The 57,671-nt window shown below is 46.7% G+C and carries 51 protein-coding genes, 1 pseudogene and 1 CRISPR repeat array (2 of these 53 only partly in view); of the genes and pseudogenes, 23 read left to right on the top strand and 29 right to left on the bottom strand.

Translation table 11 applies throughout. From position 1 onward, the window contains the following. From cas7d to SPI9445_RS0117725, 11 genes are all read right to left on the bottom strand, one after another. Window positions 1-818 carry the 5' portion of a type I-D CRISPR-associated protein Cas7/Csc2 gene (gene cas7d, locus SPI9445_RS0117675; RefSeq protein WP_017306101.1) on the bottom strand. 193 nt of this gene lie to the left of the window's left edge, so 818 of the gene's 1,011 nt are visible here — the first part of the coding sequence; it begins with the start codon at window positions 816-818; the stop codon falls past the left edge of the window. Between the two features lie 139 nt (window positions 819-957). Continuing rightward, a complete protein-coding gene (locus SPI9445_RS27760; protein ID WP_017306102.1) occupies window positions 958-1,206 on the bottom strand; it encodes a hypothetical protein in 249 nt (82 codons plus the stop codon). Window positions 1,207-1,227: 21 nt separating this feature from the next. Then, window positions 1,228-1,410: a hypothetical protein gene (locus tag SPI9445_RS27765; RefSeq protein WP_017306103.1), complete on the bottom strand. Its 183-nt coding sequence runs from the start codon at window positions 1,408-1,410 to the stop codon at window positions 1,228-1,230. Window positions 1,411-1,443: 33 nt separating this feature from the next. After that, window positions 1,444-4,899 carry a type I-D CRISPR-associated protein Cas10d/Csc3 gene (gene cas10d / locus SPI9445_RS0117685; protein ID WP_017306104.1) on the bottom strand — a complete coding sequence of 1,152 codons (3,456 nt, stop codon included), beginning with the start codon at window positions 4,897-4,899 and terminating at the stop codon, window positions 1,444-1,446. A gap of 12 nt (window positions 4,900-4,911) precedes the next feature. Next, window positions 4,912-5,349: a type VII toxin-antitoxin system HepT family RNase toxin gene (gene hepT, locus SPI9445_RS0117690; RefSeq protein ID WP_017306105.1), complete on the bottom strand. Its 438-nt coding sequence runs from the start codon at window positions 5,347-5,349 to the stop codon at window positions 4,912-4,914. Then, the gene (mntA, locus tag SPI9445_RS0117695) at window positions 5,346-5,780 is read right to left on the bottom strand and encodes a type VII toxin-antitoxin system MntA family adenylyltransferase antitoxin (RefSeq protein ID WP_017306106.1); all 435 of its coding nucleotides are present in this window, start codon (window positions 5,778-5,780) and stop codon (window positions 5,346-5,348) included. Before mntA ends, hepT begins: the two co-directional genes overlap by 4 nt. 146 nt (window positions 5,781-5,926) lie before the next feature. Beyond that, window positions 5,927-6,133 carry a hypothetical protein gene (locus SPI9445_RS0117705; RefSeq protein WP_017306107.1) on the bottom strand — a complete coding sequence of 69 codons (207 nt, stop codon included), beginning with the start codon at window positions 6,131-6,133 and terminating at the stop codon, window positions 5,927-5,929. A gap of 321 nt (window positions 6,134-6,454) precedes the next feature. Continuing rightward, on the bottom strand, window positions 6,455-7,048 hold the full coding sequence (locus SPI9445_RS0117710) for a Uma2 family endonuclease (protein ID WP_017306108.1): 594 nt from the start codon (window positions 7,046-7,048) through the stop codon (window positions 6,455-6,457). Between the two features lie 51 nt (window positions 7,049-7,099). Next, window positions 7,100-9,277: a type I-D CRISPR-associated helicase Cas3' gene (gene cas3, locus SPI9445_RS0117715; RefSeq protein ID WP_017306109.1), complete on the bottom strand. Its 2,178-nt coding sequence runs from the start codon at window positions 9,275-9,277 to the stop codon at window positions 7,100-7,102. Window positions 9,278-9,289: 12 nt separating this feature from the next. Next, entirely contained in the window at window positions 9,290-9,655 is a 366-nt protein-coding gene (locus SPI9445_RS0117720; RefSeq protein ID WP_017306110.1) for a DUF5615 family PIN-like protein, read from the bottom strand. Next, window positions 9,652-9,903 (bottom strand): DUF433 domain-containing protein, encoded by a 252-nt coding sequence (locus SPI9445_RS0117725; protein WP_017306111.1) that lies wholly within the window; start codon window positions 9,901-9,903, stop codon window positions 9,652-9,654. The genes SPI9445_RS0117720 and SPI9445_RS0117725 overlap by 4 nt, the downstream gene beginning before the upstream one ends. Before the next feature lie 150 nt (window positions 9,904-10,053). Between SPI9445_RS0117725 and SPI9445_RS0117730 the strand changes: the two genes are divergently transcribed. After that, window positions 10,054-10,920 carry a helix-turn-helix transcriptional regulator gene (locus tag SPI9445_RS0117730; protein WP_017306112.1) on the top strand — a complete coding sequence of 289 codons (867 nt, stop codon included), beginning with the start codon at window positions 10,054-10,056 and terminating at the stop codon, window positions 10,918-10,920. A 169-nt stretch (window positions 10,921-11,089) separates the two neighbouring features. On the opposite strand, the gene stpA is transcribed toward SPI9445_RS0117730, so the two are convergent. The 4 genes from stpA to SPI9445_RS0117750 all read right to left on the bottom strand — a co-directional run bounded on the left by stpA (window position 11,090) and on the right by SPI9445_RS0117750 (window position 14,543). Further along, window positions 11,090-12,373, bottom strand: a complete 1,284-nt coding sequence (gene stpA / locus SPI9445_RS0117735; RefSeq protein WP_017306113.1) for a glucosylglycerol 3-phosphatase — start codon at window positions 12,371-12,373, stop codon at window positions 11,090-11,092. A 119-nt stretch (window positions 12,374-12,492) separates the two neighbouring features. Beyond that, the gene (locus tag SPI9445_RS0117740; RefSeq protein ID WP_017306114.1) at window positions 12,493-13,344 is read right to left on the bottom strand and encodes a Uma2 family endonuclease; all 852 of its coding nucleotides are present in this window, start codon (window positions 13,342-13,344) and stop codon (window positions 12,493-12,495) included. A gap of 81 nt (window positions 13,345-13,425) precedes the next feature. Further along, window positions 13,426-14,010 carry a Uma2 family endonuclease gene (locus tag SPI9445_RS0117745; RefSeq protein ID WP_026079903.1) on the bottom strand — a complete coding sequence of 195 codons (585 nt, stop codon included), beginning with the start codon at window positions 14,008-14,010 and terminating at the stop codon, window positions 13,426-13,428. Window positions 14,011-14,030: 20 nt separating this feature from the next. Then, window positions 14,031-14,543 (bottom strand): hypothetical protein, encoded by a 513-nt coding sequence (locus tag SPI9445_RS0117750; RefSeq protein ID WP_017306116.1) that lies wholly within the window; start codon window positions 14,541-14,543, stop codon window positions 14,031-14,033. Window positions 14,544-14,679: 136 nt separating this feature from the next. On the opposite strand from SPI9445_RS0117750, the gene mutS reads away from it, so the two are divergent. Then, window positions 14,680-17,241, top strand: a complete 2,562-nt coding sequence (gene mutS / locus SPI9445_RS0117755; protein ID WP_017306117.1) for a DNA mismatch repair protein MutS — start codon at window positions 14,680-14,682, stop codon at window positions 17,239-17,241. Between the two features lie 197 nt (window positions 17,242-17,438). After that, entirely contained in the window at window positions 17,439-18,098 is a 660-nt protein-coding gene (locus SPI9445_RS0117765) for a pathogenesis-related family 1 protein (protein WP_017306119.1), read from the top strand. Window positions 18,099-18,179: 81 nt separating this feature from the next. Here the strand turns inward: SPI9445_RS0117765 and SPI9445_RS30085 are convergent, their stop codons facing one another. The 3 genes from SPI9445_RS30085 to acs form a co-directional block, all read right to left on the bottom strand. Further along, the gene (locus tag SPI9445_RS30085) at window positions 18,180-18,362 is read right to left on the bottom strand and encodes a hypothetical protein (RefSeq protein WP_071525303.1); all 183 of its coding nucleotides are present in this window, start codon (window positions 18,360-18,362) and stop codon (window positions 18,180-18,182) included. Window positions 18,363-18,429: 67 nt separating this feature from the next. After that, window positions 18,430-21,075: an alanine--tRNA ligase gene (gene alaS / locus SPI9445_RS0117775; protein ID WP_017306121.1), complete on the bottom strand. Its 2,646-nt coding sequence runs from the start codon at window positions 21,073-21,075 to the stop codon at window positions 18,430-18,432. 428 nt (window positions 21,076-21,503) lie between these two features. Continuing rightward, window positions 21,504-23,471, bottom strand: a complete 1,968-nt coding sequence (gene acs / locus SPI9445_RS0117780; RefSeq protein ID WP_017306122.1) for an acetate--CoA ligase — start codon at window positions 23,469-23,471, stop codon at window positions 21,504-21,506. A 657-nt stretch (window positions 23,472-24,128) separates the two neighbouring features. Next, window positions 24,129-26,086: direct repeats of the CRISPR family, unit length 36 nt; unit sequence GTTCCTCTTTAATGGGGGACTAAATTGAATGGAAAC. Window positions 26,087-26,285: 199 nt separating this feature from the next. On the opposite strand from acs, the gene SPI9445_RS0117785 reads away from it, so the two are divergent. The 4 genes from SPI9445_RS0117785 to SPI9445_RS0117805 all read left to right on the top strand — a co-directional run bounded on the left by SPI9445_RS0117785 (window position 26,286) and on the right by SPI9445_RS0117805 (window position 28,590). Further along, window positions 26,286-26,609, top strand: coding sequence for a nucleotidyltransferase family protein (locus tag SPI9445_RS0117785; protein WP_017306123.1), 324 nt, complete (start codon window positions 26,286-26,288; stop codon window positions 26,607-26,609). A 34-nt stretch (window positions 26,610-26,643) separates the two neighbouring features. Beyond that, window positions 26,644-26,808, top strand: coding sequence for a HepT-like ribonuclease domain-containing protein (locus tag SPI9445_RS30090; RefSeq protein WP_017306124.1), 165 nt, complete (start codon window positions 26,644-26,646; stop codon window positions 26,806-26,808). Window positions 26,809-26,908: 100 nt separating this feature from the next. Next, window positions 26,909-27,631 carry a DUF6088 family protein gene (locus SPI9445_RS0117800; protein WP_017306125.1) on the top strand — a complete coding sequence of 241 codons (723 nt, stop codon included), beginning with the start codon at window positions 26,909-26,911 and terminating at the stop codon, window positions 27,629-27,631. Then, window positions 27,628-28,590: a nucleotidyl transferase AbiEii/AbiGii toxin family protein gene (locus SPI9445_RS0117805; protein WP_017306126.1), complete on the top strand. Its 963-nt coding sequence runs from the start codon at window positions 27,628-27,630 to the stop codon at window positions 28,588-28,590. The genes SPI9445_RS0117800 and SPI9445_RS0117805 overlap by 4 nt, the downstream gene beginning before the upstream one ends. A gap of 174 nt (window positions 28,591-28,764) precedes the next feature. Here SPI9445_RS0117805 and accA read toward each other — a convergent pair whose 3' ends face one another. From accA to SPI9445_RS32195, 6 genes are all read right to left on the bottom strand, one after another. Further along, a complete protein-coding gene (gene accA / locus SPI9445_RS0117810) occupies window positions 28,765-29,736 on the bottom strand; it encodes an acetyl-CoA carboxylase carboxyl transferase subunit alpha (RefSeq protein WP_017306127.1) in 972 nt (323 codons plus the stop codon). Window positions 29,737-29,772: 36 nt separating this feature from the next. Beyond that, window positions 29,773-30,795 carry a long-chain acyl-[acyl-carrier-protein] reductase gene (locus SPI9445_RS0117815; protein ID WP_017306128.1) on the bottom strand — a complete coding sequence of 341 codons (1,023 nt, stop codon included), beginning with the start codon at window positions 30,793-30,795 and terminating at the stop codon, window positions 29,773-29,775. Window positions 30,796-31,207: 412 nt separating this feature from the next. Next, a complete protein-coding gene (locus SPI9445_RS0117830) occupies window positions 31,208-31,903 on the bottom strand; it encodes an aldehyde oxygenase (deformylating) (RefSeq protein ID WP_017306131.1) in 696 nt (231 codons plus the stop codon). A 609-nt stretch (window positions 31,904-32,512) separates the two neighbouring features. Beyond that, window positions 32,513-33,484 carry a DNA cytosine methyltransferase gene (locus tag SPI9445_RS0117835; RefSeq protein WP_026079905.1) on the bottom strand — a complete coding sequence of 324 codons (972 nt, stop codon included), beginning with the start codon at window positions 33,482-33,484 and terminating at the stop codon, window positions 32,513-32,515. A 3-nt stretch (window positions 33,485-33,487) separates the two neighbouring features. Continuing rightward, complete coding sequence (locus tag SPI9445_RS30740; RefSeq protein WP_071525305.1) at window positions 33,488-33,820, bottom strand: HindVP family restriction endonuclease; 333 nt, start codon at window positions 33,818-33,820, stop codon at window positions 33,488-33,490. A 34-nt stretch (window positions 33,821-33,854) separates the two neighbouring features. After that, on the bottom strand, window positions 33,855-34,073 hold the full coding sequence (locus SPI9445_RS32195; RefSeq protein ID WP_164674548.1) for a HindVP family restriction endonuclease: 219 nt from the start codon (window positions 34,071-34,073) through the stop codon (window positions 33,855-33,857). A gap of 279 nt (window positions 34,074-34,352) precedes the next feature. On the opposite strand from SPI9445_RS32195, the gene SPI9445_RS0117845 reads away from it, so the two are divergent. From SPI9445_RS0117845 to bchH, 4 genes are all read left to right on the top strand, one after another. Then, window positions 34,353-34,664 (top strand): DUF6825 family protein, encoded by a 312-nt coding sequence (locus tag SPI9445_RS0117845; protein ID WP_017306134.1) that lies wholly within the window; start codon window positions 34,353-34,355, stop codon window positions 34,662-34,664. 81 nt (window positions 34,665-34,745) lie between these two features. Next, window positions 34,746-36,500, top strand: coding sequence for an ABC1 kinase family protein (locus SPI9445_RS0117850; RefSeq protein WP_026079906.1), 1,755 nt, complete (start codon window positions 34,746-34,748; stop codon window positions 36,498-36,500). A gap of 33 nt (window positions 36,501-36,533) precedes the next feature. Next, entirely contained in the window at window positions 36,534-37,256 is a 723-nt protein-coding gene (locus SPI9445_RS0117855; protein ID WP_017306136.1) for a Stp1/IreP family PP2C-type Ser/Thr phosphatase, read from the top strand. 134 nt (window positions 37,257-37,390) lie between these two features. Beyond that, a complete protein-coding gene (gene bchH / locus SPI9445_RS0117860; RefSeq protein ID WP_017306137.1) occupies window positions 37,391-41,152 on the top strand; it encodes a magnesium chelatase subunit H in 3,762 nt (1,253 codons plus the stop codon). Between the two features lie 56 nt (window positions 41,153-41,208). Here the strand turns inward: bchH and SPI9445_RS32200 are convergent. Further along, window positions 41,209-41,475, bottom strand: a pseudogene (locus SPI9445_RS32200) (DNA-methyltransferase); the annotation flags it as partial. 251 nt (window positions 41,476-41,726) lie between these two features. Here SPI9445_RS32200 and SPI9445_RS0117865 point away from each other — a divergent pair. The 6 genes from SPI9445_RS0117865 to SPI9445_RS0117890 all read left to right on the top strand — a co-directional run bounded on the left by SPI9445_RS0117865 (window position 41,727) and on the right by SPI9445_RS0117890 (window position 46,943). Then, window positions 41,727-41,939, top strand: coding sequence for a hypothetical protein (locus SPI9445_RS0117865; RefSeq protein WP_017306138.1), 213 nt, complete (start codon window positions 41,727-41,729; stop codon window positions 41,937-41,939). Between the two features lie 50 nt (window positions 41,940-41,989). Continuing rightward, window positions 41,990-42,601 (top strand): Uma2 family endonuclease, encoded by a 612-nt coding sequence (locus tag SPI9445_RS0117870; RefSeq protein ID WP_017306139.1) that lies wholly within the window; start codon window positions 41,990-41,992, stop codon window positions 42,599-42,601. A gap of 47 nt (window positions 42,602-42,648) precedes the next feature. Further along, window positions 42,649-43,494, top strand: a complete 846-nt coding sequence (locus tag SPI9445_RS0117875) for a metallophosphoesterase (RefSeq protein WP_017306140.1) — start codon at window positions 42,649-42,651, stop codon at window positions 43,492-43,494. A gap of 29 nt (window positions 43,495-43,523) precedes the next feature. Further along, on the top strand, window positions 43,524-44,684 hold the full coding sequence (hpxO, locus tag SPI9445_RS0117880; RefSeq protein WP_017306141.1) for an FAD-dependent urate hydroxylase HpxO: 1,161 nt from the start codon (window positions 43,524-43,526) through the stop codon (window positions 44,682-44,684). A gap of 247 nt (window positions 44,685-44,931) precedes the next feature. After that, window positions 44,932-45,117 (top strand): TLTLP motif-containing protein, encoded by a 186-nt coding sequence (locus SPI9445_RS28800; RefSeq protein WP_071525306.1) that lies wholly within the window; start codon window positions 44,932-44,934, stop codon window positions 45,115-45,117. Between the two features lie 398 nt (window positions 45,118-45,515). After that, window positions 45,516-46,943, top strand: a complete 1,428-nt coding sequence (locus SPI9445_RS0117890) for a transglutaminase domain-containing protein (RefSeq protein WP_017306143.1) — start codon at window positions 45,516-45,518, stop codon at window positions 46,941-46,943. 10 nt (window positions 46,944-46,953) lie between these two features. Here the strand turns inward: SPI9445_RS0117890 and SPI9445_RS0117895 are convergent, their stop codons facing one another. Beyond that, window positions 46,954-47,766, bottom strand: a complete 813-nt coding sequence (locus SPI9445_RS0117895) for an ABC transporter permease (protein WP_017306144.1) — start codon at window positions 47,764-47,766, stop codon at window positions 46,954-46,956. A gap of 119 nt (window positions 47,767-47,885) precedes the next feature. Between SPI9445_RS0117895 and SPI9445_RS29395 the strand changes: the two genes are divergently transcribed. Then, a complete protein-coding gene (locus SPI9445_RS29395) occupies window positions 47,886-48,773 on the top strand; it encodes a chemotaxis protein CheW (RefSeq protein WP_017306145.1) in 888 nt (295 codons plus the stop codon). A gap of 57 nt (window positions 48,774-48,830) precedes the next feature. Here the strand turns inward: SPI9445_RS29395 and SPI9445_RS0117905 are convergent, their stop codons facing one another. Continuing rightward, the gene (locus tag SPI9445_RS0117905) at window positions 48,831-50,357 is read right to left on the bottom strand and encodes a bifunctional aminoglycoside phosphotransferase/ATP-binding protein (RefSeq protein ID WP_017306146.1); all 1,527 of its coding nucleotides are present in this window, start codon (window positions 50,355-50,357) and stop codon (window positions 48,831-48,833) included. Between the two features lie 152 nt (window positions 50,358-50,509). Here SPI9445_RS0117905 and mgtE point away from each other — a divergent pair, with 152 nt between their 5' ends. Next, on the top strand, window positions 50,510-51,907 hold the full coding sequence (mgtE, locus tag SPI9445_RS0117910; RefSeq protein WP_017306147.1) for a magnesium transporter: 1,398 nt from the start codon (window positions 50,510-50,512) through the stop codon (window positions 51,905-51,907). On the opposite strand, the gene SPI9445_RS0117915 is transcribed toward mgtE, so the two are convergent. After that, a complete protein-coding gene (locus SPI9445_RS0117915; protein WP_017306148.1) occupies window positions 51,894-52,352 on the bottom strand; it encodes an SRPBCC family protein in 459 nt (152 codons plus the stop codon). The two genes, mgtE and SPI9445_RS0117915, sit on opposite strands and share 14 nt — an antisense overlap. Before the next feature lie 126 nt (window positions 52,353-52,478). On the opposite strand from SPI9445_RS0117915, the gene SPI9445_RS27780 reads away from it, so the two are divergent. Continuing rightward, entirely contained in the window at window positions 52,479-53,321 is an 843-nt protein-coding gene (locus SPI9445_RS27780) for a GUN4 domain-containing protein (RefSeq protein ID WP_017306149.1), read from the top strand. A 177-nt stretch (window positions 53,322-53,498) separates the two neighbouring features. Further along, on the top strand, window positions 53,499-54,815 hold the full coding sequence (locus tag SPI9445_RS0117925) for a S1C family serine protease (RefSeq protein WP_164674549.1): 1,317 nt from the start codon (window positions 53,499-53,501) through the stop codon (window positions 54,813-54,815). Window positions 54,816-54,817: 2 nt separating this feature from the next. Here the strand turns inward: SPI9445_RS0117925 and SPI9445_RS0117930 are convergent, their stop codons facing one another. After that, the gene (locus SPI9445_RS0117930; protein WP_017306151.1) at window positions 54,818-55,840 is read right to left on the bottom strand and encodes a succinate dehydrogenase/fumarate reductase iron-sulfur subunit; all 1,023 of its coding nucleotides are present in this window, start codon (window positions 55,838-55,840) and stop codon (window positions 54,818-54,820) included. 569 nt (window positions 55,841-56,409) lie between these two features. On the opposite strand from SPI9445_RS0117930, the gene SPI9445_RS0117940 reads away from it, so the two are divergent. Continuing rightward, complete coding sequence (locus SPI9445_RS0117940) at window positions 56,410-56,814, top strand: AbrB family transcriptional regulator (RefSeq protein WP_017306153.1); 405 nt, start codon at window positions 56,410-56,412, stop codon at window positions 56,812-56,814. A gap of 101 nt (window positions 56,815-56,915) precedes the next feature. Beyond that, window positions 56,916-57,671 carry the 5' portion of a CPBP family intramembrane glutamic endopeptidase gene (locus SPI9445_RS0117945; protein WP_033374013.1) on the top strand. 132 nt of this gene lie beyond the right edge of the window, so the window shows 756 of its 888 coding nt (coding positions 1-756); the start codon lies at window positions 56,916-56,918; its stop codon lies beyond the right edge, outside the window.

A 57,671-nucleotide genomic window follows, 5' to 3' on the forward strand; every position in this document is an offset into this window, starting at 1 on the left:
AATGTTTGAATTGCTGCTGTTGCTTGTTCAATAACTAACGTTTCATCTAGAGGATCAAGAGACTCTAAAACCTCATCCGGTAAACGGTCATAAATGGCTTGAGTCCAGCGTAAATTACTGACAATTTCTCCATCGGCAAAAACTACCCCAATGAGTTCATTTCGTACCCGTCCAGTCCGGGTTGTTTGCGCCCCATAATGACGAGTCCGCATGATATTATTAAACACATACAAAAAACTTGCCTCTGTTGGGTCTTTCAATGTGACAATACTGGGGAAAAAGACTTGAGGACGGATGTGATCTTGTTGGTTAATCCGACTGGTAACTTCCCCCGGTTTTGTGCCGTTTTCTCCCTTAGATGCCATTGTCCCATTTTCATAGGGTGCATTAAGTGTAAACGTTTCGTGAGACTCATCAAAAGGCGTAATAGAAAAAGCTGTATCTACCACTACTTTTGATTTTTCTGAACCAGAATCCCCGATGGCAAATCCGTAGATAATACAATCAGGATTGTTCATAGCAAAACTGACGTTATATTCGCACTCCTCGGCCGTCATAAATTCATACTTACGCAGCAATTCCCGTCCCACCAAACGTTCTGGAGTGGACTGTTTCCGCTTAAACATAGACAGACGACTAATGGTTTGACGTTTGTTGATTCCAGCACAGACTCGCGCTTTATTTAACTCTGAATCTGTTTGAAAAAGAGGGTAAGATTCTGTAACACGCACGGTCAGAAAGTGAACATATTTTCCCATTGGTTTGTAGGGAATTTCACCATGAAAGAATTTAGCATCGACAGTTTTAAGTAAAGCCATGATTGACCTCCTAAGTCATAATTCATGAAACAAGTGCTTGAACGAGAATACGGACTAAAGACTCTAAATCATTGGGAACACGATATAGTGTTAATCCCTGTTCTATCTGTTTTTGATGAGAAAATAATCGGCAAAACTGCTAAATATTTTCTGTTGTAACGGCCCTAATAAAAGGACTCAGTTCAGGCTTGTTTTTAAACTGAACTAAAGTAATCATTTCAGCGACTAATTGAGTCATTCCATAGTTCAAATCCTCCTGTTTAGCTTCAATAATCAGCAAGTTATTTTGAGATTCAATTAAGTAATCAAAATAACCTTGAAGTTGTTGGCTAACTTTGACTGGATATTCAATGCGTACCTCCGATTTTGTGTAATGAATCAAGTCCAAAACAATGGGAGCAATGAGAAATTAAAAACGTGCTTTTTCTGTATTAATTGCAGTTGCTAGAGGGACATATTCTGCTAAGGTTTGTTGCAAATAATCAGAAGGGGGGATTCCTGCAACCTCTGTAAAAAGATTGTGATTTTCTTCCAAGATAAGCTGAAAAGTATCTTGGACTTGAGCGAGGTTCGTAAAGTTGCTGTAAGCCATTTTTAACCATTAAATACAGTTGCATTATTAAACTTAAGATTCTGTTTCTTCTTCGTCTGGTTTGACTTTATCCCGCTTATTTTCCTGATCTTGTTCCAGACGATAGAGGAATTCGCAAGTATCACGGATGAGGTTGAGTTGTCGTCCTGCGAGACGTGCGCGATCGCCTTTAAATGCTCCCTCAAACACCTCAACCACGAAATACCGCGCAAACTCTAGCACTCGTTGACGTTCTTCTTCCCGATCAGAAATCACCCAGCGTCCTTCTGCGGTGGAGGAATGCACCCGCTCCATCAGTTTGCACACTTCCGCAGCAACGACAGCAACTAGGGTTTCTCCCTGAAATACCGTTGACTCCGCTTTGAGGATTGTATCTGCTGCAATATCAATGGGTTTCAAAACAGCATTAGCTTTCGGATTATAACGTTTATTGGCACGGTAAAAAGCACGATAGAGTTCCGTTAAACGTTTCGGGTGATTCAAAGGGGATTTATTGTCCATAATCTCAATTTTTATTGCCTCCGTTGTGTGATTGATACGAACATAGGGATCAAAACAAGGGTAAAAGTCAAAAGTGTATAACTGAATGCGTTGGATACTGGGAGAGTCTGTATCTTTTCCCCTTGTCCAATTTTTCAAGTAAGAAAAAACAGCAAGGGGACTGGTTTCAAGATCCTTCGCTAATTCTGTCAATTTTCCCCAATTGGCATCATAGCCAGATTTCCCTCGTTTACTATTCACATCCAAATGAATAGAATAGGCAGCAGTCAAAATATTTAAGGGAGCAGAATAAGTATTGTTTGATTCATCTTGCCAAGATTTTACAATAGAATCAAGACGAAAACGATCCTTTCCAGTTAAGACCCGAAATGCTTGGGGTGCGCTGTCGAGAAATACCGTTTCTTCAAACTCTGCACCATCCCGATAGGGGGGAATTGGAGACTCAGAAACAACAGTTTTGACATCTAGAATCATGGGAAATGCAAAAGCTAACCATGCTGGCATTACCCAAGATTCTGTATCCGTTGGATCTCGTCCGGGGGGGAGTGCCATAAAGTAAAAAGTCAGAGGTTTATCTTCAGGATAGGCGAGTTTAAACGTCCGGTCATATTTATGATTAGGGTCTTTTTCAGGTAGGTCTTTTTTCGCTTGGAGTTCTTCATCAATTAAAAACGCATCAATGGTTTGATATTGAGACGGCGTAAAATTAGCCTTCAAGTCTTGACTAATAAAGTGATTGCGAACTCCGGTGTCAAAACGAGTTTGAGCAATGTTGACATAAGCTTGCTGTAAAAAGCGATTGGTTTCTGGCGTAAAGTAGTAGGTGGGATAAAAGTAGAGATAGCGATATTTTCCATCCTCAAACCGTTTCCCCACAGCTTGGGTTTGATTCATCAGAATCTGCCGTAACATCATCTCTGTTCCCGCAATACTGGAAATATTGCGCTTGGCATTAGATCCGCCTAGCATTTGTTTATTGGTATAAACTTGAGGCGTGAACAAAACGGCTGATTCCATTTGCTCAGTTACAGTGTAGGCAGAATGGGAAATAGAACAGATTAATTGTTTACCCCGTCCTGCTTTTTTCGCTGTGTTGTAGTTAGCTAACTCTTTGAGGAATATGTCAGGAGATTCTGCCTCAGTCTTGGCTGATTTTGAATGGGGTAACATCACCACTTGACTCACCCATGCTCGGATATCTTCCCAACCATCCGGCAATTCATATTGTAACACAGTTGAGTCTATTTTATTTGCAATGAATTGAATTACTTCTTCCCCAATGGGACGAATATTTTCTACTCCCGGATGATGTTGGAAATATTTCGCCGCCAAAAAATACCATTCGTAAGGGACTCCTCCAGTATTGCCTTTGAGTTTTAATTCTTTCAGGGTTTCATTAATCCGTTGAATTTGACGAATTTGGGGAATATATTGCTCTAATTGCCAGAATTTAGCTACTTCTACGACTAAATCTAAATCAGGAAGTGGCGGTAACTTTTTATGTTGTTTGCGTGCTACTTCGATTCTAGAAACCCGATCTCCCCAAATCTTGCGACTGACTACATCCCCAAATTCTGCCAGTTGGTCAATGCGGATATCATCATCAAAACTAAAATCATCTGATGGTGAGAGAACTTCCTTTTTCTGGAAATTGCTTAAGTTTTCACTGCGACTTTTAGCCACTGATTTTTTACCGAGATTCAGGATGCGTAAGGTAGCATCTAAGGCCACCTGCATTAATCCCATATCATCAAAAAACTGGCTGTAGTAATCGGCATATTTCATCCCTTTTCCATCTCGTCCAAAGCCAGTTTGACGACGACGCAATTCACCCCGACACAAATTTTGAATAGTTTTAACAACACGATTTGGAAGGTCTTCAGTAGGAATGGGGGGTGCATCTTGACTGGCTAAATAAATGACTCCAGTTGGAAGATATAAGAGCGGTTCATAGTAAATTTTTTCAGGAGTATTCAGTGCAGTATGTGCTTCCATCACTGCATTATTCACAACATTGGTTAACACACCTCGATTCTCTGAAATGCTGTGATAAGTAAATTTAAGATGGCTATTACTGAGAGAATCTAGGAGATTTTGTAAAGAATCTTTTTCACAGTCTTGAGGATGTTTGATGATGGAAGCGAGACGGTCTGCTAGACAGCTTAAATCAGCTAAACTAATAAGGATTGTATCTCTTAATCTAGGATTTAAACTTTCTTCTGATAGATTCAAATTGGTATCATTTCGACGTTGAGCATTATAGGCAATGAAAAGTAAATCATCTAGATACTCATGCCACTGTTCGGGTGCATTAGGAAAGAGGAATTGATCAATCCCTAATGCGGGAACAAGATGCTCAAAAATTTCTTGATGCTCAGGAATCGAAAGTTTCCGAATATCAGTATCAAAATCACGACAGGCAATTTTGTATTGCTCTGGTAGGCCAGGAAAAGCATCGTAATCAAATTTTTCAAAGTCATGGAGAACAAATCCAGCAATAGCAATTTTTCTTTGCAGAGGTTGAACAACGCGCTGGATAGTTGTATCTAGCTTTTCTAATCGTTTTTCAATGAGGTTTGCTGGAAATAATCCATTGAGTAAATGAGTATTTAAGGATTGATCTCCTGCATTATCTCGTCGGACTTTCTCTTTTCCTTCTGCCTTACGACGACGATCAATTTCTTCAAAAAATTTGCCTCCTTTGGCAGTAACTCCAATCCCAACGCGCAGTAAATGAGGCAGGACATATTCTGCAAAATCATTCATGATGGGATCATCTGGATTTTGCCGTTTAATGGCTTCCCGTAACAGTTTAAGGGTTAAGAGTTCCTTGGGAGTTTCAATGGTGCGGTCATCTTCATCGGTAATGCCTAATTCATCGTCTGTTAGTTCATCTAAGTCCAGATCATCATATTCTGAATCTGGATCCGTTGAGGTTAAATCTAAGGAGAGTTGTTGGGGGTTTTCTTGTTTTTTGTTACGAGCCATTGACTTATTTCCTTAAAGTGTATCTAAATAATCAGCAATTTGACGCAAATAAAGCGGATAAAATTTTAGAGTGTTGTGAATTCCTAGAAAAACTTTTCTAGGATCAATCTCTAAATACAAATGGACTAACACATTACGCATTCCTGCTGCTTCAGCGAGTTTTTCTGCTAGTTCAGAAGTTAAAATGCTATACTTAGCAGCTTCTAAGAAATATTCTTTATTTGTCCAGTTCTCTCGCTGTTTCAAAATACCAAGTTGAGCGAACAAATATTTATTAATATCTAAGGCTGCCTCAGTAATGAGTTGAATCATTCGCTCTACAATTATTTGTCCATCTGTATCTTGTAAAAACTCTTCTAGTGTCATTGATTCATAGCGTTCTAAGCGAGTCAGATATTCTTGAATTTTCTTAATTCGCACGAATACAACATTAATATCTAAATTTTTCATACCCCTCGTTTTTGTAAAAAAGATTCTAAGCTATCGCGTAACATTTTGCGCTGTTCCAGCAGTTCTTGTTCAGTCATCACTACTTGCTGTCGGAATTTTTCAAATAATCCCGTTTCTTCCTCATACAAGAGCTTTCCATACTCAGCAATTTGATAAGCGAGTAAAGGAGGACAGCGCTCTAGTTCCACAATATCTATTTTTTCACTGGGAATCTGGAAGTAATCTGAGAACACCATATAAATTTTCAGAAATTCCCAACTTTGGGCTGTTTGAATCATTTGTTCATATAACTCGTGATCATAAAGAACAGCAAAGTCCCAATCACTCTGAGCATGAGGATTTCCCCTTGCTCTTGAACCAAAGAGAATTAGCATTTTGAGATAGGGAAGTTCTTGCAATATTGCGGAGGTGGGGGAAAGGGGATGAATCATGGTTTTAGTCACCAGAAAGGGGATGTTTATAGGTTGGGATGAAATATTGGTATTGTACGGGGTGATGAAAAAGCCTATTTCCAGAGGATAAATTTCTGGGGTTTTGGGGTGGGAGTAGAATCAATCTGCTCCCATTGCAGTCAAATCTAAGCGATCGCTCTTGACTCAATCACCAAACGATATTCATGCTGCCGACCTTCAAGAGGACGCTTGTCAAACTTGTAACCTTGCTTACGAAGGATGTGCATCGTTGCAGAAAACCGATGACTGATTTTTTCTACCAGTTCTTCGGTAGAGTGCCAAGCACCATCGGACATAAGCTCAATCATTTGTTCGGGTAAAGTTTTTTTCATGGGTGAAATACCTCCTCAATTGGATATTGCCAACCAGACGAGTTCTGTCTTACCCTAGAGGCTAGAAAGAATATTAATCAGAGGGGACTAGACAGACGACTGTCTGGTTCGCTTTTTTTTAAGTATAACCTATTTCTTAGGGTTAGTGGAGCAATAGATACAGAATTCTCCCAAACAGAATCCATCGTTGAGGTATAATGACACTTAGCACCCCAAAACCTATCAGGAATTGAAAAAGTGCCGCAATGGATATGAGGCCTTGTCCATCTCGTTAACCAATACCTATGAGGGTTTGAGAGCCAGAGCTTGTCTCTGGCTTTATCATTGAATCCTTCCATCTCCTTGACCTCCTTCTAACACTACATCCTCATAAATCTCTGTAACCAACCCCTCCCACCCCACACTCCTCAATAGCACCGAATCCTCCTCGCTGTAGGTGTACAACTCCCAAATCCCTTGATCATTACGGTGAAAACACTCCACCATCCTCTGATCGGCGCTCACCAAGACATATTCCTGTAACTCGGCAATTTGACGGTAATTCTGGAACTTGCGACCCCGATCAAAAGCTTCTGTACTGGGTGACAATACCTCAATAATGAGACAGGGATGAGATAAAACTCGCGTTGCGCGTCTGTCTCGTTCATCACAACTCACCATCACATCTGGATAATGAAATGGCCCCTGTTCAGAAATTCCCACTTTGGCATCTGCCATTTGCACTTTGCACCCTCTCCCTCGTAGGTGATTTTTTAGTAGCGTAGTGAGGTTAACTGCTAAATCATTATGGGGAATTGTTCCCCCAGTCATGGCGTATACTTTTCCCTCCAAATATTCATATTTCAGGGGTTGTTTTTCCTCCCAGGCTAGGTATTCTTGGGGATTCATAGGGATAGGATCTAAGGCGGCAATCATGATTGATGATTCTCCTCAATTCGTTAATTTAGAATAAGTGGATGAGACGCTTTAACAAATCCATGATTCTCCTCCTTTACTCTGCAAACGATAGGCAAGGGTATCTAGGAGTAAGGCGGCTTGACCAATGGCGATAGAATAGGGAGGAGTGGCATCTTGAACACTCATTTGATCGCTAATGGGATAAAGTGCAAAGTGCATGGGAAGTTGTAACCGTTGACGGACTTCCATTGTGGGGGAAGGGACAATGTAACAGACTAATCCTTGCGATCGCAATTTTTGATTCAGTCCTCGAATCCAAGGATTATCCGGTTGCCAAACCTCAATCCCCCGTAAGACTTGCACCTTCCAACGATGGGCAATTTCTGCTAAATTTCCACTGTAGGTAAACCGCCAATTTAAACGTTCTTCGCGATATCCCCGCAGTTTGAGAAAGGCTAAACAATGTTTAAAATGTCCCTTAGCAATGGGTTGTCCCATCCGTTGGGAAGTCTCCCGCAATTCGGCCAGAAATCCTGCTTCTGTCCATAGCTCAATCTCTAGATTACTCAGGATTCCGGGCAAGTCGTAGGTTTTAAAGCGATCGCCTTCTACCCCTTCTGTGAGGTCGTAAAGTCCACACTGTAAGGGACTCGACCCCCGAAAACTTGCCGCATCATTAAAGATAGGATTACCTTTTTTCCCGGACAACTCTTCCCAATCTTTCGCCCACTGCCTAATACAATAAACCGCTTTTTTAAAAGAACAATCAAAGACTAATTCACAATCGTTTTTCAGTTTATCTCGATTAGAAGCATACTGTTGAGCAATTTTAGGGTCTTTCAGGTCACACCACAGTTTAAAAGATTGTACCGTTCCCCAACGCTTATAATAACCCGCAAAATTATTAATTTTTCTGTAGTTTTCAAGAATAGCAGTATTAAAGCTTTTACGGTCATATTTTTCTCCAACCGTTAACGGTGCAGACTCTTTCTCAAATAATCGCTCAAGCAAAAACTTAGGCACTAATCCATAGGCCGTAAACTGGGAAAACTTAATCGCTTCCCCCTCTTTTATATAGCCTTCATGACGACCTAAACGCCCTAATCTTTGGATGAAGTTACCAGAATCTGAGGATTCAAAAATCAGAAAATTAATCTTAAAATCAACCCCAATATCAATGGTACTTGTTCCCAAAACTAGATCACAATCTAAAGAGGCTAACTTCGTTTGTTGTCCTGATAAACCCGTGTTCTCACCGACTTGTAAGCCCTGACTGGTAAATAATTCCTGAAAAATTGGGACAAGACGTTTTACTGAAGCAATGGAATTGAGAATAATTGCGCCTTTACTCTGAGGGAAATCAAGGAAGTATTGTAAAACCAAGTCTTTGTTTTCTTTTAACCAAGTTTCTGAAGCGGAAAAACTAGATTCTAGGGGGATTAATTCTAGGTTAATTTCCCTTGTGACCTGTCGCCAGCCTTGGGTTGAGAGTTTTTCCTCTTGGGAGTTTGTTTCAGGAAATTGATATTTATTCTCTTGTACCGGATCAATCTGATAACAGCGAAATCCTGCTTTTTCCAAGCGGTTCAATAATTCAGGGTCAGGGGTTGCGGAAAGGAACAAAAACTTTTTCCGGCGATTAGTATTCCGAATCAGTAACAGGGTATTGATAACACTGGCAACTTGTGGCGCACTAAAAACATGAAATTCATCAAAGATGAAGAGGTCAAATTCCTTATCAAGGCGATTCCATAATTTATCTCGATTATCAAAAGGGGTTAAATAAGCGCCCCGATGGAGATAATGGAGAATATCTGGGTTAGTGACTAAAATTTCCGAGTTGTAAGCTTGATCTACAATTGCTTGGGCTTTAGATACGCTTTTTTCTGCGGCATAAAGTTCTAATTCTCGACCACTTAAACGATGAACTCTGGGTTTATGGGGAGGGTTAAAGTCTGCAATATAACGCTCAATTTGTGCTGTTTGATCCCGTGCCAGTTCATTAGTGGGGTAAAGTCCAATGACGGGAAAATATTCCTGTAAACAGTTGAGATAGGCGGCCAAGCTTTTGCCATCTCCCGTCATGGCAGTATTTATAATGACATCAATTTTAGGGTTTTGTACAGCCTTAAAGGTTTCTGCTTGCTGCCATCCCAGTTTCCAGTTGGGAGGTAATTGAATGTTTGGGGAAATATCTATTGCGGGGGCGGAATAGACGGGTTTTAGGGTGATGGAATAGGAGGACATAGTAGATTGATTTCAGTTATTTTGTTCAAAATTAGATTGCCGAATTCTCACTCTGGCTAGTTCAGCCGTAATGATTGCACCCGCTACTAATTCCGCGCTGTAAGTTGTTAAAACTTGTAGGCAGATAGCACATTGTTGTTGAGTGCTGAGATTAACTAAACGGAGAATGCCACAGTGGGGACGTTTTTGAAGGATGGCCAATTCACCAAAATCTTTATCTAGGGTTACGAGAATACGTTTTTCTTGATAAGCTATGGCTAAAATTTCTTCATCCCCCGGATCTCTTGACCAATCTCCTGTCCAAATGACATCAAAACCTGCGTTTAAAAGGTGTGAAAGTACCAGCCCTGATACACAGGTATCTAATAAGATTTTCATGGGACAGTATTCACAATTAAGGGTTCTACTCGTTCCTGACTGACCAACCGATAAGCATACAATAAACAAGCTTGAATATCTTCAGGTTCTAGCCAAGGATATGCAGCTAGTAAGGTTTCAGTAGTGTCTCCTGCGGCTAACATTCCTAAGATATGTTCAACCGCTAAACGACGACCGCGAATGATTGGTTTTCCTCGGAAAATATTCTGATCAATCGTAATTCTGGCTAAGAGTTTTTCATCCGTCATGGCTTACCTCAATTATGCTCACCTCAATTATGCTGTGTATCCTTCTCTCTATTCTAGACTAGATTTGCAAAGGTATTTAGCGGCAAAATCGCCTAAAACCCTTTACAATACATACTATGGCACAGAAAACATAAATTTGCAAGTGTGAATATGCCCAGAAAGAAAGAAACACTGACACTCTCGATTCCGCCGGGGACGAAAGAGCAACTCGAAGGGGTTGCCCGTCGCCTGAATATCTTGTGGGGCAATAGTCCGAGCATTTCTGGGTTGTTGGTGGCGATCGCCCAAGGACAAGTAGAAACAGGAAAACCCTTTACCCTCAACCCTTCCCAAGTCCACGCACTCCAGCAAGTGATTAAGGCGCTGGTGGATTCTGGACAGATGGCTGAGGCGAAAACTGTTGTAGAACTTCTCCTGGCGAAAGGAAAGCTAGAAAGCCCTCTGCGCAAGGCTTTAGTTCGGCAAATCAGCCATGATACAGAGGCCTGGCGGAGGGTAGTTGACCTGTATATCGAAAACCAACAACCCTTTCATTTAATGTACACCAACAGTCAGGGGGAAGATGAAGAGTTTAACGTGCAGTATGGTCAGATTCACTTTAGAGAGAGGCGCTTTTACCTTGAGGCTTGGTGTGAGGAGGGCAACCCCTCAGAACAGATCCCCGAACTCCAACACAATCGCTGCTTCCGTTTAGATCGGATTGTGACGCTCTTAGAGTATAACGGGACATGGCGTAAAGAGGGGTTAGGTTATATCAAAGTGCAATTACACTTTAAGGGAGAAATGGTAAAAGCCTATGAACCTAAAGAGGATGACCTCGAAAATGAAGTTATCGGGGACATTCGGCAGGTGGTGCGGAAAGTGACCAATCCTTTTTGGTTGGTGCGGGAGGTGTTTCACTATGGGAATAACTGCGAAATTGTGGCTCCGGAGTCGGTGCGCAATCTGTTCAAGGACAAACTCCGGACAATGTGCCAACAGTACGATCTGCCCATTGAAAAGGAAAACTTTAACTAGGACTTAACGACAAAACCCCCCAACTTTTACAGTTCAGGGGTTTTGCCGTTTGATGTGGAGAAATATACTCTATACGCCGGAGTCGTAACCCACGAGGGTCTATAGGATTGTTCCGGAGTCTACAGTTCTAGTCTAACTCAGGTGAAAAATATTACAACCTTCCCCTAGACTAAAACCCACGGACGGCGGCCGCTCGTTTAAACAGGGTACAGTATTCCTGATGACCCCCCGCAAAGACTAGATTCAAGGTCAGGGGATCGTCTACATCCTTGGGATCACAAGGGTTCTCCGTGATTCTGGCCTCGCCGTTCACCTGTTCCACTTTCACCGAACGACGGTTTTTCACCTCTCCCCTGCTACTGTCAATGTAAACAACTACATTGCCGATATTCAAGGCCTGACCAATGTTCTGGACGAGTTGGAGGAAGTTGCGATCGCTCCCTCCCCGACGAACAACCCGTTTCCCCTCTCGCTCCTCCACTTGACTGGTTACAGTATCCCCCACCCCCACGATCACAGGCATCCACTGGGGGTCAAAATGGCACTGAACGAGGTCTAATAGCCCTTCTAAGGTCTGGGGAGCGGTGCGAACACTAAAAGACTCTCCGAGGGGGTAAGTCCCGGTACGTTGGCCATAATAGCGGTTTAGGAGCGCCACCACCCCAGCCTCTTTCACCCCTCCGGTGAGCATAAATTGAAAGTCAGTTGTTCCAGAATCCCCACTGGCAAAGGGTTTAAGCCGTTCTAGTCCCTGCTCATCTCGGCCTAAATTGGGGGCATAGTGAACAAAGAAGGAATCGCTTAAACCCTGTGTGGTTGCCTCTTGTAGCAGTTCAGTCATCAGGTGCGCGATCGCCTGCTGTAACGTCCCATATAATAACTCCTGATTTTGTTCTCGCAACAGCCCATAAAAAGTATTTAAATTTGCCGTCGGAGAAGCCACATTATCCAACACAGAGGCCTCTATTGCCCCGGCTACCCTTTCAGGGTTAAACGCCCCTAAATACTGGTTAGCAAATGCTTTTAAACAAGCTTGAATCCGTTGGGGAACAGCCGCTAAAAACTGCAATTCAGCCTCACTCACCCCCGGATGGTCAATGTGTCCTTTCCGGTCTTGCCATTGTACCCCTCCTGCGGCTAAACCGGGTAAATAAAGGCCTTGAGCTTGGGCAATTTCTACGCCCCCAGCCGCCCGTTCCACAATACCATTTACCCCCCGTTTGCCGATATGTTCCCCATTAGTTAAAACATAGAAATGACCATCTAATTGTTGAGTCGCTTTCACATAATCAAGGTCAATGACTCGGTTTAATGGGTCTTGGACTAAGCCCATACAAACCCCATCTAAATCTTGAATGATTAAGACATTTTCTATTTCGGTTAATAGGTTAAAGAATTGCTCTGTTTTCAAAGACAGACAAGATTCTGTTAACAGAGGATGTGCGGAAACCATTTAAAATTCTCCCAAATTTTGCCAACCTGTCTCTTTAGTCAGGGTAAAACAAAACCGCCCCCTTGACAAATTTGGGGGCGAGACAAGTAGTAAATCACGAGAATTTTAACGATTTAGGCTCATGAATTGGGTTCAATTCCCTGTTCTTGGAGGAGGTTTCTGAGGGCTTGTAACTCAGCCTCAGCCCGTTCTGCCCGTTCTCGTTCTTGTTCCTTCTCCTGTCGTTCTTGAGCTAAAGCGGACTCGGCTTGTTCGGCTCTTTCTGTCCCTAATAAGATTAAATTCCCTTCAGGATCATAAAACCGCAGCCAAGTAGCCGTTTCCCTTAAAATTGTTCCCTCCCAAAGTCCTAACCATAAGCCCAAACTGGCGCACCACAGCCAGCCGCGCTCATCTGGGGTGATATTTTCATAAGCGAAATGGGGGCTTAAGTGCCAACCTTCTAATGAGTCAGGATTAAAGGGATCATAAACAAAATAATCTCTAGTATGGAAGGTTTGGGCATACAATTGCTTTTTCTTCCCGGTATCTTGACTGGCGGTTGAAGGAGACATTAATTCAACAATAACATCAGGATATCGTCCCTCTTCATCCCAAACAACCCAGCCTTGACGTTCCCTTGTGCCGTCTACATCTAAAGCTACAAAAAAATCAGGGCCTTTGAAGTCTTTATTTTTGACTTGTTGGCGACTATAGTAAACAAACATATTGCCGCCGGCAAAATAATCTTCTCGTCCTTGATAAGCTTGGTGAACGGCTTCAATGAGGACGTTCATAGCGATACGATGGCGATTACTTTCCAAGGGTTCTCCGTCATCAAAGATTAAATCACTGGGAGGGGGTTCAGGCAGCCATTCATCCTCTTGTTCAATGTCCTGTTGTTTAATATCTTCTGGTTGGATGGCTTCAAGTTCTGAATCCTCTCGGTTTGGGGGGTGAGGTGTTAGCTGGCGAGTCGTTTCAATGGACATGGTGCTAGGTTTCCCTCTGGTTTTAAAACAATTATACTAATATTGATGAATACGTCAAGTTTCAGATTAATTCGGCACTACTCAACGGTTGGCTGGGGTTGAGGGGGTAGACATTTTGAGGGGAGCAAAAATCTGTTCTACGGTGAGGTCAAGATTAATTTCTGGTAGCACAGAGAGGCGATCGCATCCTTGGCATAAAATGGGTTGTTGTTGGGGTTGAAAGACCAGAATAGACCGATCCGCCGGATCAAGTAACCAAGCCAATCGCCCCCCCTGTTCTAAACAATACAAAATATTGCCAGTCACGCGATTAGAACTTTGTTCGGGGGACAGAATCTCAATCATCCAATCGGGGGGGAGGAAAAAATCATTGGGGACTTCTCCATCAGGTTCAAAGGGAATGCGCGACCATTGAAAAACCGCGATATCTGGGACAAGGGAGCGAGTGCCGAAACTACAGCGTAATTCAGGGAAAGCATAGGCGATTTGGGAAGCTTCCACCCTTTGGTTAATCTGATTACAGAGGGTTAACTGTAAGCGGCTGTGCTTGCCTTTGGGCATTGGCTTCTGGATCATTCGACCATTAATGTACTCACTCGCCGGTTGAGTTTCTGGGAGTTGGAGAAATTCCGAGAGGTTAAGGGTTGGGTGAATTGCGCCTACCATAAGACCTTGCTGGGGTTAAACTACGGTTGGGTGGTAATTCGTATGATGTAGGGGTGAAACTGATTGCGCTCATAGGAGCCTACCCAAATTTGATAGGTTCCCGCTAACCATTCTCCGGCAATGGCGGGGTCATCTTCAAAAGCATCATCATTACACCACACCCCTCCGGGGCCTTGAATCACTAGGGTAGTATCCGCCGAACTTTTGACCCGAATATTGAGGAAATCGAAATACTCCGTCAGGGTTACAATATGATCCGGTTGTTGATCGACAAAACCGACACAGGGGCCGGTGGGAGTTTCCGGGCGATCGCTCACAGACCGGGCGGGGAGTTCTCCCCCACTAATACCGCGCATCACCACTTCCCCGAAATTGGATCGGGGGCTAAGGGTGACACTTTCAAACATGGGCGTAAACTGGGAAAAAACGGGTAGAGGCAAGGTCAGAGTGAGTAAAGTGGCGATCGCACCTAAACCGAAACCTCCTTTGACTCCCCTACAAGATTTCCGGTATAAACGAACAAAGTTGTACATGATATCCCTATCCACCGATTCCGTCTGGATCTTAACTGGTTTTCTGTAATTTTAGACGCATACCCCCTAGGGTTTGTTGCCCAGATCCCCCAGCCCTCGTAAAATCTTCCTTAACTGCACCTGCCTAGAATCCCTGATGAGTGAGACTGCCAAAACCGGATCGAAAAATGCCCCTCAACGTGATTACCGTCCCCTAGACCGGGATAAACTTTCCCCCATGATGCAGCACTACATTGAGGTGAAAGAACAATATCCCAGCGCCCTCGTGTTGTACCGTTGTGGGGACTTTTTTGAGTGCTTCTTTCAAGATGCCGTCACCATCTCCCAAGAATTAGAGTTAGTGTTAACCAGTAAGGAGGGGGGGAAAGAAATTGGCCGGGTTTGTATGACAGGGGTGCCGCACCATGCCTTAGATCGCTATGTTGCCACCTTAGTTGAAAAAGGCTATGCGATCGCCATTTGTGACCAAGTAGAAGAAGCCGCCCAAGCCGCCGCCGAACGTCGCATGGTGGAACGCCAAGTCACCCGCCTCCTCACCCCAGGCACCCTCACCGACGATGGAATGTTAGCCGCCCGTCGCAACAACTTTTTAGCCTCCGTTGTCGTCGCCAAAGACCATTGGGGCCTCGCCTATGCCGACATCTCCACCGGAGAATTCTACACCACCCAATCCCAAGACCTCGAAGCCCTCACCCTAGAACTAATGCGTCTCCAGCCCTCGGAGATCTTACTCCCCACCGACGCACCGGATTTAGGGGGACTCCTGCGCCCCGGAGAAGCCCGCCAAGACCTCCCCGACTACCTCCCCGACTGTTTTTGCTATTCCCTCCGCCCCCAGCAGTATTTTAGAGCCTCAGAAGCCCGAAATCGGCTCAAAGAGACGTTCAACGTCAATTCATTAGAGGGAATGGGCTGTGCCGACCTCACCCTTGCCATTCGCGCTGCTGGGGGGCTACTAGAGTATCTCGAAGACACCCAAAAAGCCAATCAAGTCCCCCTACAACCCCTCCGCACCTATACCCTCACCGATTATTTAATCTTAGACCCCCAAACCCGGCGCAATTTAGAAATTCTGCAAACCGTGCGCGACGGCACCTTAAACGGCTCCCTACTCTGGGCGATTGATCAAACCGTCACCGCTATGGGAGGGCGTGCCTTAAGGCGTTGGTTATTACAGCCCTTACTGGAGATTAAAGGCATACGCGCCCGCCAAGACACCATTCAAGAGTTAATCAATAACGCCTATTTACGCCATGAGTTACGGCAATTATTGCGACAATTTTATGACCTAGAACGACTCAGTGGCCGCGTGGGAGCAGGCACGGCTAACGCTCGGGATTTAGTCTATTTATCCGACTCCCTTTGTCGTCTTTCGGAATTAGGAGAATTAGTGCAAGGTGGCAAATCCCTTTACCTCAAAGCCCTGCAAAAAGTCCCCCCGGAATTAGAACAACTGGGGCAGCACGTCCTGCGCCATTTGGTCGAATCTCCCCCCCAACATCTCAAAGAAGGGGGCTTAATTCGGGATGGGATTCACCCCCTCTTAGATGAACGTCGCCAACAGTTAGAACTGGATCAACAATGGTTAGCTAATTTAGAAGTAACCGAACGAGAAAGAACCGGAGTTTCTAACTTAAAAGTAGGCTATAATAAGACCTTTGGCTATTATATTAGTTTACCCCGTGCCAAAGCCGCACAAGCCCCCGATAATTACACCCGCAAACAAACCCTTACCAACGAAGAACGCTATATCACCTCAGAACTAAAAGAACGAGAAACCCGCATCCTAACCGCTAAAGATGATCTCTATCAATTAGAGTATGAAATCTTTACCGAATTGCGGGCAGAAATGGCCGAAAAAGGGCAAGAAATCCGGCAAATTGCCAAAGCCGTCGCCGCCATTGATGTGTTAGCGGGACTAGCCGAAATTGCCGTAGAACAGAACTATTGCTGTCCGATGATGACCGAAAACCGGGAAATCACCATCCGAGATGGTCGCCATCCCGTGGTTGAAAAAGCCTTGGGGTTAAACTTTTTTGTCCCCAACTCCACCACCCTCGGCAGTGGCACCGAGAACAATCATCCCGATTTAATTATTCTCACCGGCCCTAATGCCAGTGGGAAAAGCTGTTATTTGCGACAAGTGGGACTGATTCAACTGTTGGCACAAATTGGCAGTTTTGTTCCGGCCGAATCGGCGACTTTGGCAATTTGCGATCGCATTTTTACCCGTGTTGGTGCCGTCGATGACCTAGCCACCGGACAATCCACCTTTATGGTTGAAATGAACGAAACCGCCAACATCCTCAACCATGCCACCCCCCAATCCCTCATCCTACTTGACGAAATTGGACGAGGAACCGCCACCTTTGACGGTTTATCCATCGCTTGGGCCGTTGCCGAATACCTCGCCACAGAAATCCAAGCGCGCACCATTTTCGCCACCCATTACCACGAACTCAACGACTTAGAATCCCTGCTCAACAACGTCGCCAACTATCAAGTCACCGTCAAAGAACTCCCCGATCGTATCCTCTTTTTACACCAAGTCCGACCCGGAGGCGCTGACCGTTCCTATGGCATCGAAGCAGGACGACTAGCGGGCTTACCCTCTGTGGTCATTGACCGCGCTCGTCAAGTGATGGCAGAAATCGAGAAACATAGTAAAATCGCCATCGGTCAATCCCCCTCTACTTGACAATCTCACCGCCAAGAGATGCCCATCTCCCACAATCCCCAAAAAAAAGAACTATGCTTGATGGTATAGCTTTTGAACATCAACAATGCGCAAACTTCATGTCCTCACCCTAGGAACCTTGCTCCTCCTTGGTATTGCCTACAGCGCCACGTCCCAAACCCAAATCCCCCGTTTGAACCATCCCCTCTCCCCCCCCCATGACCACCGCTCAAAGTCCCTCCTTTCCCCTTGATGGTACCCCCGTTTATGTGGAAAAAAACGGTCAATGGCGAGAAGCCCGTTTAACCCAATGGTATTGGCATAGTCAGACGGGAGAACAGTACAACGTCTTTTATTTCGATGATCAAAGTACAGAAACAGGAGTCCCCCCCAGTCGGATTCGTAGCTTAGAACAAGCTCAAAACAGTGGCATCACCACCAATGTTTATGATCTCGACAGTCCAGCAGGTATTGAGCAAATGCTCAACGCCCATAATCAATGGCGGAGTCAGGTGGGAGTTCCTCCCCTCCGTTGGTCTACTCAACTCTCCCGCTATGCTCAAGAATGGGCGGATCATCTTTTAGCGACCAACCAATTTGAGCATCGTTCCGACTCTTCCTATGGTGAAAACCTCGCCATGGCCTCTGGACAACAACTGAGTCCTAAGCGCGTGGTGGATATGTGGGGAGAAGAGATTAAGGATTACAACTACCAACAAAATAGTTGCACTCCGGGGGAAATGTGCGGTCACTATACCCAGATTGTCTGGAAAACCACGACTGAGGTCGGTTGTGCGGTCGCCCGTCAAGGTCGCCGTGAGGTCTGGGTGTGTAATTACAATCCCCCAGGAAATTATGTGGGACAAAGACCGTATTAATGGGGAGCAGGGGAGCAGGGGAGCAGGGGAGCAGGGGAGCAGGGGAGCAGGGGAGAGGGGGAGCGGGGGAGTTGATAATTATTAACTATTCCCGACTCCCGACTCCCGACTCCCGACTCCCGACTCCCGATTCCCGACTCCCGACTCCCGACTCCCGATTCCCGACTCCCGACTCCCGACTCCCGATTCCCGACTCCCGACTCCCGACTCCCGACTCCCGACTCCCGACTCCCGATTCCCGACTCCCGACTCCCTAGGGCGCAAGCATTGCGCCCCTACACCGACTCGCCTGTTCCCCGTTCCCTGTCCCCTAATTTAGGGAATATTGATATCAGCCTAATGCCTTCTCTAACTGCTGTTTTGCCGTTGCTAAAGCCTCGGGTAACTTGCTGGCATCTCGTCCCCCCGCTTGGGCTAAATTGGGACGACCACCGCCCCCACCGCCGCAAATTTTGGCGATGTTGCCGATGAATTTCCCGGCTTGGAGTTGCTTGGCTTTGTTCACTTGGGGACTAAAGGCGGCCACTAAGGAGACTTTATCCGGGGCCGGTGTGGAGGCTAAAACTACCGCACTTTCTCCCAGTTTTTGCTGTAACTTTTCGGCGGCCGTTTGCAGGGCTTTGGGGTCTAAATCGCCCAAGGAGGAGACGAGAATTTTAAACTCTCCGACTGTTTCAGCCTGACTTAACAGTTGATCGGATTTGGCTAAAGCCAGTTCATTTTTTAGGGCTTCTAATTCCTTCTGGGCGGCCTTGAGTTCCCCTTGTAAGCTGTTTACCCGGTCGGTAATTTCTTCCGGTTTGGCTTTAAAGCGATCGCCTAATTCCTTCACAATCTTATCCCGCACATTGAGATAATCCAACACCGCCGGCCCCGCCACAGCTTCAATGCGGCGCACTCCGGCAGAAATCCCGGCCTCGCTGATGATTTTGAATACCCCTATTTCGGCGGTATTTTTGACGTGAGTTCCCCCACATAACTCCATCGAAACACCGGGGAAGTCTATCACGCGCACCTCGGCCCCGTATTTCTCCCCAAACATGGCCGTTGCCCCTTTCGCTTTGGCTTCTTCTAAGGGCATAACGCAGACATCCCCATCATGGGCTTCTGCAATCCAGGTGTTAATCTGGGTTTCTACGGCCTCTAATTCCTCTGGGGTGACGGCACGGGGTAGGTTAAAATCAAAGCGCAGACGGTCGAAGGAGACGAGGGAGCCGGCCTGGGCGATGGATTCCCCGACTAGCTTTTTCAAGGCCGCTTGGAGGAGGTGGGTGGCGCTGTGATTGGCTTGGGTGCGTCGCCGACAAGCGCGGTCAATGGTGGCTTGAATGCGATCGCCTTTTTGCACCCTTCCCCGTTCAACTTGCCCGTAGTGGATGAAGATGCCGGACTCTTTCTGCACATCTTCAATGGCAATCACCAGGCCATCTCCCGTTAAATACCCGCGATCGCCAATTTGTCCCCCGGACTCTGCATAAAATGGGGTTTTTGTCAAGACTATTTGAACGTTCGTTCCGGCCTCGGCGTTTTCTACCACTTTCCCCCCCACTAACACGGCCTCCACCTGTACCGTCGCTTGGGAGTCGGTATAGCCTAAAAACTCCGTCGGGTGGATTTGGGCGGCCAGTTGATCTAAACTCTCCTGCACCGTTAAATCAATGGTTTCATAGGCCGCTTGAGACTGTTGGATTTGTTCCTGCATGGCCGCATTAAATCCCTCGACATCCACCGTTAAGCCCTGTTCTTCGGCTACTTCTTGGGTCAATTCTAAGGGGAAACCATAGGTATCATAAAGTTTAAAAGCATCTCGTCCGGCAATAACTTTTTTCTGGCTTTTCTTGACTTTTGCTACCACATCTGCTAATAGTTTTTCGCCCCGTTCTAAGGTTTTCAAGAATTGGGATTCTTCCCGTTGTAATTCCTGTTGAATAAAACCCTCCCGTTCTCGCACTTGGGGATAAGCATCTTCGGCTAATTGAATGGCTGTTTCTGCCACTTGATTAATAAAATTACCCGTCACCCCAATTAAGCGCCCATGACGCACTACCCGACGAATGAGACGACGTAAAACATAACCTCGGTCAGTATTTGAGGCCATAATTCCATCAGAAATCATGTGAACGACAGAGCGCACATGATCCCCAATCACTTTAAGGGAAATTTGAGTCTGAGCATCGGCTTTAAAGTAATCAATTCCGACAATTTTGGCCGCCGTTTGAATAATGGGCAGAATCAGATCCGTTTCATAATTATTCGGCACACTTTGGAGAATTTGCGCCATCCGTTCTAACCCCAATCCGGTATCAATATTTTGTTTTTCTAAGGGGGTCAAATTGCCTTCTATATCTCGGTTGTATTGCATAAACACGAGATTGTAGAACTCAATAAAACGGCTGTCGTCCTCTAAATCAATAGTTTTGTCCCCTTTTTCCGGGTGGAAATCATAGTAAATTTCCGAACAAGGGCCACAGGGACCCGTGGGGCCGGATACCCAGAAATTATCCTCATCTCCCATGCGTTGGATGCGGTGTTCTGGGATGCCGATTTGATCTCGCCAAATGGCAAAGGCTTCCTCATCTTGTTCGTAGACACTGGGAATTAAACGTTCTGGGGGGAGGCCAAAAACTTCCGTTGAGAGTTCCCACGCCCAGGCGATCGCCTGTTCTTTGAAGTAGTCCCCAAAACTAAAATTCCCTAACATTTCAAAGAATGTATGGTGTCTGGCGGTGCGGCCGACGTTCTCGATGTCATTGGTGCGGATACATTTTTGGGAGGTGGTAGCGCGATCGCAAGGGGCTGGTTTTTGCCCTAAAAATATCGGCTTAAAGGGCAACATCCCCGCAATGGTCAGGAGTACGGTCGGATCTTCCGGCACGAGGGAGGCACTGGGTAGGATTTTATGACCCCGTTGAGCGTAGAATTCTAAGAATTTGTCTCGAATCTCGCTACCTTTGAGAAACTGGGGAGAGTAAGTCATAGTTTTTTCTGTAAATCGGTTAGGCAAATATATTGTTACATTTTCTGGGGTGTAGGGGTCGGGGGTCGAGGAATTCAGAATTATTCCCTCTTCCCGACTCAAAAAAAATGGCCTTGAAAATGGGGCTTTTTGGGTTGACTTTTGACTTTTGCAATGATATTATCAGACAATGGGAGTGGTTGCGGCTAAAAATGAGTGCAACCACTCCCATTATGAAATAAACTTACTTAAAAACAGTTTCCCAAAGCCTCGCCCTTCTGTCCAGAAAAATTTACATTTCGTTACAAAATTTTTGAGTTCACATCTCCGCCCTTCTGGGGTAGGGAAAGAAACCCGGTTTCAGGTTTAAGGTCAGAAACCGGGTTTTTCGTGGGGATTGGGGGAGAAACGGGAGGATAAACCTAACCCAGTTTCTCGGAAGTCGCCAATTAAGCCCCACCCCTTAATTTATCCAACACCGAACGATCCTCTAAGGTAGAAGTATCCCCCGCTACTTCTTGTCCGGCGGCGAGATTGCGCAGTAAACGGCGCATAATCTTCCCAGAACGAGTTTTCGGCATAGCATCGGTAAAATGAATATCTCCGGGGCGGGCGATCGCACCAATTTCTTTCACCACATGATCCTTTAACTCCTGAGTGAGACTATCACTAGGCTCATAATCCCCTTCTAAGGTGACAAAAGCGACCACCTCCTCCCCTTTCACCTCATCGGGTTTCCCCACCACGGCGGCCTCAGCAACAGCCGGATGGGACACTAAAGCCGACTCAATTTCCATCGTGCCTAAACGGTGTCCCGATACACTAATCACATCATCCACTCGTCCCATAACCCAAAAATACCCATCCTGATCTCGTCGTGCGCCATCCCCGGCAAAATAAAAATACTGGCCCTCTTTGGGGGCAATATGTTCCCAATAGGTGCGGCGGAACCGGGCATCATCGCCGTACACGGTGCGCATCATGCTAGGCCAAGGGTGCTTGATGACCAAATAGCCTCCCTCGTTGGCCCCGACGGAGTTTCCGTCAAGATCCACGACATCGGCGAGAATACCGGGGAAGGGGAAGGTGGCGGAACCGGGTTTGGTGGGGGTGGCACCGGGGAGGGGGGTTAACATAAAGCCTCCGGTTTCCGTTTGCCACCAAGTATCAACAATGGGGCAACGTTCGCCGCCGATGACTTTGTGGTACCACATCCAAGCCTCGGGGTTAATCGGTTCGCCGACGGTGCCGAGAATGCGCAGGGAGGAGAGATTGCGGCGCTTAGGATGGTGTTCTCCCATTTTAATAAAGGCGCGAATGGCGGTGGGGGCGGTGTAAAAAATGGTCACGCCGTATTTTTCCACTACATCCCAGAAGCAGCCGAGGTTAGAGGGGCGGGGGACTCCTTCATACATAACCGTTGTTGCCCCGTTGGAGAGGGGGCCGTAGACGATGTAACTATGTCCGGTAATCCAGCCTACATCGGCGGTACACCAGTAAACGTCCGTATCTTGGAGGTCGAAAGTCCATTTAGTGGTGATGTGGGTGTAGAGGTTATAGCCTCCGGTGGTGTGGACAACTCCTTTGGGTTTTCCGGTGGTGCCACTGGTGTAGAGGATAAAGAGCAGGTCCTCACTGTCCATAGGTTCCGGGGGGCAGTCGGCAGAGACTCCCGCTTGTAGGTCGTGCCACCAGTGATCTCGACCGGGTTCCATCTGGACTTTTTCTTTAGTCCGTTGAACGACGAGAACGTTATTGACGCTTTCGACGCCTTCTTCTAGGGCTTGGTCAACGGCGGCTTTGAGGGGAACGACTTTATCTTTGCGGAATCCTCCGTCGGCGGTAACGACTAATTTGGCTTGGGCATCGTTTAAGCGGGTGCGTAGGGCTTCGGCACTGAATCCGCCGAAAATCACACTATGGGCGGCTCCGATTCTCGCACAGGCTAACATGGCGATCGCGGCTTCGGGAATCATGGGCATATAAATCCCCACGCGATCGCCTTTCTGCACCCCCAACTGTTTAAACACATTGGCCATCTGGCACACTTCCCGATGGAGTTGGGCATAGGTTAAGGTGCGAGAATCCCCGGGTTCTCCTTCCCAAATAATAGCGGCTTTGTTTTTGCGCCAGGTGGTTAGGTGACGGTCAAGGCAGTTATGGGAAATATTGATTTTGCCGTTGACAAACCATTTGGCATAGGGGGGTTGCCAGTCTAAGACTTGATCCCATTTTTGGAACCATTCCAGTTCCGTTTCGGCTAATTCTGCCCAAAATCCTTGGGGATCGGCTTTGGCTTTATCGTAAAGATGGCCATACTCATCGAGGTTTTTAATCCGGGCGTTTTGGGAAAAGTCGGCCGGGGGGGGAAAGGTTCGGTTTTCGTGCAGGATTGATTCAATGGTTGGTTGAGACATGGGTATTGTGTGTTACGAAAGGCTTTTTTTCCACAATACCTGACTCTGTGGTGTTCAATCGTGAAGTTCTGCGAATGGAGGGAACAGGGAATCGGGAGTCGGGAGTCGGGAGTCGGGAATCGGGAGTCGGGAATAGTTAATAATTATCAACTCCCCCGCTCCCCCTTGCGAAAAAGCTGGAAAAAGACGATAGTTTAATTTCGTGGGTTCAATGGCTTTTAGTCCTGATCTATCAAGCCTTTTAGGGGTTTGTGAACGAAGTGTAAAATAGTGGCAAATTGGAGAAATTTCGCTCTCCTATTCCTGGCTCCCAACCCCCTAGTCCCCAATTTTGACAAATTAGGATTGTGTGCATTTTGTCAAGTCCTATATATAGGGGTTAATTAATGGGATAACACTATTTATGGGGTATTGAAGTTTTGGACACAACGGGATTTTCCCGACTCCCTATTTCCTGTTCTCTGTTTCCTCAAATTTTCCGAGGCTCCCGGAAAATGGCTGAAACGTTGATTTTTCGTCGGGAGCCTCGGTTTCTTGTCCTGTAAGGGTTTGAGGTGTGTTGATGGGAAATTCAACGGGTTACAGAGGGGTGATTTTAGGGGAGCCTCGGAAATGGGGTCTAGACATTAGGCGGGGCAAGGGGTTATAATGGGGGGAGTTCCTCTTTAATGGGGGACTAAATTGAATGGAAACAAGGGGACTTAGCCCAATTCCTAGGAGACTTCTTCCCGTTCCTCTTTAATGGGGGACTAAATTGAATGGAAACACTTTTACCTTGCTCGTTCTTAGGAGGCTTGGAAAGGGTTCCTCTTTAATGGGGGACTAAATTGAATGGAAACTTCTTAATACTCTCACATATCATGGTTTGCCATCATGTTCCTCTTTAATGGGGGACTAAATTGAATGGAAACTTGTCAATATATTTCACTACATCCTTTTTCTTGAACGGTTCCTCTTTAATGGGGGACTAAATTGAATGGAAACTCATCAGCGGGGCTTGCGTTTCGAGTATTTCTCGTACTAGTTCCTCTTTAATGGGGGACTAAATTGAATGGAAACAACACGCTGGAATATGCCGAAACGATCCACTCGATCGTTCCTCTTTAATGGGGGACTAAATTGAATGGAAACAGTTCTCCGTAAGTAAAGAATACAGCTTGGTTCTCCCGTTCCTCTTTAATGGGGGACTAAATTGAATGGAAACCACGGGGCCATCTTTCATATCTGTTACAACTTTATAGTTCCTCTTTAATGGGGGACTAAATTGAATGGAAACTCAGGCAAGCTGGGGTTAGTACGCCTATTCGGGTAGTTCCTCTTTAATGGGGGACTAAATTGAATGGAAACCAGGAAATTCCCCTCAAATAGACCCTTATTTTTAGGGTTCCTCTTTAATGGGGGACTAAATTGAATGGAAACTCACGGTCTACAATAGAGAGAACCTGCTGAGGCGCGCCCGTTCCTCTTTAATGGGGGACTAAATTGAATGGAAACCCCGATAGTTGCGTAGGTGAATCTTGCCATTCTCAAGGGGTTCCTCTTTAATGGGGGACTAAATTGAATGGAAACTAAAAACGGTTCTGATGTTGCGATTACTGCCAAACAACTTGTTCCTCTTTAATGGGGGACTAAATTGAATGGAAACTTGGATTGCCGACTGGAAGTTGAAATTGCTTTTTTGTTCCTCTTTAATGGGGGACTAAATTGAATGGAAACTACTAAGTCAGTAACATCAGAGACTTCCTCTGGGGTTAAGTTCCTCTTTAATGGGGGACTAAATTGAATGGAAACTTTTGTGACATATTGTTAAAGCCAAGGTTCTTCATTTATACCGTTCCTCTTTAATGGGGGACTAAATTGAATGGAAACTTTGATCCACATTACTTCTAATTTCTTTGGGAGGGAGTTCCTCTTTAATGGGGGACTAAATTGAATGGAAACTATCTTCGCTCTTATTCCATTACCCTCTATTTCAAGAAAGGTTCCTCTTTAATGGGGGACTAAATTGAATGGAAACCCACTTCTGTCCGCGAACAACTACACTACCCCATGCCCAGTTCCTCTTTAATGGGGGACTAAATTGAATGGAAACAACCCAAACATCTTCACATGGGCGTTGTACGCCTCGTGAAGGTTCCTCTTTAATGGGGGACTAAATTGAATGGAAACATCTTTAAAGTAGTCTTGTAAAGATTTAATTGACAAGTTCCTCTTTAATGGGGGACTAAATTGAATGGAAACCTAACGATCACCTTTTGCTGATACAAGCCGATCAAGCTTTGTTCCTCTTTAATGGGGGACTAAATTGAATGGAAACGTGCCGAGAGAGCTAGACAACTTGAAGGCGATCGTATTTGGTTCCTCTTTAATGGGGGACTAAATTGAATGGAAACATCTCATCTTCCGATTCGGCTAGAATCTCTTGCCCGAGTTCCTCTTTAATGGGGGACTAAATTGAATGGAAACCTGTGATCTTTTGTCCTGCAAGCTCTTTCTTGTTAAAGTTCCTCTTTAATGGGGGACTAAATTGAATGGAAACGATGTTATTCCCGATAATTTCATTGTTCCATTCAACCTCTGTTCCTCTTTAATGGGGGACTAAATTGAATGGAAACCTTTCCTAGAGGGAAGTCGCAACAAAAACATCCCTACAGTTTTGGTTGAGGTAGTGGGTTGGGTGGGTTGAGAGGGGGCGATCGCCCTAGGCCCCCATCCATGACAAGCCTCAGAAATTTAGCTACAATCCCCACAGCACCACCCCCAACCCAGATCCACCAATGGTTAGTTAAAAACTAGACCTACCCCGCTCAACCTATGTCAGTAATCCCCGTCCAAACAAAAGCCCAAGTCCTCGCTCTCCTTCAAGAACATCACCAAACATTACACAACTTTGGCGTTAAACGTTGTGGCATCTTGGGTTCATTTGTCCACGACCATGCAATTCACCCCCAAAGTGATGTTGATATCTTAGTCACCTTTGAACCAAACCAAAAAACCTTTGATAACTTCATCCACTTATCTTTTTTCCTAGAAGATATTTTTGGTAGATCCGTCGATCTCATCACCATTGAATCCTTGAGTCCTTACATCAGGCCACACATTTTAAATGAGGTTGAATATGTCCCCATCGGCTCGTGAATACCTACAACACATCTTGGATGAAACAACATACATGATGACAAACTCTGTTGATTTAAATAAAACAGAATTTCTGCAAAATGAAACCATAAAACGTGCCTATGTTCGTAGCATTGAAGTCATTGGCGAAGCCGTCAAACAATTGCCGGATGAATTGCGCCAAGAAGCGGACTATCGGTTACTGGGCAGAGCCAAGTAACGAGGAATCCTCATGTCAGCCAATATTGTCCAGTTTTTTAGTTAAAAAACTGGACAACCTGCTAAAATAGCCAAAAACATCATCAGCCATACCAATCACCATGCCAGCCCCCCAAACTCCAAGCATCGCTTCACTGGTGCGTGAGCGCGTCACATCCCAGGGCGATAGCTATTGGCAAACCAAAGACTTCAACGACCTATCAGCCCCTAACGCTGTCACCAAAGCCCTCACCCGTTTAGCAAAAGACAATACCTTAAAGCGAGTGAGTAAAGGCATTTACTATCACCCTAAACCCACTCGCTTTGGCCCATCCCATCCCACCCAAGCAGGACTCCATCGCTTACTCAAAGACTATTACATTTATCCAGCAGGTCTAAGCGCCGCTAACCTACTCGGATTCACCACCCAAAACGTGCCCGCTGGAGAATTTGCAACCACAGCCCGCAGCATTCCCCCTCGGATTTTGGGGCCAAAGGCAAAACTTCACGTCAATCGACCAGAAACCTGGAAAGAACTATCGAGTAAAGAAGCGGCAATTTTGGATATTATCCGCTGTGTTGGCCAATCCAGTGATTTATCACCAGAAGAAACCAAAGCCCTATTAATCCACCATATTAAAGCCGAAAACTGTTTCTCAAAATTCCTTAAAATTTCCGCCCACGAACCTCCCCATGTTCGAGCCATTTTAGGCGCGATCGGTCAAGAAATTGGGGTGAATTTTTCACAACTTAAACAACTTCGAGACAACATCAACCCGCTCACCCGCTTTAATTTTGGAAAACTGCGTACACTCTCCCATGCTTCTCAGTGGCAAGCGAAATGAAATTATTTAAACATCCTGATTTTCGAGATTTAATCAATGCGACCGTTGCCCACTTTTCACAACGCCCATTGACCGAAGAAATTGTTGAGAAAGACTACTACATCACCGAAGCACTGCGGATCATCGCCAATCATTCTCCAGATCAGGTTATTTTCAAAGGAGGTACAAGCTTATCTAAAGGCTGGGATCTCATTCAGCGATTCTCTGAAGATATTGATCTATTCTTGGATAAAAGCAAGTTCAAGCCAGAATTATCCAAAAATAAAACCAATAATTATCTGAAAAGTTTGAAAACCATAGTTGAAGATGATGAAGCATTTACTTGGAAGAGAACAGTGAATTCAGAAAAATGTAAACATCGCTCTGATGAATTTGAGTATCAATCCTGTATCGACGAAGGCTTAAATAGTTTGTCGAATACTATTTTGTTAGAAATAGGAACTCGAAGCGGTAACTTTCCGATTGAAAAGCGAGCAATCTGCTCCTATATTGTGCGTTTTTTACAAGAAACTGAAATGACACTGAATGCAGAAGATGAATCTTCTTTTGATATCAATGCCCTTCACTTTAAGCGCACCTTTGTTGAAAAATTATTTATTGTTCACAACAAAATTACTGCTGTTGGAGATCGCCTAGAAAACTTGAATGATCGAGATGTTCGCCACTTTTATGATCTCTATCAGCTTTCCAAAGAGCCGGACGTAATCAATCTTCTGAAATCCAATGATTATGCAAAAATACGGGAAGATTGCGCTCGGATCAGTCAGGAAAATTTTGCCCAAACTACTGCCGAACTGCTTCCCAATTTTGCTGATAGTCCAGCACTTTTTCCAACGGGTGATGTTGCCGAGCAACTCAAAAAACGCTATCAACAACAGTGTAACCTTCTCTGTTATGGGGACTATCCAGCCTGGGATGCTGTGCAGACTCAACTGTCATCATTAAAAGAGTGGCTCTGAAACAAAAAGATAGCTGCTTCAAATAAAGACTCAAATAGAGCAACGGCTGACTCAATAACCCCCCCTCATGGAGCAACAATACCAGCACAAAAAGCCCCCCATTGCACAGAGACTCAACAGGGAGAGTAGAAGTCAACCCCCCTTGACCCCTACTCATCCCCCCAAGCCTTCAGATCAGCCCAAAAACTTCCCCATCTGGCGGAACTTGAGATAACGCTGCTCCCGCCGTTGTTCAGGACTTAAACCAAACAACTCCTCCAAATTGCTAATCAGAGCATTTTTCAAAATCGCCGCCGCCCCCAGAGGATCCGCATGAGCGCCATTAGACGGCTCCGGTAGGATTTGGTCTAAAATCCCCAACTCCTTGAGATCCCGCGCCGTAATCTTCAACGCCGAGGCCGCTTGAGGCCCCTTGGCCGCATCCTTCCAGAGAATCGCCGCACAAGCTTCAGGAGTAGCCACCGTATAAACTGCGTGTTCAAACATCAAAATGCGATCGCCTACCCCAATCCCCAAAGCACCACCGGATCCCCCCTCCCCAATCACAGTACAGAGAATAGGAACATCAAACTTAAACATCTCCCGGAGATTATAGGCGATCGCCTCCCCCTGTCCCAACTCCTCCGCTTCCACCCCAGCCCAAGCCCCCGGGGTATCAATAAACGTGAGAATCGGCATCCGAAACTGATTGGCGTGTTCCATCAAACGCAACGCCTTGCGATAGCCCCCCGGGGAAGCCATGCCAAAATTCCGCGCTACATTATCCTTCGTATCCCGTCCCTTTTGATGCCCCAACATCACCACCGGAATCCCGTCCAAGCGCGCCACACCGCCCACCAAAGCCGGATCATCACTTCCCCCGCGATCGCCATGTAACTCAAACCACTCCTCACTAATCGCCTGAATATAATCCAACGTCGAAGGGCGACGGGGATGGCGCGCCAACTGGAGACGCTGAGACGGCGTGAGCGTGCTAAAAATCTCCGTCCTCAACTGATCCGCCTTCGCCTCCAGTTCCCGAATCTGCTCACTCACATCCACATTATTCTCCTGCGCCAACTCCCGAATTTGATCAATCCGGGCTTCCAGTTCACACAGAGGCTTTTCAAAATCCAGCAGAAAGGGTCGAGATTTAGGAGTAGACATAGCTGAGTCGGAGAAAGGGCAAGAAAACGAGGAATTTTAGAAATGTAAGAGCGGCTTAAAGCCGTGTTTAACAGAAGCTGCGCCGATTTGCTCCATTTTTTGCACCGTGATTTGATTGCGCCCCCAGGAGAAATTCGTATGCCATTGTTCAAATTCCAATAACATCGCCTCCGCAAAACAGGCGAACAATTGACGATCCGGAACATCCATCTCGACAATTTCCATAATCTTCCACTGAATATCCAGAGCGTGTTCCACAATCCCCCCTTTCAGCACATGAACACCGGGCTGTTGTAACTGACTATCGAGGTTTTTAGGATAGCCCCCATCAATCAACAAACAGGGATTTTTCAACGGAATGCTACTAATATCCACCCCTCGCGGCATACTGGCCACCCAGACCACAATATCCGCCAGAGGTAACGCCTCCTCCAGTCCCAAAATTTTCCCCCGTCCTAATTCCCCTTGCAGGGCTTGTAAACGCTCTTGATCTCGCGCAATCAGCAGTAAATCCTGCACCTCAGTATTTTGATCCAGCCAACGACAGACCGCGCTCCCAATATCCCCCGTCGCCCCACAGACGGCCACCGTCGCCTGAGCTAGATCCATCCCCAACTGAGCGGACATCTGTTCCACTTGCCGACAGATAATATAAGCCGTGTGGGTGTTCCCCGTGGTGAAACGCCCAAAATCCAGTTCTACATCCCGCACCTGTTTATTTTCTTTCAGGTTGAAATTCTCAAAAACAATAGAGGAAAATCCACCCAGGGCGGTAATATCAACGCCATTTTTCTGGGCTGTGGCCATCGCGTTTAAAATCTTGCGAATCGCCGCCTTAATCCGCCGTTGAGAGAGCATTTCCGGCAGAAAACAGGACTCAATATATTTTCCTTGAATGACCTGTCCCGTGAGACTGGTCACGGTAATCTCATCCACAATCTGCGGGGGGGCAGAACACCAAAAATCTAACCCTTGGTCGCCATACTCCGGATATCCGAGTTGATGAGCTACGGCCTGGGCGTGTTCAAGACTTGTCAAGTGACCAATAAGACCAAACATTAGAGAATTGCGTTAAACCTTAAATTAGGGCGGATAGTAGAATAGAAGGCCAAGAAAAAGTTAAGACTGTTAATGATAGTACCAAAGTCGGTGTCTGGTGTCAGCTAATCAGGAGAGAGAAAATGGGGAATAGGGAACAGGGAATGGGGAACAGGGGAGAGGGGGGAGGGGGAGAGGGGGAGCAGGGGAGCAGGGGAGCAGGGGAGCAGGGGAATAGTGGCTAGTGAATGGCAAAAACTCTTTTATTTTAGGGAACAGGGAACAGGGAACAGGGGGGGAGAGTTCCCGGACTCCCGACTCCCCATTCCCGATTCCCGACTCCCCATTCCCCCTGTTCCCTATCCCCCAAAACAAACCAGACCGCCCCCTTGGGAGCGGCTTGGTTTGCTGTTTTTGGGCAATCCGGCAAGGATTAGGCCGCCGTTAAACCATAGGCGGACATTTTCATGATTTCGCGGGTAGAAAAACCAATATTCGCCAAAGCTTCCCCATAGCTAATCATAAAATCCTCAACCAGCGCTTCTTTTTCCATGCCCAGGACTTTGGCATCTTTTTCCACTTGGTTAAGCATTTTCCACACCAGAGGCAGATTTTCCCGATTAGCCGCCTCTAATTCGGCCTTAGACTCTTCAAAATGGGCTTTGAGCCACTCTTCCCCAAAATTGAGGTGTTTGTATTCGTCCTTGACCACCCCTTCCGTAATTTTGCGGGCAAAGGGATCCGCCACCGGGATATAGATATTGTAGGCGGCGATCGCAAACGCCTCAATAATCAACGACTGAATCAGGAAACAAGTCACGATGTTGCCATTGTCATAGGCCGTTTTAAAATTCCCATGCAGTTGGGAAAAATATTCCTCAGCAAAAGCCATGTCAGGCGTGACACTCAGATTGTTGCCACAAGCTTGAAAGCCCTTCTTGTGACGATTCTCCATTTTGGCCAAGGTGATCAATTCGTCCTTGTGTTCCGGGAGCATTTCGCCCATACTCAAGTAATTGTTATAGGCCTCTTGTTCTCCTTCAATCACAATAGCGTTGATGCGACTATAAGCGTCTTTGTAAATTTCGCTACTAAAATCTTGTTCTGAACGGACGGCAACTTCTGGCATAGGTTGGATGATCTCCTAATAATTTCAATGTCTTTGAGGTCAATATAGACGACCTCGCGGTTGTTATTCGCCGCTTTGGGTTGAACTCCCCCTAGGGGCATAGTTTCAGGATAAGGTGCTTTTCTTGTACTCTTCCTGAAAGGATTTCGTTATCTATCCTACGATGGAACTCTGATTCCCGATCCGAGGATAGCGTATTTAGGGAATTAGGCCATCTTGACCCGCTCAGGAAGTCAAGGCATCGCGAATCGGGAAAATGTGGTTATCTTCAATCGTGAATATCCCATAGATAGTGTTTTCAAATTGATTAAACGCTATACATAGGGTCTGCTGAATAACACGCCTATGCTAGGCTCAACAAGGGAACAGGGAACTCTTAACAGGGAACAGATCATCTAAAACTGGCACGATTGCCTATTCCCGACTCCCGACTCCCGACTCCCGACTCCCGATTCCCCAACTTTCGGACTTATTCAGCAAGCCCTACATAGGGCTTGACAGCCCTTGTGGGTTAGTTACAAGCCCCATCCCGCAAGTGGAGTGGGGCAGTTGACCAAGGCAAGTAACGTCGGTAAACCAAGAATCTCCCCACTTCTAGGGCCGAGAGTCTCACAGACGATGTAAAGCCATTTGAGCTAGGTTAAACTCTTCCTCTAGCTCAAACAAAGTCGGTATTTTTCCAGATCCCTGAGCGAGATATTGGCCAATGATTTGCCCGACGAATTTAGCCAATTGAACAGGAACGGCATTGCCAATCATTTGTTCTAAATCGGTTTTAGTCCCTTCCCAACTAAAAGACGCTGGAAAGGTTTGTAAATAACTCCTTTCTTGAGTGGTTAGAGGGCGAATTTGACTTAAATCAATGTTTTGAGGATCACAGGAATTGAGCTTATATCCTTTGGGTAGCGGACGATTAACCCCGCGAATGGTTGGACTGGGTTCATCAATGGAAAAAATGCCTCGCCGATTGTAGTTTCTTGGATGACGATAATAGAAAGCAATGCCCAGACGATCTCCTAAATAATCCCGAATGGTCATAGGTTTATCGGACAAGTTTTGCTTAAAGAGATCATTGAGTTGGTTGTGTTTATCGTCTAAATGACCGATTAAAAAAAATCGTGTTCTCGCTTGGGGAACACCACAATAGGAAGCCTCTAAAATCACAGAAGAAATCCCGTAGCCAGTTTCTATAAATTTGTCAATAACTTGTTTAAGAATCTTAGCTTTTTTGATTTGCGGAACATTTTCCATGACAAACCAATGGGGCTTAACCTCACAAACAATATTAGCAAAACTATAGGTTAAACTCGCCCTCCCTAATGCAGGATTGCGTTTTCCGGCACTGGAAAAGTCTTGACAAGGGGGGCCACCCATGATTAGGTCGGGTTGGATCTCTGAAATGATGGCACTCGCTTCTTTTTCTTGACGGAGATCCATTAAAAAGCTAGGGTGTTTAAAGTTTTTCCGGTACACATTAACAGCAGAATCCCAATGATCGAAAGCTTGGCAGACTTCAAAACCTGCTTGTTGGAAGCCTAAAGAAAAGCCACCACATCCTGAGAATAAATCGACACATTTCAACATCTAAAATAACTCCGGTGAGTTACAAATGATAGCATCAAATCTCCGTTCTGGACTGAGGAGATGCTGACCTCCTCCCAGTATAATATTTTTAATCTCGTCTTTTTTGATTCGGGGAGTAGTTAATCTATCACATCTCATGAATTTATTTGTCATTGTGCCAGATGCGGCAAATGCCTTGTCATTTTTAGTATTGTAAGAGAGGGAATCAATGATAAATTGATAATCAAATTGTCCCTGTTGTTTGATATCTAGCAGCATTTTATATAACCAAATTGCAGTTCGCACTTGACGGGATATTTTATGAAAATTATTAAGTGCAAGTTCTGTAATCAAAAAGACGAAAGCTGCATCACTCCAAAAAAATATGTCAAGGCAATGATAAGCTAATTATGGAAATTTGACCGTGAGTAAATTTTTTATGTTGAATTTTAAGGTAATTAGCCGGAATTTCTTTAAAATCTAGATAGCAACAAAGAGCGGCAGGGAAGGATGAATTAAATTGATTCTTGCCCCAATATTTTTTGAGAGAAAAGTCTCGATTGGAATATTTCAATCCAAAAAGTTTGGGTGTTGTGAAGTTGGTCATTTTTTAGTTAATCCAAACCTTGACCTATCTAGATGATGGCTTATCTGCCCTATCCCATAATAGTAGAATTCCGGGAGAGGGGGAAGAATCCAAGGAGCAACAAAATTTTCTCAATGGACGTAATTCCTGCCCTTGGTCATACACCTGTACTTAATACCCGGCTGATTGTAAGGCAATCCCTGCCCATGATAATGGATTATTAATAATTTCCCCTTGATGCCCCCACACTGGGTCAGACCGGATATAATTTGTTACGAAACGTCAAATTCTTTTACCATCATGAGCAATCCAGTCACTCACGCCTTTTTTGTCGGCCGAGCATTTGCTGAAGTTCTCAGCGAAAAGGTAGAGGACAAGCTGACAAACGCCCTCAGCGAACTGGGGAAATTTGATGCTGAACAACGGGAAAACCTCCGTAAATTCACGGAAGAAGTAACGGCAAGGGCGGAACGAGAATTGGCGAAAGTCAGCCAAACGGGGGGCGTTGCGACGCCTTCCGGCAGTGGGACGGCCGATGTTCAGGAAACCATTGATAATCTCCGTGCTGAAATCGCGAGTTTACGGGCGGCGATCGCAGCTTACCGCAAATAACCCCCTTTTGTCTCCCCTATCCTCCATTCAAGACCCTTTAACAACAGTTTTTGCTTGTAAATTTACTTGACATTTAACCGCGTGTCTGCATTCACTCAAACCCCCACCTCTGTTTCCTATTCCACCCCGGCCACGCTGCCGGAAAAACCCTCTCGACCCGAACGCGGGAAAAACAAGTATCGCTGGAATCGGAGCAACTACTCCAAAACCCGGCGGCGTTTTGACATCTGGGTATTTGTTCTCACTTTCCTTTTTGAACTGTGGTGGGATAGCAAACCTTGGACCTATCCCGGAGGATACAGCGACGACAAACGACGGCAACGCCGCCAAAAACAAGCCGTTTGGATTCGCGAAAGTCTCCTAGAACTTGGCCCGACCTTTATTAAAGTAGGTCAACTGTTCTCAACCCGAGGGGATTTATTTCCCATTGAGTACGTCTCCGAACTCAGCAAACTCCAAGACCGCGTTCCGGCCTTCTCCTACGAACAAGTCGCCGCCATCATCCAAGAAGATACAGGGAAAGCCGTTAACGAACTGTTCCGCAGTTTTGACCCTACCCCCCTCGCGGCCGCCAGTTTAGGGCAAGTTCACAAAGCCCAACTGCAAAACGGCGAGGAAGTGGTGGTGAAAGTCCAGCGTCCGGGACTGAAACAACTCTTCACCATTGACCTAGCCATCCTCAAACGGATTACCCAGTATTTCCAGAATCATCCCCGTTGGGGACGAGGACGGGATTGGTTAGGAGTTTATGAGGAATGTTGCCGCATCCTCTGGGAAGAAACAGATTACGTCAACGAAGGACGCAATGCGGACACCTTCCGGCGCAATTTCCGGGGCATTGACTGGGTGAAAGTCCCCCGAGTCTATTGGCGCTACACTTCCCCCCGAGTCGTCACCCTAGAATATGCCCCCGGCATCAAAATCAGCCACTATGAAGCCCTAGAAGCGGCCGGACTTGACCGGAAAATCTTGGCGAAATTGGGCGCGGAGGCCTACTTACAACAGTTACTCAATGACGGCTTTTTCCACGCTGACCCCCACCCCGGCAATATTGCCGTAGATTCCGACGGGTCGCTGATTTTCTACGACTTTGGCATGATGGGGCGCATTAATGCCAATGTGCGGGAAAAACTCATGGATACCCTCTTTGGCATTGCGGAAAAGAATTCCGACCGGGTAATCTCATCCTTGATTGAGTTGGGCGCCTTGACCCCGACGGGAGATATGGGGCCGGTGCGGCGGTCGATTCAGTATATGCTGGATAACTTCATGGACAAACCCTTTGAGGAACAGTCTGTAAGTGCCATTAGCGATGATTTATACGACATTGCCTTTGACCAACCCTTCCGCTTTCCGGCAACCTTTACCTTTGTCATGCGGGCTTTTTCTACCCTAGAGGGGGTGGGCAAGGGTCTAGACCCAGAGTTTAATTTTATGGAGGTGGCAAAACCCTTTGCACTAGACATTATGACCAATAGTAGTTTAAGTAACGGTAACAGTGTGTTTGATGAGTTGGGCAGACAGGCCGCCCAAATGAGTAGCACGGCCTTGGGCTTGCCCCGACGGATTGAGGATACCATCGAGAAATTAGAACGGGGGGATATTCGCGTGCGGGTGCGGGCGAGTGAGTCTGACCGTCTCTTACGTCGTATGGCTACCACCCAACTGTTAACGAACTATACGTTACTGGTGAGTGCTTTTACTTTGTCTGCTACTATCCTTGTAGTGAACAATATCGTTTGGGCTGGGGTTATTTTGGCTGTGGCCGCAGGAGGATTAGGAATTAATGTCTTCCGACTCATTCGGCGTATTGACCGCTATGATCGTATGCCCTAATGGTTTTTAACTTTATTGAGCAGTAAGTGGTTTATGAAACGTCGCTTCACGGGGTTAACTGATACAGGATGCCTCCGTTCTGTGAATCAGGATGATTTCTATATTGACCCGGACGGACGCTTTTTCATTGTTGCCGATGGTATGGGTGGACACGCTGGCGGCCAAGAGGCTAGCCAGATTGCAACGCGGCAAATTCAGGGCTATCTCAATGAACATTGGGAGTCAGGGATGAATTCTAAGCAGTTGCTGGAAAAAGCGATTTTTGACGCGAATCAGGGCATTCTGAAGGACCAAGAAATCCACCCGGAACGGGCTGATATGGGAACGACGGTAGTCGTGGTGCTTTTCCGGGATACACAGCCCCTATGCGCTCATATTGGGGACTCTCGGATTTATCGCTTGCGGGATCATACCCTACAACAAGTCACGGAAGATCAAACTTGGGTCGCCCGGGCGATGAAAATGGGGGATTTAAGCGCGGAAGCGGCTAGAGTCCACCCCTGGCGGCACGTTTTGTCCCAGTGTTTAGGTCGGAAGGATCTCCAAAAGATTGATATTCAGCCTCTGGATGTGCAGGAAGGCGATCGCCTTTTATTATGCAGTGATGGTCTAACTGAAGAAGTGCCAGACCCCGACATTGAGATCATTCTAGGACAGTCCAAAACCTGCGAAGAAGCCGCTCAATCCCTGATTGACAATGCCAAAGACAATGGCGGATCCGATAATATTACGGTGGTGATTGTCATGCAGGATTAGTCCGGTCAATGTTACTATCAGGGTGTTCTCTGTTCTGCTCCTCACATTTCCTTTGTTGGCTATTTATTGCAAAAAATACTCAACAAGCCAGATTAGAATAAAACTGTATAGTCTATCAAGAAATGAGGGTGGGCATGAAGCGGATTGTATTAATTGCCGGGTTTGAAACCTTCAACGCCGATCTGTATCGTAAGGCGGCACAACTGGCAATGGAACGATGTTCTGGGTTGGATCTACAGGTGTTTAGTGACCAAGACCTCACCCGCCAACCCAGTGCCGTAGAACAAGCGCTTCACCATGCCGATGTTTTCTTTGCCAGTTTGATATTTGACTATGATCAAGTTCTCTGGCTGCGGGAGAGAGTGCAAAACATCCCCATTCGCCTCGTTTTTGAGTCAGCCTTAGAGTTAATGAGTCTCACCCAACTGGGGAAATTTGTCATCGGGGATAAACCGAAAGGAATGCCCAAACCGATTAAATTTATCCTCAGTAAGTTTTCTAGTGGCAAAGAAGAAGATAAACTCGCCGGGTATATTAGTTTCCTCAAAGTTGGCCCTAAACTGCTTAAATATATTCCCGCCCAAAAAGTCCAAGACTTGCGCAACTGGTTGATTATTTACGGCTATTGGAACGCCGGGGGGCAGCAAAACGTATCCGCCATGTTTTGGACGATTGGGGAAAAATATTTCGGGCTAAAAGTCGGTGAAATTCCGCCCCCCTTAGAAACTCCTAATATGGGACTCTTGCACCCTAAATATGAGGGATATTTTACCTCCCCCCGTGCCTATTTAGACTGGTATCAAGAACAATTTAAACCCACCAGCCAACCCATTACAGGAATTCTCTTATATCGCAAGCACGTTATTACAGAACAGGCTTATATTCCCCAACTCATTCAACAGTTTGAACAGGCGGAAATTATCCCCCTACCGATTTTTATTAACGGGGTTGAGGGTCATGTTGCCGTGCGGGATTGGATGACCACGGACTTTGAACTAGACCAACCGAAACGGACTCCTTCTCTTTCCCCTGATGCGGTCAAAGTGGATGCCATTATTTCGACGATTGGTTTTCCCTTAGTAGGGGGGCCAGCGGGGTCAATGGAAGCAGGGCGACAGGTGGAAGTAGCGAAAAGTATTTTAAGCATCAAAAACGTTCCCTATCTCATCGCGGCTCCCCTCTTAATCCAAGATATTCACTCTTGGACAAGGCAAGGAATCGGGGGGTTACAAAGTGTTGTTTTATACGCTCTGCCAGAACTAGATGGAGCGATTGACACTATCCCATTAGGGGGCTTAGTGGGGGAAGAAATTTATTTAATTCCTGAACGAGTTAAACGGTTAACAGGACGGGTGAAACAGTGGATTCAACTCCGCAAAAAGCCGCCCTCTGAACGAAAAGTGGCGATTATTTTATATGGCTTCCCACCGGGCTATGGCGCAACAGGAACGGCCGCGTTATTAAATGTCCCCAGAAGTTTATTAAAACTGCTCTATGCCCTGAAAAGTCAAGGTTATGATGTGGGGGACATTCCCGAAGATGGGGAGGTGTTAATTCAACAGGTGAAAGCGGCTGATGAGTTCCCCGAAACCCTGAATCCTGAACAGCGCTCCCATAATCATGGGGTGAGTATTGCCCGGTTGGAAAAATGGTTAGGGTATTTACTCACCTCCCGGATTGAAAAACACTGGAAGGATTTAACTAAAACGGGTATTAAAACGGTTGATGGGGAGTTACAAGTAGGGGGGGTACAGTTAGGGAATATTTGGTTAGGGGTGCAGCCTCCGTTAGGGATTGCGGGGGACCCGATGCGTTTAATGTTTGAGAAGGATTTAACGCCCCATCCTCAATATGCGGCTTTTTATCAATGGTTACAAAAGGACTTTCAAGCGGATGCTGTTGTTCATTTTGGGATGCACGGGACGGTGGAATGGTTGCCGGGTTCTCCGTTAGGAAATACGGGGTATTCGTGGTCGGATATTTTATTAGGAAATTTGCCCAATTTATACCTTTATGCTTGTAATAATCCTTCGGAATCGATGTTAGCAAAACGGCGGGGCTATGGGGTGTTAATTTCCCATAATGTGCCGCCCTATGGACGGGCTGGATTGTATAAGGAGTTAATGGCGCTGCGAGAATTAATTGCAGAATATCGGGAAGATCCGGATAAAAATACTTTATTGCGTAATGATATTTGTCAAAAAATTATCGATGCAGGGTTAGAAAAAGATTGTCCTTTTGAAGAGGGGGAAAAGCTAGGCATTGCTTTCACGGTGGAGAATGCAAAACTGTTTAGTTCTACGGCATTAAATCGGTATTTTGTCAAGGTTTATGAGTATTTACAAGTGGTGGAACAACGGCTGTTTTCTTCGGGGTTACACACTTTAGGGGAAGTGCCGGATAGTGAGGAATTAAAGTCTTATTTAGAGGCTTATTTTGAGCGAGAAGTCCCCTTAGCGGTGGTGGAACGGATTCGCAATGGGGCTGATTCTAAACAAGTGTTGGAGGTGTGGCAAAATTGGCTGAAACTCCAGTATGCGGACTGGAAGGAACGAATTACACCGGATTTAGGCGATCGCACCCTAGAAGCCATTGAGATTGTGCGCCTACTCATGCAGAACAGCGACGAGATCAACAACCTGTTACGGGGCCTGAATGGGGAATATATCCCCCCCGCTTCCGGGGGCGACCTAATCCGGGATGGGATCGGTGTACTCCCCACCGGGCGCAACATCCACGCCCTCGACCCCTACCGGATGCCCTCCCCTGGGGCCTATGGGAGGGGGCGGGAAATTGCCCAGAAGATCATCGCCCAACACCTAGCCGAAACCCAGACTTATCCTGAAACCGTAGCCGTCCTTTTGTGGGGTTTAGACGTGATTAAGACTAAGGGCGAGTCTTTGGGCATTTTACTAGAATTAGTGGGCGCAGAACCCGTAAAAGAAGGCACAGGGCGCATTGTTCGCTATGAGTTGAAACCCCTAGAAGAAGTCGGCCACCCCCGGATTGATATTTTAGGCAATCTATCGGGGATTTTCCGGGATAGTTTTGTTAACGTGATTGAACTGCTTGATGATCTCTTTCAACGGGCCGCCGAAGCGGAGGAACCGGAGGAACAGAACTTTATCCGTAAACACGCCTTAGCCTTAAAAGCGCAGGGGGTGAAGAATGTGGCCGCTCGGTTATTTTCCAATCCGGCCGGGGATTTTGGCTCTTTGGTTAATGATCAGGTGGTAGATGGGAATTGGGAGTCGGGGGAAGAGTTGGGGAAAACCTGGGAACGTCGCAACGTTTTCAGTTATGGTCGGCAGGATAAAGGCCAAGCGCGGCCGGAGGTTTTGCAGCAACTGTTAGCAACGAGCGATCGCATTGTCCAAGAAATTGACTCTGTGGAATACGGCTTAACCGACATTCAAGAATATTACGCCAACACCGGAGCCCTCAAACAGGCCGCCGAAAAACGCCGAGGCAAAACCGTTAACGCCAGCTTTGTCGAAAGTTTCTCCAAAGACACCACCCCCCGCAAATTAGAGGACTTGTTACGTTTGGAATACCGCACCAAATTATTAAACCCCAAATGGGCGGAATCTATGGCGAATCAAGGGAGTGGGGGCGCTTACGAAATTTCCCAACGCATGACCGCCTTAATCGGTTGGGGGGGTACTGTTAACTTTACCGATGATTGGGTGTATGACCAAGCGGCAGAAACCTACGCTTTAGATGCAGAAATGGCCGCTAAATTACGTCAAGCCAATCCCGAAGCTTTCCGGAATATTGTTGGCCGAATGTTAGAAGCTAACGGCCGAGGATTTTGGGCAGCTAGTGAGGAGAAATTAGAGAAGTTGCGAGCGTTATATGATTTAGCCGATGAGGAGTTAGAAGGGGTGAAAGTGTAGGCAGATGTCCGGGTGCTATTAAAAATAAAAACTGTTGCACCGGGTTTACAAATACGATAAAGCTCCATTCCCCATTCAAGACACCACTTTTCATAATCTAAGATGTTCTCTCGATTACGTTGATACCACCTTTCATTTCTAACACCACCTGCTAAACCACTGCCATAGGGAATGTTTTTAACTAAAGTTTTACTATCCTTACTTTTAGCTTTGCTGATACGCCGTTGAATTTCTGAGTTATCCCATTTATGGCCGATAAACTCATAGTTGTAGGGAGGATCTGTGATGCAAGCAGAAATAGAGTCACTTGGGAGTATCTTCATCACCTCACGACAATCCCCAAGGATTATTTCATTCAGGGGTAATGCGTTCACTGCTAGTCAGGAATACCAACATAATACTTATAGAATGCAAGGGAATCCTTGTCAACTATAACCCGTAGGTTGGGTGAAGCGGCAGCGCAAACTAACCCGTTGAATCGATGTAAACGGGATGAGTCCTGTTAAAATTTCTCTGGAGAATAAAGTATGACCACGGCTTGCAGGTCAACTAGCTTATCTTTATCTCTTGGTTAATGACTCGCACTCAAGCAAAACTCACTCCCCAATGGCGACACCGCCAAATTGCCATAGCAGAATATCTAGACACCCTCAGCGAACTTTCAGCGCGACTCGAAGGGCTACAACGTTTTGCCCAACTCTGCGAACAACAAGGGGTAAAAAGTAGCCATGAATTGCTGCCTAGTGCTGAGGCTAAACCCGGATTGTATTTGTTGCCTGCTTCTTGAGCCACTATAATAGGCAAAGATGACGTAACAAGGTTAGGGGAGAGAAAGTCATGATTACCACTATTCAGCTACCCCAAGAAATACCCTCAAAAGAGATGTCTTTGCAGGAGTTTCTCAACTATGATGATGGCAGTGATTCCCGTTATGAGTTAGAAGATGGGAAACTTTTATATATGCCTAGTGAAAGTGATATTAATCAACGCATTGCCATGTTTTTATTGGCATATTTTTTACAGTTAGGTCTGCCATTTTATCGCTTAAGAATTGGTGCAGAACTTGCAGTTATGGGCAGTCGGGCAACGGTGCGACTACCGGATTTAATGGTACTCACGGAGGAATTAGCCCAAGCTTTGAGTGGGGCAAGTCGTTCGATGATTTCCTTAGAAATGCCGCCCCCTGAGTTAGTGGTGGAAGTGGTGAGTCCGGGGCGAGAAAATGAGGAGCGAGACTACCGTTATAAGCGCGCTCAATATCAAGCGCGGGGGATTCGGGAGTATTGGATTATTGACCCGATGCAAGAACAAATTACGGTGTTAAGGTTAGTAAGGGGGTTGTATGAGGAGGCTATTTTTAGGGGGGAAGAGGGGATGGTTTCTGAGTTATTAACTGAATGGGGGCAGAGAGAGCCTTTAACGGTTGCTCAGGTGTTACAGGTGGGTTAAGGTGGGTGTTAGAACCCGGATTTTCTGACTCTTGATGTGAGGGGACTATGCAGCCCATTTTTGTAGAACCTTTGACTGTTGAACGGGTAACGATCAAGATTCGGGATCTTATCCCATCGTTACAGGGAACAAAGTTAGTTCATTTGTCTGACCTGCATTATGATGGCAAACGTCTAGGGGAAGAACTCTTAGCAGAAACCATTGAAATGGCGAATCAGGAAAAACCGGATTTGGTGGTTTTGACTGGGGATTATATTACGGACAATCCGACTCCGATCTACAATTTGGCGTTACGTCTGAAGTATTTAGAAAGTCGGTGTGGGGTGGTGGCTTGTTTGGGGAATCATGATAATTATTTCCCGTTTTCTCGTCATCATGTGGTGAAGGCGCTGACGGGTGTTGGGATTCAGGTGTTGTGGAATGCGATCGCCTATCCCCTCGGTTCTGCCCTGCCCGTCGTCGGATTGGCGGATTTGTGGTCGCGGGAGTTCCACCCCCAGCCTATCCTAGAACAACTAGACCCAGACACCCCCCGTTTAGTCCTCTCCCATAATCCCGACACAGCCGCCCTCCTGCAACCTTGGCGGGTGGATTTACAACTTTCTGGACATACCCACGGGGGACAATTTGTCCTCCCCGGATTGGGTTCAATTCCAGCACTTATGCAGCCAGTCCGTCACCGTGTCCCTAAACCCCTACATCCCTATATCCCCATTTTGCGGGAATGTGCCAGAGTGGTCAAACATTGGGAGTGGGCGCAAGGGTATCACTCGATTGAGCAGAATCAACTCTATGTGAATCGCGGATTAGGGACGTATTTCCCCGGCCGCATTAATTGCCCTCCGGAGTTAACGGTGATTACTCTGATTCGGGGAATAGGGAACGGGGAATAGTGTTGTTTTGAAGCAGGAGACAGAACACGGTGGAAGGGTTAAAAATAATCGTCATTGGGGCGGGGATTGGGGGCTTAACTGCCGCTATTGCCTTGGAACAAGCGGGGTATCAAGTACGGGTGTATGACCGGGTTCAGGAATTGCGTCCAGTGGGGGCGGGGATTTCGCTGTGGTCCAATGGGGTTAAGGTTTTGAATCGTTTGGGGTTGGGGGAGGCGATCGCCAAGATTGGCGGCCAGATGAATGTGATGGAGTATCGCACCCATCAAGGGGAGGTTTTGAATCACATCCCCTTACACCCCCTTATTGAACAAGTGGGACAACGCCCCTATCCTGTCGCCCGTCGAGATTTACAGGAAATGCTCTTAACAGGCTACGGAGGGGAGGTGAAACTAGGTTATGACTGTATTGGGGTGGAGGAGGACCCAGAGGGCGTAACGGCGCTTTTTGCCAACGGAGAACGCGATCGCGGGGATCTGGTGGTGGCGGCCGATGGCATTCGCTCGGTGTTGCGGGAGTATGTGACGGGGAAACCGTTGGCGCTCAACTATGGGGGATATGTGAATTGGAATGGTTTAGTCCCCACCAGTCCAGAGTTAGCCCCGGCCGATTGTTGGGTGATTTATGTGGGACAACATCAACGGGCTTCGATGATGCCTGTGGGAGGCGATCGCTTTTATTTCTTCTTTGATGTGCCGCTCCCGGCCGGAACCCCCCCAGAACCGGAACAGTATCGGGAACAATTGCGGGGATATTTTCAGGGCTGGGCGCAACCTGTACAGCATTTAATTGAACGGTTAGATCCTCAACAAGTGGCTCGGCCAGAGATTCATGACATTAGCCCTCTGGATAGTTATGTGCGGGGGCGGGTGGCTTTGTTGGGGGATGCGGCTCATAGCACCTGCCCGGATTTAGGGCAAGGGGGCTGTCAGGCCATTGAGGATGCTTGGGTGTTAACCAATTACTTGAAAACCACCAATTTAAGCGTTATGGATGCCCTAGAACGGTATAACCAAGAACGGCGGGAGCGGGGGAATAGCATCATCCGCAAGGCGCGGAAACGGGCCGAACAAATCCACGGTAAAGATCCGGAGGTCACTCGTCAATGGTACGAACAACTGGGGCGAGAAGCTCCCCAAGCGGTGACAAATGCGATCGCCGAGGTGATTTTAGGGGGGCCTCTTCATTAAAATTCCCTGCCAGAACAGGCTTTCGTAAAATCCGTAACAAACGGAATCCCGGCCTCGCCTTAGACTACAATCACCCTCCGATTGCTTATTCAGACCGCCCTCACACCAGTGGCGGTTTTTATTTTTGGTGGCACAGAAAACAACCCGCTCAGAAAATCTAGGGCTACAATTGGGTAAGGGGTTTTATTGTCGAGATCCTCTATTTAACTCAACTCACTTGCCGTCCGCTTTTTAGTTCATATCACTTATGGAATCTAGTGGTCCATCCGCTAACGCTTCTGAGCCTCCCAGTAAATGGGCAGCTATTCTCGGAACCGCGATCGCCATCTTGACGATTGCTATTCCCACTCTGGTGATTGCTTACTACTCGTCTCCTGTACCAGTAGAAACGCTACAACGCACCACCCATGTCCCACGCTCTACCATTCAGTGATGCAACCATGAACTAAAAAAATCGCTTTTTCCTAGGATTAAATAGGGCTTGCTGTTCACTTCGTGACGCTCCGCGTTCGCGAAGCGTTGCGTAGCAAACGCGAAGCGTTGCGTAGCAATATAACTCTGCTCCCGGTGGGGAACGGGGAACAGGGGGGAGAGAGTCGGAAAAAGGCAAGCCTTTTTGATTCTTTATCCCTAAAACCTTGCAGTTTCTCGCTGTTAGAAGTCAAGGGAACAGGGGAAATTCAGGTTTTTGCCCTCAAGTCTATTTAATTTGGTATAAACCGCTAAAAACCCTATTAACAGTGCTTAGAGGGATATTCACACCCCATTAAAAACACTGACCAATCGTGCAGCACGGATGATTCAATCTGCCGATTTTTTGGAACTACCTCTATGAAGTTTGTTGTTTGGACAATTCCCCTAGCCTTGATTCGACTAGCCTTTTCTCTCAGTGTTTTCCTGACCCCTCTTCTAGGCGTTTGGCTGGCTTCCTCCCTGATTGTTTTTATTAACGGACCAACTTGGTTAGCCTTGCTTTCGGGAATTTTGCTCTTTCCCTTGCTGCCTGTATTCTGGGACTGGAAAGCCAGACGAAGCAAACCGCAACGAAAGGGACTCAGTTTAAGTTGGGGCGATCGCATTGCCCTGCGCACCCTCACCTTAAACCTAGCCTTTATTATCCTCCTCCTCGCCCTCAGACCCCAAACCTCATTCCTCGCCCTAGCCACCCGAGGGGACTGGTTTCTAGAGAACTTCACCGGGTCGCCAGTAGAACTCACCCGCCAAGCCTTATTCAAGACCGCCAACGGTCTAGAATGGCTCTATCTCGCCTTTCACCACAATCCCTATCAAAAATATGCCGACTCGACCACCGTTCAACCTCAGCCGGAAGAGATTGCCCCCATCCCAGAACGTCCAGCCCCTGCCCCTCCTCTCCCCCAACAAACTGATCAAGAGTGGCCTTGGCGGAATGCAGGTTTGCATCCGGCCGTCGTGAATATTCCTGCTAGGTCGGAAATTAGCATAGAATCGGTCGCTCAATACATTGCCCAACAAGAAAAAGATCCAGTTTTACGGATCAAAGCCCTACATGATTATGTCGCGGATCGCATTGCCTACGATGCTCCGGCTTATTTTGCCAATCAAATTCCCCCACAAGACCCAGAAATCGTTTTCCTCACCCGAAAAGCCGTCTGTGCCGGGTATGCCAAACTTCTCGAAGCACTCGGAAAAGCCATCGGCGAAGAAATTGTTTATGTTGTCGGAGATGCGCGTACTTCCACCAGTGAACTTAGTGGGGAAGGTCATGCTTGGAATGCGGCCAAAATTGAGGGGAAATGGTATCTTATTGACTCCACTTGGGATAGTGGTTTTGTTGATGAGTCCGGTTTCCACAAAAACTATCGCACCGATTATTTATTACCCCCCCCGCAAGTCATGACTATTACCCATTTGCCCGATGATGAAACATGGCAACTTCTACCCCATCCCCTATCGCGGGGTGAATTTTTCCGACAGCCTATTTTAAGACCTCGTTTCTTTGCCGAAGGGTTAGAATTAGTGACTCCGACCCGCTCTCAAAGCGATATTAGCGGTGATGCGGTGATTGAAGTCAAAAATCCTTATCAACGTTGGATTTTGACCAGTTATGCTGAGAAAGGAGGCGCTAAATTAGGGAATTGTGGGGAGTCTGCTAGTCAAGGATCACGCATTCACTGCCCACTCCCAGATTCTGGAACCTATGAGGTGAGAATGTTCACCGGAGAAGAAAAGTTTAGTTCGTTTAAATATGTTGGTCAACTGGAGTTTAATCGACGGTAAGGCTGACCCGTTAATTTCCTCGCCTTTGTGCGCCCTTATACCGTAAATATTCCGCCAACAAAGCCACCGCCCCAGAACTTAACATGAGTAGCACACTCAAGGCATTAATATCCGGTTTAACCCCGGTGCGAATGCGGCTGAAAATCTCCATCGGTAAAGTGGTTGAACCGGTTCCTGCCGTAAAACTAGCGATGAGAAAATCATCCATACTTAACACAAACGAGAGCAAACATCCGGCAATAATAGCCGGGGCAAGTTCAGGTAATAAAACTTGTATAAACGCTTGTAAAGGAGTTGCGCCTAAATCGAGGGCAGCCTCTTCTAAATGGGGGTCTAAATTCGCCAAACGGGAGGAAACAACAATGGCAACATAGGCCAAACAAAAGACGACATGGGCAATGACAATCGTCCATAAACTCAATTGAATGCCCAAAACCGCTAGGAAAATGAGGGTAGAGACAGCGATCGCAATATCCGGCACAATTAAAGGTAAATAGGACACCCCCCGATATAGCGTTTTTCCCCAAAAGCGGTATTTTGCCAAGCCCACCGCCATCATAGTCCCCAAAATAGCCGCCAGTGTCACCGCCAGTAAAGCCACCCCAAGACTATTTTCCAAAGCGCGCAAAATTCGCCCATCCTTGAATAACTTGCCATACCAACGCCAAGAAAACCCCGTCCACCCCGCACTATAGGCTGAACGGTTAAAGCTATACACCGTTAGCACGAAAATGGGCAGATACATATAAAAAAACATTAAGCCTGTAAACAAAGCTTGCCAAGATAAAGCAACAGACTTTTTTTCCTGGGGCCAGCTTTCCATAGGTTTAGGGTTTGGAGTCATCATCAATGCAAGGTAGGGACAGCAGATCAACGGCTTTTGTCTTGTATGATAAGGCTAGAATCAAATTCTATCCGGTACAATCCCCCCCAAGTTAACCGATGGTGCAAACTGACAACCTGCAAGCAATCCGTACCCTGTTAAACCAAAAACTCCAGCCCCAAGGCATCACGGTAAACACCACCACACAGGGATCTAAGCTGATTATACAACTGACCGCTTCCCAACCATGCGATCGCGCCCGTACCGTGAGCAAAATTCAAGCCAGTCTGAAAACCCAGAAACCCCAAGGCCTTCAAACCATTGATATCACCGCCCATCAAGCCGGAAAAGGTCAACTCTGGAGCCATCGTCTCACCCTCACCCCCCCCGCCCTCACCATTGATCTCGCCGCTTGGTTAGAGTCCGGTTCATCCCTTCAGGAGTCGATTTTAGAGCCATCTAGCCCCCTTGAACCGGATGCCCTCTCCCCCACCCCAACCCTTAGAGAAAAGCCTGTTCTAGAGCCTGTTAGCCCTGAGCAGCGCTATCTTTGTTTCCAGTTGGGACTTGATAACAAGGTAATGTTACCTGTGGAGTATATTCAGGAAATTGTGCGGGTGGAAGTTAATCAAGTTCTCGCCGTGCCAGACACCCCCCCTTATGCTCTGGGTTTGTATAATTGGCGGGGGGAAATGCTGTGGTTAGTAGACTTAAATTTGTTATTAGGATTAGAGTCTTTTTTGTCCCGGCAAAGTTCACCCCAAGAGGCCATTAATTTGGGGTTGTTGAATGTGTTAGTTTTGAAGGAACAACAATTGATGTTAGGGGTTATTGTTCAACAAGTAGAGGAAATTGAACAACACAGTCCAGAAGGGTTACAGTCTCCTGTAGGGTTATTTAGTCCAGGACTTGAGCCTTTTATTTTGGGCTATTTTCGTGAGGTGCAGAGCATTGTTTTAAATGCCGAAGCTGTTTTTACGACGATTCATGACCAGAGTTATCAGTAATTAGGGCGTGCTGAAACGCTCCCCACCTGCGAGGGGGCGAGGTGGGGGCAGGTGCTGCTAACGGAGTTGGTTTAACACTTGGGCAATATCCCCTTGAGTTGTATCAAACTCTATCAGATGCTCCCGTTCCATAGGGGTGAAATCCTCAAAATTGGCTTGTTGAGACTGGAGTAAGTCAACGGTGGCATCGGAAATATCTCCCACTCGTTGCTGAAGGCGATCGCACAAAACCGCCAAAGGGGCGCTACAGTAAACAACAGTCACCCGAAAGCGGCTGTTCTGTTCTAATAACCGACTCCGCCAAGCCAAACGATCATATTTCCCATCTAACACCACCCCATAGCCTAAACTCGCTAAATAAATCCCCACCTCCGCCAACTGATCATAGGTTTTTTGATTCATTTCGGGAGTATAAATATCATCACTCCCCCGCTCATTTAAGGCCATTCCCGCTAAATGTTTTCGTACCGCATCAGAACGGAGATGAATCCCCTTCAACTCCTGGGCAACTTGTCGCGCAACCGTCGTTTTTCCCGCCCCCGATAATCCCGACATTAAAACAATTTGCCCCGGTGTAACTTTCGTATAATCATCGGCTAATTTATAATACTTTTTCGCCGTTTCTAATGCCTTCTCCCGTTCCGCTTCAGGAATATTAGGATCATTGAGTAAAAACGATGTCACCTTAGCTCGTACATAAGCCTGACGACTCAGATATAAGGGCAAAACTTCCAGTCCTTGCCAATCTGCTGTTACTTCCAGATAGGTATTTAAAAACAAATTGCCTAAGTCTTTTCTCCCCCGTGCTTCTAAATCCATAATGGCAAACGCCACATCATAGAAGGTATCGACAAAGCGGAACGGTTCGTTAAACTCAATGCGGTCGAAAAGCTGTACTTTCTCTTGCCAAAAACAAATATTTCTTAGGTGTAAATCTCCGTGACATTCCCGAATTTTACCCGCCTTTTGTCGTTGCTTAAACAAGTCCCCTTGTGTAGCAAAAAAATGATCTGTAAACGCTTTAGTATTAGTAAATTGTTCTAAAGTCTGGGCTGTGCCGATATAGCTTTCCGTCTGTTGATAGTTTTCGTCAACTGCCCGTTTAATCTGTTCAACTTCGCCAAAACTTTCAATATAATCATTGGTTTTGCTGGTTTTATGAAACTCAGCTACAACTCGCCCTAACTCAACAATATGTTCCGGTAAAAGTTTTCCCTGTTCCAACATTTCACTCAACAGAACAGACTGAGGAAATTGGCGCATTTTCAAGGTATAATCAACCACCTCTCCTGAACCGTCAAGGGCTAATTTTTCTCCATCCTGAGTCAAGGGTAAAACCTGTAAATATAAATCGGAAGCCGTTTCCTGATTCATCGTTAATTCTGCCCCTAAAAAATGCTGGCGCTTCTCCAAGGTTGAATAATCTAAAAAACCAAAATTAACAGGCTTTTTGACTTTATAGGCATAGTCTCCAGTTAAAAAAACACAGGAGGTGTGGGTTTGCATTACGGTAATAATATTTTGCACCGGATGGGGATAAAATTCCGGTTTCTGCATTTGTTCGATGATGTTTTCTAAATTCATGATTGACACTCCCACACTGTCCGTTTAAGATTCAGGGTAAAGTTTGCTCTTTGTATTTTACAAGGAGTTTAGTCATTTTCTTAACTTTGAGCTTTTGTGATAGAGCTAGGCTCACATTTCTCTACTTGTAATCCTTACGACCAAGACTCATTATGCCCACTGATATTTCACCTAGCACCACAGTCTCCCGCAGTGAACTCCGGGAACTGGTACAAAAGCAATTGGAATTGCTTTTAGAACAAAAGAACTATGAAGGGGCAAAAGCACTGTTAATTCCGGTGCAGCCTGTGGACATTGCAGAAGCCATTGAGAAACTCCCCGAAACCATGCAGGTGATTGGGTTTCGGCTACTTAATCAAACAACCGCTATTACCGTGTATGAGTATTTAGAGCCTAAAGTACAGGTGGCGCTGTTAGAACACTTCAAGGAACAGGAAGTGATCAGCATTGTGGAGAATATGTCCACGGATGATCGGGCTAAACTGTTTGAAGAACTCCCCCCCAAAATTGTCCGGCAGTTTCTCAATCATTTAAGTTTAGAGGAACGTCAGGCTACGTCGTTGTTATTGGGCTATCAACCCAACACGGCGGGACGGTTGATGACTCCCGATTATATTGCCTTAAAGCAGAATTTGACCATTATTGAGGCCGAGGAGCGTATTCGTCGTTTAGCTCAAGATGTGGAGGTGAGTTATTATCTCTACGTCACCGATGAGCAGAAGCGATTAGTGGGGATTGTGTCGCTGAAAGATTTGCTCTTAGCCAATCCTGAGCAAATCATTGAGCAGATTATGACTCGGGATATTGTCTACAGTTACACGAATTGCGATCGCGAAGAAGTCGCCCAACTCATCCAGCGTTACGATTTACTCGCCCTCCCCATTGTGGATCAAGAGCAGCACTTATTAGGCGTTGTCACCGTTGATGATGTTTTAGATATCCTCGAAGCCGAAGCCACCGAAGATATTTATTTGATGGGTGCCCTACAAGATGATGGGGATGATTATTTTGAAGCGACTCTTTTTGATGTCGTGAAAAAGCGCATCCCTTGGATTTCCATTCTCCTGTTAACCAACTCGGCCACCATTTTTATCCTCAGTGGTTTTGAAGAAGTCATCGAACAAGTGGTTGCTCTCTCCTTCTTTACCCCCCTCTTAATTGATAGCGGAGGAAACGTCGGCGCTCAATCTTCTACCGTTGTGATTCGGGGACTAAGCACGAAATCCCTCCAAGGGAAAAAAACCGTCTGGGTGATTATCCGGGAACTGATTGCAGGTGGTCTTTTGGGGTTAATTATGGGGATTGTAGTAGTGGCCGGGGTGTTTGTCATTCTCGGCAAGCCAGACATTGGGATCACCGTTGGTCTGAGCCTCATTGTGATCACCATTTTAGCCGCCACTACAGGGGCAGGATTGCCTTTTCTGTTTAAATCCCTCGGCTTTGACCCCGCCTTGATGTCTGCCCCGTTTATTACCACCGTTGTAGACATTTTAGGGCTGTTTATCTACTTCTCTATTGCCCAAGTGATTGTTAACTTTAACGCTCATTAAGGGTTGCACAGGCTTGTTTTGTGACCTCATGACGGTAGCGGAACATCTCCCGCAAACGGGAATTCACCCACCCCCCCAGCAACCACTCCGCCAACAATCCCCCCGGTAATTTATAATCAATCCGGTCGGTTAGGCGGGTATTTTTTCCTTCTGGGGTGAACTCGTGGTGATGGGTCCAAGACGGCATAGGGCCTAAAATTTGTTCATCCACAAAGCGATGAGGAGGGTCACAGTGAGTATGGCGCGCTACCCAAGTGATGGGAATAAACCCTAACCATAACCGGAATTCGGAAATTGCGCCCACCTCTAACCCCCCTTGTCGTCGGATGATCTGCACAGGTTGCCAAGGGGGGGCGAGTTGCTGCAAGATGTCCGGGCGCTCGTGGAACTGCCAAACCTGCTCGATGGGGGCTTCAATTAAGCTAGACTGTTGAAAATGTAACATGAGTACAATGAGGGCGTTCTCGCCGCATTTTACAGCAATGTTGCGTTGAAAGCCCCATCCCCTCGTGGGTGGGGAGCTTCAACCCAGTGGCGTGGTGTTTCTCTAGCCTGCACTACCAAAAAAACAATGGCTTATTGTCCTGTTTGTCAAACTGAATATACCCCCAACGAGGATGAAATTTGTGTCACCTGTGGGTGGGATCTGACCCCTCGTTCCCCTCGTATGACGGCGGCCGAATACCATCGACGGGAAGAACGGCGCTTAACCTGGGCGCGGCAAATGTGGATGACCCTACAAGTTCACTCGCCCTTGATTACATTATTACGGGATATACAAGAACAACTGTCTAAGGGGAGTGATGAACGTCAGGAATTAAACGGTTTACTCCATCAACTGCAAGCCCAATTAACCCCTGAAGTGGCGGCCTCGGTGAATGGCAATGCCGCGCCGTTACGGTTGGAAAATGAGCCTCTGCCGGAGGGGGTAAGTCATCGGGAGCGTCTGGGGAATTATCACCGATTGGAATGTTTGTTACAACAGAAACAATGGCAGGAAGCAGATCAGGAGACGGCGCGGGTGATGATTGCGATCGCCCAACGAGAAAAACAAAACTACTTAACCCAAGCTGACCTAGCGGCTTTCCCCTGTCAAGAATTGTTGATTTTAGACCAACTCTGGCAAGGGGCCAGTGGGGGAAAATTTGGCTTAATGGTACAGAAACAACTTTATTTAGAACTGGGGGGAACTCGTTTCCTACAGCCTTCAATCTGGCGGAAAATGGGTCAACGGGTGGGCTGGGTGCAAGGGGATGGTTGGTTAACCTATGACCGCCTCACCTTTAGTTTAGAGGCTCCCGTGGGTCATCTCCCAGTTTTGGGGGATGGGTTAGTCTGGTTTGTGGGGGGCTGGGATGGGGGAAATCAAGGGTTTTCGGCTCTTGTTTCTCGTTTAGTTCAATGTCGGGTTTGAGACGACAGGGAGTCGGGAGTTGATCATTATTCCCTCTTCTCAACTCCCCACACTCCTCACCGAACTTGTGATACAACAAGGCGAAACGCTCTTTTTCATCTGTCCATGAGGAGTCCAAAAACACGCCGGATAACATTTTGTCTGCTCACTGGGTGGGGATTGTTCCTCCCTTGGGTTGTGCTTAACCTCCCCCCCCTGTCTCCCGTCGTCTTCGCCCAAAATCGAGAAGAAGAAACCAATATCCGGGTTTATGAACAAGCGAGTCCGGCCGTTGTCTTTTTAGAAGGAAAACAAGGTCATGGTAGTGGGAGCATTATCCGCGCCGATGGTCTGATTTTGACCAATGCTCATCTAGTCAACTCCGACGAGAGAGTGAAGGTGATGTTACCCGATGGTCGCCGTTTACAGGCCGAGGTGATTCGTCTCGACCGAAATTTAGATTTAGCCCTGCTTCAGATGCCCTCAGTGGGCAATTTACCCACTCTCCCCTTAGCCTCTGGGGAGTCCGTGCGGGTAGGTCAACGGGTGTTTGCTATTGGTAATCCCTTTGGTCAGTTTCAAGGCACCTTTACCACCGGGATTATTAGTCGTTTAGATCCTGAACAGGGGTTAATTCAAACCGATGCCGCCATTAATCCCGGGAATTCTGGCGGCCCCCTGCTCAATAGTCAGGGGGAATTAATCGGGGTGAATACGGCGATTTATACTCATCCCGGCAATGGGGGGAATGTGGGGATTAATTTTGCGATCGCCCTCAACTCCATTCAAACCTTCCTCGCCACCCCTCCACCCCCTCGCCCCGCTGCTCCCCATCTCCTCACCCTCAATGGGGAAGCCCGACCCGGCACCCTCACACCCCAAAGTCAGATTCTCGCCTCAGATAATACCTTCTATAACGTCTATGCTTTCCAAGGTCGGGCGGGGATGGGGGTAGATATTATTCTGCGCAGTGCTGAATTTGATGCCTATTTAATCCTCGTCGCCCCCGATGGCCGCCACCTCGCCGAAGATGATAATAGTGCCGGGGGTCGAGATGCGCGAATTACCGCCCAACTCCCTAATGATGGCATCTATTTAATTCTGACCAATACCGCTCGACCGGGAGAGGTAGGGCGTTATGCCCTACAAGTGAGTCCCCTTGAAACCCCCCAGTTGGGAAGATTACAAAGTGCGACGGGGTTTCTCCTTTTCGCCGAAGGGGTTCTCTCTTCAACCACCGGGGGACGGTTACAGGATGGTAGTTTATATCAGGAATATAGTTTTCAAGGGCGGGCGGGACAGGTGGTGCATATTTCCATCGAAAGTCCTGATTTTGATCCCTATGTGATTTTGATGGACTCCCAAGGGCGCAAATTAGCGGAAAATCATAACCTCCACCCCAAAACGACTCATTCAGGTCTAAGCGTGACACTACCGATTACCGACCGTTATCGTGTCCTAGTCAATGCCTACGACTCCCGGGGAGAGGGTCGTTATGTCCTGAGAGTCCGTTAGCCTTAAGAGGGCTTCTGGTCGGCTTCGTGGGCTTGTACGGCTTCAATGAGCGATCGCACCTCCGCCGTTCCCTCCGAGGGTTCAAAGGTAAAGGGCATTTTCCCCACCTTCAACACTTGTAACCCCACCGGAGCCAAACTGAGCAATCCTTTCACATCTCGGAAAGAATTACTCATCACTCGCAGGGCAAACTGACGCTCATCAATCCAGCCCCCCTGTTTGACCAAATCAATTAAAACCTTGCGGTGACGAATCGGACGACTGGCCTGGGCATCATGACGGGCGAGGATTTCCCCCTTAATCTTGCCGATTTGATCCATCGGGGCCACTTCCATGGGGCAGACTTCATTACATAAATAACAGCGCGTACAACCCCATACTCCCGTTTTCGGGTCATTGTACTGCTCTAAGCGGCTTTCAAGTTGATGATCTCGGGAATCTGCGATCGCCCGGTGCGCCTTCGCCAAAGCATGGGGCCCGACAAAATCCGGATTCACCGTCCGGGCATTACATTCCGAATAACAAGACCCACACATAATACAATTGCCCATCTGATCCAGCTTCGCCCGTTCCTCGGGACTTTGCAAAAACTCCCGTTCTGGAATGACTCGCCCGGCTGTACTAATATAGGGTTCAACCGCCTCCAAGTTATCCCAAAACGGCTGCATATCCACGATCAGATCCTTAATAATCGGCAAATTCCCCAGAGGAGCAATAGTCATCTCCGGCACATTTTCCACCCCCTCCCCCCGTCCCGATTGCCCGTGAATCTTTTCTAAACGCGCCAATTCCCCAGCGATATTTTCCTTACAAGCTAGGGCAGAACGCCCATTGATTCGCATTCCACAACTGCCACAAATTGTATTGCGACAATTTTTCCGAAAAGCTAACGTCCCATCCTGTTCCCACTTGATCTGATTCAAACAATCCAAAATAGTAGTGGCAGGTGTCACTAAGAGCGTATAATTCTGAACTCTAGGGGCCCCATTTTGGGATTGGCGCAGGATTTTAAAATTGACTTGCATAGTGAAAAAAAACCTAAGACTTGCAATGACCCGAGAAAATGTACCCTTGAGTTGAGCCTCCCCACTAGCAGATAAATTTCAACAGAGACGGTAGTTTTTCCCACTCGGGAACCGGAAAATTCCCCCCTTCTCATGAAATCCCCCTCCTTTCAAACATTAGGCTGCTCCCCCCAGATTCATTTTCTCTCCTTTCTTTATGCTACACCTTCCTCACCCCCCCCAGAATCAGATTTTTACCCCGCCAGAATCTTTCCTCCCTCCCTAATTTTCCCCTCATCCTTTCTCTCCTTCTCCCTCGGTTAACTTTTATTTCTCTTAAGAGGGCAACTTCCGATCCCCCGGGATCAATTTGGACAAAACTTCCCCCTCCTCTCCCGAGATCCCCCCCCCTGTTGAGGGTTTTTGCAGCTAAGTAAACCCCCATCCTCCCCAATTTTTAGATCCCAGAAAATCATCAGCAAAAATATTTGAAGAAATTCTAGATTTTAACTTCTATATCAGATATGATAGGAAAATACTCGTTAATCGTTACGAGGATTGCCTAAAATTTACACCAACATTAGGAAGATATGTCTGACAGTCCATTAACGGGAAAGGCTCTCCTGCAAAAAGTAAAAGAGCTTTCCCACTTACCCCGTCGAGAAACCGCTAAACGCTGCGGATATTACAGCACCAACAAAGCCGGTCAAACCCGGGTAAATTTGACAGACTTTTACGATGCAGTCCTTGCCGCTAAAGGCGTTCCCTTGGATCCCGATGGAGCAAAAGATGGTCGAGGCCGAGAACCGACTTATCGCGTCAGTGTCCATAAAAATGGTCAGATTGTGATTGGTTCAACCTACACTCAGGAAATGGGACTCAAACCCGGTGATGAGTTTGAAATCAAACTGGGCTATAAACACATTCACCTGAAACAACTCGAAACCAGTAGCGAAGGTAGCGCAGCAGAAGACGGCGAAGCAGATGTAGCTTAAATCCCCTGCAACAGCCCCTTTAGACTGTAATAGGGTTAGACTTCCTCTGAGGTCTAACCCTGCCGAAAGTACAGTCTAGTTTTAGGTTGCCTCATTTTTTTATGGATTTTTTTAAACCATCCCTAGAGCAGGGGTTGATGGTGCTGGCTGGAACTTCCAGTTGGCAAAAAGTTCTGCTATTTTTCGGGGTTTGGCTAGTCTTGTGGCTGCCCCTTGCCCTGCCCCTCAGTTGGGTTTTAAAATGGCGACCCTTTCAACCCTTGACTCCTCAGAAAAAATTAATATTTCTCGCCTCCCTTTATGGCCTCGTTCCCTTGGTCTTGTGGGGAGCAACAGCCGTCGAGGGAATTTCTGCCCAAACCTACGGCCTTAAGCTTACCCTTTCCCCGGGGCCTCCCCCTCCCCTTGTGCAGTTTTTAGGGTCAATGGGGGAGACAATAGCCCAAGGGTTTTTACTGGCTGTTTTAGGTTTAATCGTGATCTTTAGTGTGGAGTCCTTGGGCGGTTGGGTCAAGTGGAATCGGGAAAAACTAAAGAACAGCCGAGAAATTTTGCTCCCCATTTTTGCTGTGGCCTTACTGATTGGCGGCATTGAGGAGGCGATTTTTCGCGGGTTTTTGTGGAGTGTTTTCAAAAGCGATCGCGGTCTTTTCGTCGCCACCCTTATTTCGAGTCTACTGTTTGCCCTCTCTCACCTCATCTGGGAGCAAAAAGACACCCTCCCCCAACTTCCCGGACTCTTTTTGATGGGTTTAATTCTCGTCCTAGCCCGTTGGGTCGCCCCTGACCAAACCATTGGCCTAGCTTGGGGACTCCATAGCGGTTGGATTTGGGGCTTAACCTGTTTAGATACCGCC

Origin of the sequence: Spirulina subsalsa PCC 9445, from assembly GCF_000314005.1 — a bacterium.
In the GTDB taxonomy this organism is placed as follows: Bacteria; Cyanobacteriota; Cyanobacteriia; order Cyanobacteriales; family Spirulinaceae; genus Spirulina_A; species Spirulina_A subsalsa.

What these genes read in the sequence shown, in the direction of transcription:
- SPI9445_RS27765 (WP_017306103.1), bottom strand. Translation starts at nt 1,410, where the DNA reads ATGGCTTACAGCAACTTTACGAACCTCGCTCAAGTCCAAGATACTTTT.
- cas10d (WP_017306104.1), bottom strand. Translation starts at nt 4,899, where the DNA reads ATGGCTCGTAACAAAAAACAAGAAAACCCCCAACAACTCTCCTTAGAT.
- hepT (WP_017306105.1), bottom strand. Translation starts at nt 5,349, where the DNA reads ATGAAAAATTTAGATATTAATGTTGTATTCGTGCGAATTAAGAAAATT.
- mntA (WP_017306106.1), bottom strand. Translation starts at nt 5,780, where the DNA reads ATGATTCATCCCCTTTCCCCCACCTCCGCAATATTGCAAGAACTTCCC.
- SPI9445_RS0117705 (WP_017306107.1), bottom strand. Translation starts at nt 6,133, where the DNA reads ATGAAAAAAACTTTACCCGAACAAATGATTGAGCTTATGTCCGATGGT.
- SPI9445_RS0117710 (WP_017306108.1), bottom strand. Translation starts at nt 7,048, where the DNA reads ATGATTGCCGCCTTAGATCCTATCCCTATGAATCCCCAAGAATACCTA.
- cas3 (WP_017306109.1), bottom strand. Translation starts at nt 9,277, where the DNA reads ATGTCCTCCTATTCCATCACCCTAAAACCCGTCTATTCCGCCCCCGCA.
- SPI9445_RS0117720 (WP_017306110.1), bottom strand. Translation starts at nt 9,655, where the DNA reads ATGAAAATCTTATTAGATACCTGTGTATCAGGGCTGGTACTTTCACAC.
- SPI9445_RS0117725 (WP_017306111.1), bottom strand. Translation starts at nt 9,903, where the DNA reads ATGACGGATGAAAAACTCTTAGCCAGAATTACGATTGATCAGAATATT.
- SPI9445_RS0117730 (WP_017306112.1), top strand. Translation starts at nt 10,054, where the DNA reads ATGCCCAGAAAGAAAGAAACACTGACACTCTCGATTCCGCCGGGGACG.
- stpA (WP_017306113.1), bottom strand. Translation starts at nt 12,373, where the DNA reads ATGGTTTCCGCACATCCTCTGTTAACAGAATCTTGTCTGTCTTTGAAA.
- SPI9445_RS0117740 (WP_017306114.1), bottom strand. Translation starts at nt 13,344, where the DNA reads ATGTCCATTGAAACGACTCGCCAGCTAACACCTCACCCCCCAAACCGA.
- SPI9445_RS0117745 (WP_026079903.1), bottom strand. Translation starts at nt 14,010, where the DNA reads ATGGTAGGCGCAATTCACCCAACCCTTAACCTCTCGGAATTTCTCCAA.
- SPI9445_RS0117750 (WP_017306116.1), bottom strand. Translation starts at nt 14,543, where the DNA reads ATGTACAACTTTGTTCGTTTATACCGGAAATCTTGTAGGGGAGTCAAA.
- mutS (WP_017306117.1), top strand. Translation starts at nt 14,680, where the DNA reads ATGAGTGAGACTGCCAAAACCGGATCGAAAAATGCCCCTCAACGTGAT.
- SPI9445_RS0117765 (WP_017306119.1), top strand. Translation starts at nt 17,439, where the DNA reads ATGACCACCGCTCAAAGTCCCTCCTTTCCCCTTGATGGTACCCCCGTT.
- alaS (WP_017306121.1), bottom strand. Translation starts at nt 21,075, where the DNA reads ATGACTTACTCTCCCCAGTTTCTCAAAGGTAGCGAGATTCGAGACAAA.
- acs (WP_017306122.1), bottom strand. Translation starts at nt 23,471, where the DNA reads ATGTCTCAACCAACCATTGAATCAATCCTGCACGAAAACCGAACCTTT.
- SPI9445_RS0117785 (WP_017306123.1), top strand. Translation starts at nt 26,286, where the DNA reads ATGTCAGTAATCCCCGTCCAAACAAAAGCCCAAGTCCTCGCTCTCCTT.
- SPI9445_RS30090 (WP_017306124.1), top strand. Translation starts at nt 26,644, where the DNA reads ATGATGACAAACTCTGTTGATTTAAATAAAACAGAATTTCTGCAAAAT.
- SPI9445_RS0117800 (WP_017306125.1), top strand. Translation starts at nt 26,909, where the DNA reads ATGCCAGCCCCCCAAACTCCAAGCATCGCTTCACTGGTGCGTGAGCGC.
- SPI9445_RS0117805 (WP_017306126.1), top strand. Translation starts at nt 27,628, where the DNA reads ATGAAATTATTTAAACATCCTGATTTTCGAGATTTAATCAATGCGACC.
- accA (WP_017306127.1), bottom strand. Translation starts at nt 29,736, where the DNA reads ATGTCTACTCCTAAATCTCGACCCTTTCTGCTGGATTTTGAAAAGCCT.
- SPI9445_RS0117815 (WP_017306128.1), bottom strand. Translation starts at nt 30,795, where the DNA reads ATGTTTGGTCTTATTGGTCACTTGACAAGTCTTGAACACGCCCAGGCC.
- SPI9445_RS0117830 (WP_017306131.1), bottom strand. Translation starts at nt 31,903, where the DNA reads ATGCCAGAAGTTGCCGTCCGTTCAGAACAAGATTTTAGTAGCGAAATT.
- SPI9445_RS32195 (WP_164674548.1), bottom strand. Translation starts at nt 34,073, where the DNA reads ATGACCAACTTCACAACACCCAAACTTTTTGGATTGAAATATTCCAAT.
- SPI9445_RS0117845 (WP_017306134.1), top strand. Translation starts at nt 34,353, where the DNA reads ATGAGCAATCCAGTCACTCACGCCTTTTTTGTCGGCCGAGCATTTGCT.
- SPI9445_RS0117855 (WP_017306136.1), top strand. Translation starts at nt 36,534, where the DNA reads ATGAAACGTCGCTTCACGGGGTTAACTGATACAGGATGCCTCCGTTCT.
- bchH (WP_017306137.1), top strand. Translation starts at nt 37,391, where the DNA reads ATGAAGCGGATTGTATTAATTGCCGGGTTTGAAACCTTCAACGCCGAT.
- SPI9445_RS0117865 (WP_017306138.1), top strand. Translation starts at nt 41,727, where the DNA reads ATGACTCGCACTCAAGCAAAACTCACTCCCCAATGGCGACACCGCCAA.
- SPI9445_RS0117870 (WP_017306139.1), top strand. Translation starts at nt 41,990, where the DNA reads ATGATTACCACTATTCAGCTACCCCAAGAAATACCCTCAAAAGAGATG.
- SPI9445_RS0117875 (WP_017306140.1), top strand. Translation starts at nt 42,649, where the DNA reads ATGCAGCCCATTTTTGTAGAACCTTTGACTGTTGAACGGGTAACGATC.
- SPI9445_RS28800 (WP_071525306.1), top strand. Translation starts at nt 44,932, where the DNA reads ATGGAATCTAGTGGTCCATCCGCTAACGCTTCTGAGCCTCCCAGTAAA.
- SPI9445_RS0117890 (WP_017306143.1), top strand. Translation starts at nt 45,516, where the DNA reads ATGAAGTTTGTTGTTTGGACAATTCCCCTAGCCTTGATTCGACTAGCC.
- SPI9445_RS0117895 (WP_017306144.1), bottom strand. Translation starts at nt 47,766, where the DNA reads ATGGAAAGCTGGCCCCAGGAAAAAAAGTCTGTTGCTTTATCTTGGCAA.
- SPI9445_RS29395 (WP_017306145.1), top strand. Translation starts at nt 47,886, where the DNA reads ATGGTGCAAACTGACAACCTGCAAGCAATCCGTACCCTGTTAAACCAA.
- SPI9445_RS0117905 (WP_017306146.1), bottom strand. Translation starts at nt 50,357, where the DNA reads ATGAATTTAGAAAACATCATCGAACAAATGCAGAAACCGGAATTTTAT.
- mgtE (WP_017306147.1), top strand. Translation starts at nt 50,510, where the DNA reads ATGCCCACTGATATTTCACCTAGCACCACAGTCTCCCGCAGTGAACTC.
- SPI9445_RS0117915 (WP_017306148.1), bottom strand. Translation starts at nt 52,352, where the DNA reads ATGTTACATTTTCAACAGTCTAGCTTAATTGAAGCCCCCATCGAGCAG.
- SPI9445_RS27780 (WP_017306149.1), top strand. Translation starts at nt 52,479, where the DNA reads ATGGCTTATTGTCCTGTTTGTCAAACTGAATATACCCCCAACGAGGAT.
- SPI9445_RS0117930 (WP_017306151.1), bottom strand. Translation starts at nt 55,840, where the DNA reads ATGCAAGTCAATTTTAAAATCCTGCGCCAATCCCAAAATGGGGCCCCT.
- SPI9445_RS0117940 (WP_017306153.1), top strand. Translation starts at nt 56,410, where the DNA reads ATGTCTGACAGTCCATTAACGGGAAAGGCTCTCCTGCAAAAAGTAAAA.